General features: G+C 38.1%; 49 protein-coding genes and 1 tRNA gene (1 of these 50 cut by a window edge). 17 read left to right on the top strand and 33 right to left on the bottom strand.

The window, feature by feature from the left end:
• Positions 1-516 precede the first annotated feature (516 nt).
• The 4 genes from U736_RS0101165 to U736_RS0101150 form a co-directional block, all read right to left on the bottom strand.
• Complete coding sequence (locus tag U736_RS0101165) at positions 517-1,572, bottom strand: DUF2125 domain-containing protein (protein WP_015857061.1); 1,056 nt, start codon at positions 1,570-1,572, stop codon at positions 517-519.
• Positions 1,573-1,994: 422 nt separating this feature from the next.
• On the bottom strand, positions 1,995-2,741 hold the full coding sequence (locus tag U736_RS0101160) for a glutamine amidotransferase (RefSeq protein WP_015857062.1): 747 nt from the start codon (positions 2,739-2,741) through the stop codon (positions 1,995-1,997).
• 145 nt (positions 2,742-2,886) lie between these two features.
• A complete protein-coding gene (locus U736_RS0101155) occupies positions 2,887-4,446 on the bottom strand; it encodes a heme biosynthesis protein HemY (protein WP_015857063.1) in 1,560 nt (519 codons plus the stop codon).
• Between the two features lie 11 nt (positions 4,447-4,457).
• Positions 4,458-5,642, bottom strand: a complete 1,185-nt coding sequence (locus tag U736_RS0101150) for a mitofilin family membrane protein (RefSeq protein WP_015857064.1) — start codon at positions 5,640-5,642, stop codon at positions 4,458-4,460.
• A gap of 385 nt (positions 5,643-6,027) precedes the next feature.
• On the opposite strand from U736_RS0101150, the gene tsaD reads away from it, so the two are divergent.
• The 3 genes from tsaD to U736_RS0101120 all read left to right on the top strand — a co-directional run bounded on the left by tsaD (position 6,028) and on the right by U736_RS0101120 (position 9,633).
• Entirely contained in the window at positions 6,028-7,122 is a 1,095-nt protein-coding gene (gene tsaD / locus U736_RS0101145; protein ID WP_015857065.1) for a tRNA (adenosine(37)-N6)-threonylcarbamoyltransferase complex transferase subunit TsaD, read from the top strand.
• A gap of 610 nt (positions 7,123-7,732) precedes the next feature.
• Positions 7,733-8,167 (top strand): EVE domain-containing protein, encoded by a 435-nt coding sequence (locus tag U736_RS0101125; protein WP_015857066.1) that lies wholly within the window; start codon positions 7,733-7,735, stop codon positions 8,165-8,167.
• Positions 8,168-8,952: 785 nt separating this feature from the next.
• The gene (locus U736_RS0101120) at positions 8,953-9,633 is read left to right on the top strand and encodes a response regulator transcription factor (RefSeq protein WP_015857067.1); all 681 of its coding nucleotides are present in this window, start codon (positions 8,953-8,955) and stop codon (positions 9,631-9,633) included.
• Between the two features lie 144 nt (positions 9,634-9,777).
• Here the strand turns inward: U736_RS0101120 and U736_RS0101115 are convergent, their stop codons facing one another.
• The 5 genes from U736_RS0101115 to argH form a co-directional block, all read right to left on the bottom strand.
• A complete protein-coding gene (locus U736_RS0101115; RefSeq protein ID WP_015857068.1) occupies positions 9,778-10,548 on the bottom strand; it encodes a class I SAM-dependent methyltransferase in 771 nt (256 codons plus the stop codon).
• 222 nt (positions 10,549-10,770) lie between these two features.
• Positions 10,771-13,200, bottom strand: coding sequence for a TIGR02302 family protein (locus U736_RS0101105; RefSeq protein ID WP_015857069.1), 2,430 nt, complete (start codon positions 13,198-13,200; stop codon positions 10,771-10,773).
• 116 nt (positions 13,201-13,316) lie between these two features.
• Positions 13,317-14,591, bottom strand: a complete 1,275-nt coding sequence (gene lysA, locus U736_RS0101100; RefSeq protein ID WP_015857070.1) for a diaminopimelate decarboxylase — start codon at positions 14,589-14,591, stop codon at positions 13,317-13,319.
• A 9-nt stretch (positions 14,592-14,600) separates the two neighbouring features.
• Positions 14,601-14,780, bottom strand: coding sequence for an LPS translocon maturation chaperone LptM (gene lptM / locus U736_RS0101095; RefSeq protein WP_015857071.1), 180 nt, complete (start codon positions 14,778-14,780; stop codon positions 14,601-14,603).
• Between the two features lie 51 nt (positions 14,781-14,831).
• Positions 14,832-16,232 carry an argininosuccinate lyase gene (argH, locus tag U736_RS0101090; protein WP_015857072.1) on the bottom strand — a complete coding sequence of 467 codons (1,401 nt, stop codon included), beginning with the start codon at positions 16,230-16,232 and terminating at the stop codon, positions 14,832-14,834.
• A gap of 32 nt (positions 16,233-16,264) precedes the next feature.
• Here argH and U736_RS0101085 point away from each other — a divergent pair, with 32 nt between their 5' ends.
• Positions 16,265-16,960, top strand: coding sequence for a TlpA disulfide reductase family protein (locus U736_RS0101085; RefSeq protein ID WP_015857073.1), 696 nt, complete (start codon positions 16,265-16,267; stop codon positions 16,958-16,960).
• A gap of 2 nt (positions 16,961-16,962) precedes the next feature.
• Here U736_RS0101085 and U736_RS0101080 read toward each other — a convergent pair whose 3' ends face one another.
• The 3 genes from U736_RS0101080 to U736_RS0101070 form a co-directional block, all read right to left on the bottom strand.
• Positions 16,963-17,439 carry a YaiI/YqxD family protein gene (locus U736_RS0101080; RefSeq protein ID WP_015857074.1) on the bottom strand — a complete coding sequence of 159 codons (477 nt, stop codon included), beginning with the start codon at positions 17,437-17,439 and terminating at the stop codon, positions 16,963-16,965.
• A 21-nt stretch (positions 17,440-17,460) separates the two neighbouring features.
• Positions 17,461-18,327 (bottom strand): YihY/virulence factor BrkB family protein, encoded by an 867-nt coding sequence (locus U736_RS0101075; RefSeq protein ID WP_015857075.1) that lies wholly within the window; start codon positions 18,325-18,327, stop codon positions 17,461-17,463.
• A gap of 411 nt (positions 18,328-18,738) precedes the next feature.
• The gene (locus tag U736_RS0101070; protein WP_015857076.1) at positions 18,739-19,668 is read right to left on the bottom strand and encodes a prephenate/arogenate dehydrogenase family protein; all 930 of its coding nucleotides are present in this window, start codon (positions 19,666-19,668) and stop codon (positions 18,739-18,741) included.
• A gap of 1,644 nt (positions 19,669-21,312) precedes the next feature.
• Between U736_RS0101070 and U736_RS13000 the strand changes: the two genes are divergently transcribed.
• On the top strand, positions 21,313-21,435 hold the full coding sequence (locus tag U736_RS13000; protein WP_274532011.1) for a hypothetical protein: 123 nt from the start codon (positions 21,313-21,315) through the stop codon (positions 21,433-21,435).
• Positions 21,436-21,600: 165 nt separating this feature from the next.
• On the opposite strand, the gene holA is transcribed toward U736_RS13000, so the two are convergent.
• From holA to U736_RS0101050, 4 genes are read right to left on the bottom strand one after another with little or no spacing between them, the layout of a single operon-like run.
• A complete protein-coding gene (gene holA, locus U736_RS0101065; protein ID WP_015857077.1) occupies positions 21,601-22,641 on the bottom strand; it encodes a DNA polymerase III subunit delta in 1,041 nt (346 codons plus the stop codon).
• Between the two features lie 4 nt (positions 22,642-22,645).
• Positions 22,646-23,440, bottom strand: coding sequence for an ABC transporter ATP-binding protein (locus U736_RS0101060; protein ID WP_015857078.1), 795 nt, complete (start codon positions 23,438-23,440; stop codon positions 22,646-22,648).
• On the bottom strand, positions 23,433-24,329 hold the full coding sequence (locus U736_RS0101055; protein ID WP_015857079.1) for an ABC transporter permease: 897 nt from the start codon (positions 24,327-24,329) through the stop codon (positions 23,433-23,435). The genes U736_RS0101060 and U736_RS0101055 overlap by 8 nt, the downstream gene beginning before the upstream one ends.
• 58 nt (positions 24,330-24,387) lie before the next feature.
• Entirely contained in the window at positions 24,388-25,365 is a 978-nt protein-coding gene (locus tag U736_RS0101050; RefSeq protein WP_015857080.1) for an ABC transporter substrate-binding protein, read from the bottom strand.
• A 185-nt stretch (positions 25,366-25,550) separates the two neighbouring features.
• Here U736_RS0101050 and U736_RS0101045 point away from each other — a divergent pair.
• A tRNA-Gly gene (locus tag U736_RS0101045) sits at positions 25,551-25,625 on the top strand.
• 489 nt (positions 25,626-26,114) lie between these two features.
• Here U736_RS0101045 and U736_RS12640 read toward each other — a convergent pair.
• Positions 26,115-26,294, bottom strand: coding sequence for a hypothetical protein (locus tag U736_RS12640; protein ID WP_026500169.1), 180 nt, complete (start codon positions 26,292-26,294; stop codon positions 26,115-26,117).
• Between the two features lie 124 nt (positions 26,295-26,418).
• On the opposite strand from U736_RS12640, the gene U736_RS12635 reads away from it, so the two are divergent.
• Entirely contained in the window at positions 26,419-26,901 is a 483-nt protein-coding gene (locus tag U736_RS12635; RefSeq protein WP_244395829.1) for a GNAT family N-acetyltransferase, read from the top strand.
• Between the two features lie 975 nt (positions 26,902-27,876).
• Here the strand turns inward: U736_RS12635 and U736_RS0101030 are convergent.
• Positions 27,877-28,086, bottom strand: coding sequence for a hypothetical protein (locus U736_RS0101030; RefSeq protein ID WP_026500167.1), 210 nt, complete (start codon positions 28,084-28,086; stop codon positions 27,877-27,879).
• A 135-nt stretch (positions 28,087-28,221) separates the two neighbouring features.
• The gene (gene thiD / locus U736_RS0101025) at positions 28,222-29,076 is read right to left on the bottom strand and encodes a bifunctional hydroxymethylpyrimidine kinase/phosphomethylpyrimidine kinase (protein WP_015857081.1); all 855 of its coding nucleotides are present in this window, start codon (positions 29,074-29,076) and stop codon (positions 28,222-28,224) included.
• Between the two features lie 129 nt (positions 29,077-29,205).
• On the opposite strand from thiD, the gene U736_RS0101020 reads away from it, so the two are divergent.
• The 3 genes from U736_RS0101020 to U736_RS0101010 all read left to right on the top strand — a co-directional run bounded on the left by U736_RS0101020 (position 29,206) and on the right by U736_RS0101010 (position 33,279).
• On the top strand, positions 29,206-30,003 hold the full coding sequence (locus U736_RS0101020; protein WP_015857082.1) for a lysophospholipid acyltransferase family protein: 798 nt from the start codon (positions 29,206-29,208) through the stop codon (positions 30,001-30,003).
• A 706-nt stretch (positions 30,004-30,709) separates the two neighbouring features.
• The gene (locus tag U736_RS0101015) at positions 30,710-31,801 is read left to right on the top strand and encodes a D-alanyl-D-alanine carboxypeptidase family protein (protein ID WP_015857083.1); all 1,092 of its coding nucleotides are present in this window, start codon (positions 30,710-30,712) and stop codon (positions 31,799-31,801) included.
• A 416-nt stretch (positions 31,802-32,217) separates the two neighbouring features.
• Complete coding sequence (locus U736_RS0101010; protein WP_015857084.1) at positions 32,218-33,279, top strand: CobW family GTP-binding protein; 1,062 nt, start codon at positions 32,218-32,220, stop codon at positions 33,277-33,279.
• 1,526 nt (positions 33,280-34,805) lie between these two features.
• Here the strand turns inward: U736_RS0101010 and U736_RS0101005 are convergent.
• The 3 genes from U736_RS0101005 to U736_RS0100995 all read right to left on the bottom strand — a co-directional run bounded on the left by U736_RS0101005 (position 34,806) and on the right by U736_RS0100995 (position 37,569).
• Positions 34,806-35,555 carry a L,D-transpeptidase family protein gene (locus U736_RS0101005; protein WP_015857085.1) on the bottom strand — a complete coding sequence of 250 codons (750 nt, stop codon included), beginning with the start codon at positions 35,553-35,555 and terminating at the stop codon, positions 34,806-34,808.
• 40 nt (positions 35,556-35,595) lie between these two features.
• Positions 35,596-36,552 carry an acetyl-CoA carboxylase carboxyltransferase subunit alpha gene (locus U736_RS0101000; protein ID WP_015857086.1) on the bottom strand — a complete coding sequence of 319 codons (957 nt, stop codon included), beginning with the start codon at positions 36,550-36,552 and terminating at the stop codon, positions 35,596-35,598.
• A gap of 78 nt (positions 36,553-36,630) precedes the next feature.
• On the bottom strand, positions 36,631-37,569 hold the full coding sequence (locus U736_RS0100995; RefSeq protein ID WP_015857087.1) for a site-specific tyrosine recombinase XerD: 939 nt from the start codon (positions 37,567-37,569) through the stop codon (positions 36,631-36,633).
• A gap of 260 nt (positions 37,570-37,829) precedes the next feature.
• On the opposite strand from U736_RS0100995, the gene U736_RS0100985 reads away from it, so the two are divergent.
• From U736_RS0100985 to U736_RS0100965, 5 genes are all read left to right on the top strand, one after another.
• Positions 37,830-38,462: a shikimate kinase gene (locus U736_RS0100985; protein WP_026500165.1), complete on the top strand. Its 633-nt coding sequence runs from the start codon at positions 37,830-37,832 to the stop codon at positions 38,460-38,462.
• Positions 38,437-39,570 (top strand): 3-dehydroquinate synthase, encoded by a 1,134-nt coding sequence (gene aroB, locus U736_RS0100980; RefSeq protein WP_026500164.1) that lies wholly within the window; start codon positions 38,437-38,439, stop codon positions 39,568-39,570. Before U736_RS0100985 ends, aroB begins: the two co-directional genes overlap by 26 nt.
• A gap of 260 nt (positions 39,571-39,830) precedes the next feature.
• Entirely contained in the window at positions 39,831-39,977 is a 147-nt protein-coding gene (locus U736_RS12090; RefSeq protein ID WP_155914951.1) for a hypothetical protein, read from the top strand.
• A 9-nt stretch (positions 39,978-39,986) separates the two neighbouring features.
• Positions 39,987-40,382, top strand: a complete 396-nt coding sequence (locus U736_RS0100970) for an MliC family protein (RefSeq protein WP_015857090.1) — start codon at positions 39,987-39,989, stop codon at positions 40,380-40,382.
• 17 nt (positions 40,383-40,399) lie between these two features.
• Complete coding sequence (locus U736_RS0100965; protein WP_015857091.1) at positions 40,400-40,789, top strand: MliC family protein; 390 nt, start codon at positions 40,400-40,402, stop codon at positions 40,787-40,789.
• A 16-nt stretch (positions 40,790-40,805) separates the two neighbouring features.
• On the opposite strand, the gene mnhG is transcribed toward U736_RS0100965, so the two are convergent.
• From mnhG to U736_RS0100930, 7 genes are all read right to left on the bottom strand, one after another.
• Complete coding sequence (gene mnhG, locus U736_RS0100960; protein WP_015857092.1) at positions 40,806-41,216, bottom strand: monovalent cation/H(+) antiporter subunit G; 411 nt, start codon at positions 41,214-41,216, stop codon at positions 40,806-40,808.
• Positions 41,213-41,494 carry a K+/H+ antiporter subunit F gene (locus U736_RS0100955; RefSeq protein ID WP_015857093.1) on the bottom strand — a complete coding sequence of 94 codons (282 nt, stop codon included), beginning with the start codon at positions 41,492-41,494 and terminating at the stop codon, positions 41,213-41,215. Before U736_RS0100955 ends, mnhG begins: the two co-directional genes overlap by 4 nt.
• Complete coding sequence (locus U736_RS0100950) at positions 41,491-41,976, bottom strand: Na+/H+ antiporter subunit E (protein WP_015857094.1); 486 nt, start codon at positions 41,974-41,976, stop codon at positions 41,491-41,493. Before U736_RS0100950 ends, U736_RS0100955 begins: the two co-directional genes overlap by 4 nt.
• On the bottom strand, positions 41,973-43,595 hold the full coding sequence (locus tag U736_RS0100945; protein WP_015857095.1) for a monovalent cation/H+ antiporter subunit D: 1,623 nt from the start codon (positions 43,593-43,595) through the stop codon (positions 41,973-41,975). The genes U736_RS0100950 and U736_RS0100945 overlap by 4 nt, the downstream gene beginning before the upstream one ends.
• Positions 43,595-43,936 (bottom strand): Na+/H+ antiporter subunit C, encoded by a 342-nt coding sequence (locus U736_RS0100940; RefSeq protein WP_015857096.1) that lies wholly within the window; start codon positions 43,934-43,936, stop codon positions 43,595-43,597. Before U736_RS0100940 ends, U736_RS0100945 begins: the two co-directional genes overlap by 1 nt.
• Complete coding sequence (locus U736_RS0100935) at positions 43,936-46,857, bottom strand: monovalent cation/H+ antiporter subunit A (protein WP_015857097.1); 2,922 nt, start codon at positions 46,855-46,857, stop codon at positions 43,936-43,938. Before U736_RS0100935 ends, U736_RS0100940 begins: the two co-directional genes overlap by 1 nt.
• Before the next feature lie 232 nt (positions 46,858-47,089).
• Positions 47,090-47,587: a BA14K family protein gene (locus U736_RS0100930; protein ID WP_015857098.1), complete on the bottom strand. Its 498-nt coding sequence runs from the start codon at positions 47,585-47,587 to the stop codon at positions 47,090-47,092.
• 167 nt (positions 47,588-47,754) lie between these two features.
• Here U736_RS0100930 and U736_RS0100925 point away from each other — a divergent pair, with 167 nt between their 5' ends.
• Positions 47,755-48,852 carry a carboxynorspermidine decarboxylase gene (locus U736_RS0100925; RefSeq protein ID WP_026500163.1) on the top strand — a complete coding sequence of 366 codons (1,098 nt, stop codon included), beginning with the start codon at positions 47,755-47,757 and terminating at the stop codon, positions 48,850-48,852.
• A gap of 53 nt (positions 48,853-48,905) precedes the next feature.
• Entirely contained in the window at positions 48,906-50,144 is a 1,239-nt protein-coding gene (locus U736_RS0100920) for a saccharopine dehydrogenase family protein (protein WP_015857100.1), read from the top strand.
• Positions 50,145-51,303: 1,159 nt separating this feature from the next.
• Here the strand turns inward: U736_RS0100920 and lpdA are convergent.
• The 4 genes from lpdA to sucD form a co-directional block, all read right to left on the bottom strand.
• Positions 51,304-52,710 carry a dihydrolipoyl dehydrogenase gene (gene lpdA / locus U736_RS0100910; RefSeq protein ID WP_015857101.1) on the bottom strand — a complete coding sequence of 469 codons (1,407 nt, stop codon included), beginning with the start codon at positions 52,708-52,710 and terminating at the stop codon, positions 51,304-51,306.
• A gap of 30 nt (positions 52,711-52,740) precedes the next feature.
• Positions 52,741-53,952 (bottom strand): 2-oxoglutarate dehydrogenase complex dihydrolipoyllysine-residue succinyltransferase, encoded by a 1,212-nt coding sequence (odhB, locus tag U736_RS0100905; protein WP_015857102.1) that lies wholly within the window; start codon positions 53,950-53,952, stop codon positions 52,741-52,743.
• A 32-nt stretch (positions 53,953-53,984) separates the two neighbouring features.
• Positions 53,985-56,984 carry a 2-oxoglutarate dehydrogenase E1 component gene (locus U736_RS0100900; protein WP_026500162.1) on the bottom strand — a complete coding sequence of 1,000 codons (3,000 nt, stop codon included), beginning with the start codon at positions 56,982-56,984 and terminating at the stop codon, positions 53,985-53,987.
• A gap of 164 nt (positions 56,985-57,148) precedes the next feature.
• Positions 57,149-57,671: the 3' portion of a succinate--CoA ligase subunit alpha gene (sucD, locus tag U736_RS0100895; RefSeq protein ID WP_015857104.1), read on the bottom strand. It continues 380 nt past the right edge of the window; the window shows 523 of its 903 coding nt (coding positions 381-903); its start codon lies beyond the right edge, outside the window; the stop codon is at positions 57,149-57,151.

Raw genomic sequence — 57,671 nt, 5'->3', positions numbered from 1 at the left:
ACCTCAAATGCCAAAAGCTGTAGAAACATTAGGAGTGGGAAAATATAAATATGATGGTGCCCCCCTTAGCTTCTTACTCCATAAATGAAAAGATGGACGTCCATTTCCCCCTTTACAACTTCATATTCTTATCCAACTAGGCTGTTTTACCTATTTCAAAGGTCACTCTAAACAGACATCTGCAATATGCTCAAAATTCCATACATAAAGAAAAAAGGTTCCTAACACGGCACCACACTACCTGTATAAAAAGGCAATTCAGCATACTTTAAAATGCCACTTTTTTCACACAAACACTGTTGCTATATGTAGTTTGACATAAGATTTTGTACTAAGTGAAAAGAGGTGGGATTAGTTAGGAGTAAGTGGTAATTTTTTATTTTTACAGCTATTTTTTACCATTAAATACGCATTTTGTTAAAATAGATTTTGACACTCTAAAATTGCAAAAAAGTGTGAAAATCAGAAAAAATCGAAATTTGGTGGTAAAAATGAAAAAAGGCTTGGGTACAAAACCTAAAGTGGAGCGAGACGACCAAGTTTTAAAAAACCTAATTTTACCCACCCATTGTTAATGAGCAAGGGAAGAACGGGAGCGCCATCGGCATTTTTAGGCAGTGCACCCAAAATAAAAAATAACGCTTGAAGATTATTGTCCTGCGCGGGAAATAAGCGCTGCAAAGTGTTAAGAAGCTTCATGGGCTGAATATGGACAAGTTCGAATTCTGCTGTCAAATATCCTTCTTCATCAAAAGAAAAAGGTCCACTAATACGTAACCCACCACCTGTATGAAAAGTCAATTCACCTTGCTTTAAAAGCCCACTTTTTCCATACAGTCGCTGTTGCCAATTTTTCCCTTCATCTTCAGACAAAAAAGAGATGTCATTTAAAATCACTTTCAAGTTACCATCAATTTTTGGGACATCAACAAAAGAAGATGTAAAAACTAGAGAAACATCAAAACCGTCAAAAGTTATATTTCCCAATAAATCATTATTTTCATGTTTCAGATCAAAGCGCAAAAATTCTGCCGTTATTTTTTGAGGCGTATCTTTTGTCTCTAACGGCTGAGTAATTATGTCATGCGTATTTTGCAAAGATGCTTGATCTTCTACATTTTCCTGCGTCGTTTTTTTATCTGTTGTTTGTGCTCCTAATGCTTCTTGAGGCTTTTGATCTTCAAGGGAAGAGGAAAGAGGTGAAATTTCAAGCCCTTCAGCTATAAACTTCAATGTTTTACCCGTTTTCCAATAAGGTTCTGTTTCAATAACCAAATTGCGCCAACGCGATACTATGGAAGTTTGTCCGGAAAAAACAATTGATGCAGGAGAATGAACATTAAACTCGACCAAATGAGGTGCATAAATTGGTGCACCAGCCGTCAAACGCCCCGTCGATAAAGAAACCCCATGTAAAGGCCAAGAAAATTGAAAATTGTCGCAAACAACACCGATACGTAAAGGATAACCATCCTTGCGCACATTCTCACATATCGCCGCCATATTATAGGAAGACGCTTTTGCAAATATATCAGAAACTTGCTCTTCTATTTTACGTGAAAAAAAAACCAGAGTGCGCTATAAATAAATATCAGAGCAAGACAAACGAGCCCACAAATTAAATAGCTCAAAGAAAATCTCTTTTGTGATGACGGTATTTGAAAGGATTTAGACAACATTAAAACTTTCTTTATCTCTTAACTTCCTCCCCACCCTAAAAAGGACAAAGATTCTTAACCACAGTCAGTTTATAAACAATCCAACTTCTTAATCGACCGGATTTTATCTAATGATCACTTCAAGGAGTTCCTATACATCGTTCTAAAGTACAGTATCTCATAAGTCCACCCACCAAGATCTTTTTAAGAAAATCCGTTACACTTTCTAACAAAAAATACCTCATGTGTAAAGTTTTACATGAGTTTTCTATCTCTACCTTAAACGATACTGTTTTACAGCACAACAAGAACGATAATGAATAGTGTTTCTAACACTCACACAAATGCGGGCGGTACACAAAAAATCTGTCGTAATGCACCTTCAAACCATTGGCTTAAAGCTTGATCATAAATTAAACGACCTTTCAAATGTGCACAAGCAGGTTGAGCACCTTTTTCAGTCAATTTATGTGCCGAACGCACGACCAAACGCCGCATCATAGCACGTGTAAACTCAGCATGAAATTGCAAACCCCATGCATTGTTTCCATAACGAAAAGCTTGTGTAGGATATGTATGCCCTGTTGCCAAAAGCATTGCCTCTTTCGGTAAATCATAAATACCTTCATCATGAAAATGATAGACCATTTCTGGCCAATTCATCAATTCCCTCCCTTGAGGGGTTGCTTCTAGTGGATACCAGCCGACTTCAACAGTCCCATCACTTCTTGTACCAACGCGCCCCCCCAGATTTCGCGCTAACATTTGTGCTCCAAGACAAATACCCAAAAAAGGCTTATTTTCCTTTAATGATAACGAAATCCAATCAATTTCCTCACCAATATAGGCTTCGCTGTCATTCACACTCATCGGTCCCCCTAAAATAACAACACCGGCATAATGCTCTAATGTATCAGGGAGTTTTTGTCCAAAAATAGGACGATAAATATCAAGAACAAAACCATTTTGTTGTAAAAATTTTCCTAAACGACCAGTATAGGTAGACCGCCGATGAATAACAACAGCAATCCTTGGTTTGTTATTTTTTTGTTTTTTATCAAGACATCTCTGATTTAAAAACATTTTTAACCAATCACCTCTGCAACCAAGCAAAACTTCATTTTTAAAGCATAAGAGAATAATTTTATTGGACAAGACTAACGATATTTTTTCTTCTAGGTCAATTGTTTCTTCTGAGAAAACATTCGCATTATCACATTGGTGCAATTTAAAATAAACGAAATTTTTTCCTCGATAAAAATGTTTCTTCTTCTGTTTTAACCCCTGGATCATCAACATTTAAGTGGGTTTGACTGAACATTTTTACATCTTGTTCTTTTATATCTTGTTTCTCCACCTGCACATTATGCAAAAGAGAATCATCTATAGGTGTTAATTTTTCAAGTTTCTTATCTTCAACACCATCACTTTTCCCCGTAACATACTCTTTGTCTTGCTTTTTCGGCACAATATTGTCCGCCTCTAATGTGAGAGAAGGCATACAGGGAGGCGCCTTCCATTCAAAACCGCCCAAACGTCCACTGATTGGAGAAACCGCTGACCAAGAAGAAAAAATGGACCCATCACACATCCATACTGGATCACGTTCAGCACGAAGTGCTAAAGAAAGCCATTGACGCACAGCACCTTGATTGTTTCCCTGTGCCTCTTCAATATCTGCCAACAATAAATAAACACTTTCCCGTGGATGATATTGTAATGCTTTTTTTGCCTGCTCTCTCGCTATTGCTGTTTCACCAGCATCTAAAGCTGCTTTAGCAATAAGGAAAGCCGATTCAAATGCATCTTTATTATAAGAAGCAAGTGTCCTAGCCCTTTTCAATCGCCCAATAGCTCCTTCTTCTCTTTCGAGATAAAGCGCCGCCAAATCAGGATGAGGATCCTTTTGCCAAGCCGCTATAATCATTTTATCCGCTTTACGCGTTTCATTTAACTTATAAAGAATATCAGCAGCAATAACTATTATTGGAACAAAATCAGGCGCCAATTTATGGGCTTTCAAAATGGCTTCACGCGCTTGTACAGGATGTGTATCAAACAAAGAAAGTGCCTGCCCACTTAATAGTAAAACCTGTATATGCTGCCGCTCTGGAGTCGCGCGAACAGAACGCGGGAGAGCTTTTTGCGCTCTTTCAAAAATAGCAAGTGCCTTATCCCATTTACCCTCAGTACTTAACCGATCAAGCACCGCCTGATGCGCCCATAAAAGTGCTGGCGATAAAGTCAGCGCCTCTTCGGCATATTGTTGCGCTGCCTCATAAGCTTTACTCTTCATCGCTTCACAAAACAAACCATAAAGTCCAACCAATTTTGTCGAATCTTCCTTTCTCATCCCCTCATAAAGACCGATGGCGCGAACAGAGTTATTTTGTAAAGACAAGGTTTGCGCTTGTAAGAGTTTTACCAATGGCTCTTGTTTCCCTGCAAGATATTTAGCAACCTGTGCTTCCATTTTTTGCGCAACCATACTATCACCAGCAAAAGTTGCAAGAATTCCCTTTGAAAGAGCTTCATAACCGCGCTTTTTATGACGTTTATACAAATAATTGGAAAGAGCACTCGGTAAGGAAAAAAAGAAAGACAATAACCACCATAAAAGCACCAGCGTTACAAAAAGCAAAATAAGCACACTTAACACTGTAAGCAATGAAGCAGAAAATCTGAAATGCAAAAATGTAAGAACAAAAATACCATTGTGATTAGCAACCCACGCGAAAGCTAAACCGAGGATACAAACAACAAAAGTATAAATAAAAACACGTATCATCTTGGGCCTATTTACATCTTTGTTGCCTTAAAAGATCCTTGTTGCACAGACAATAACAATTGCTGCAACAACTGTTGAATAGCAATATGTCTTTCAAGCTGCTTAACAAAATCCATTGAAACATCTTTTGCACTTTGTGGCAATGATTGCCATTCGCTCAAAGCCTTTTCGTAATCACCAGCTTGAATAGCAACTTCCATGCGTGCCGCAATAGCCCCCAGCGTCGTCCCTTCAACATTGCCAATCGGTCGCGAAACAATAAGCCCTTTTATCCACGCTAAAATTCGGTCAAAAAAACCAGCATCTGACGCAACAATATTTTGCGTACCAACAATTGCATCGGCAACATGAGAAAAATCAACAGAAAGTTGTGCTGAACTTGGAAGACCCACAGTAGCTGTTTTTTGCAACACATCAAGTCCATCAATTGAAGGCGATAATTGCTGTAACAGCTTTAATTCATTATTATAAGATCCACCACGCTCTATAGCATTTTTTAATGAACTAATTGCTGTAAAGAGTGCGGTATCTATTTCTCTTTTCTCACTATTTTTAACAGCAGTTTCTTCCTGTATAGCTTCTAACTGTTGTTTTAATGCAGCAAGATCATTTGCATTGCTCTGCCCAACAGACAAAGCCGTCTCTATCTCTTTCGACTCTCTAACAAAAGTTTGTACAGTTTCTTCAAGAGCTTTTACTTTTTCCTCTAAAATCGCAAAAGCTTTTTTGATTTCTTCTTTCGATAGTTCATCGTTTTTCGTTGTTTTAAACTGTTGTGATGAAAAAGAAGAAAACTCTGTTTTTAACGCATCGATTTCTTGAAACACCCGTCTCAATTGTTCCTTTGTGTCTTCACCTTGATTTTTTGCGGCTTCAGCAATCTGCAAAGCTTTTTCCCCTCCAGCAGAATTTTCCACAAAAGAAGAAGGAAAAAGACCAGCCCATTGAAGCCCCATAAAAATTCCCAAAGCAATGAATCCCCCCAAAATCCCAGAAAGGGACAAGAAAAGCCAAGTTGTACGAGAGCTACTTTTATCCTGACCTTGCATATTCTGTTTTTCTCGCGCATGAGACTCTACAGAATTGTGGATTTTTTCCTCTGAATCATGGGGAACAGCTTCATGTTCAATAACTGGTTTCTTACGGCGCGTACCAGCATAATGTGTTTTAACTTTTGGTTTTGAAGAATCGACCATCTCTGTCACTTTTTGTGCACACTTTTTTTAATGATAAAATAATAAAATGAAAAAAGTTTTAAAAATGAAGCTTTTCTCAGATATCTTCGTTTGTTTTACATTCTTTTTATAAAGAGTATAACTTTATAGAAATTTTCCAAATATCATTTTGCTCAATAATATTTACAATTATAGACTTTAATAGACAAGTTTTAAAAAACACATTTGCATTTTATACTCAAAAATACAGCTTTATTTTTAAATCAACAATATCATGAAATTCAAAGAAAATGCCAAAACACATATTTTTTCATAGAAAAATCAATTCTAAGAGAAATACTTTGCATCTTTTTCTGTTCATGGTACGCACGCAGGAAAGAAGCTTCAATATAAGGTTTTGTTTAAAATGCGTCTGCTGGGAATAGAAACAAGTTGTGATGAAACGGCAGCGGCTGTCATTGAATATAACAATGAATCAAACAGCCGAATTCTTTCCAATGTTGTTTGGAGCCAAATTGATCACCATGCACCTTACGGCGGTGTTGTTCCTGAAATTGCTGCTCGTGCCCATGTTGAAGTTCTTGATCATTTAATTCTGCAAGCACTAACAGAAGCAAACACAAAATTAAAAGATATTGATGGCATTGCAGCCACCAGTGGACCAGGCTTGATAGGAGGATTATTGGTAGGCGTTATGAGCGCAAAAGCACTCTCTCTTGCCACTGGCAAACCATTTATTGCGGTAAATCACTTAGAGGGACACGCTTTAACAGCTGTGTTAACGCACAACGTCAGCTTTCCTTATTTATTACTTTTAGTTTCAGGGGGTCATACACAAACAATCATTGTTCATGGAGTAGGTAACTACCAACGTTTAGGAACCACCATTGATGATGCATTAGGAGAAGCCTTTGATAAAACTGCAAAACTTTTAGGTCTTCCTTATCCTGGTGGACCAGCACTTGAAAAAGCAGCTTTATTTGGTGATAAAAATCGCATCCCCCTTCCACGCCCTTTAAAAGGTGAAAAACGGTTAGATTTTTCTTTTTCAGGACTCAAAACTGCTGTTCGACAAGCCGCAACAGCCATAGCTCCTCTTACAGAAAATGATATTGCTGACATTGCCGCAAGTTTTCAAGCCGCCGTGACCGATACAGTACATGATCGTATTCATCTAGCCCTACAACACTTTACCCACCAATATCCTCTCTCTCATGATCAAGGAAAGCGTTCTCCTGCTTTGGTTGTCGCAGGCGGTGTTGCCGCAAACCAAGCCATTCGTTCTACGTTGCAAGAACTTGCCTATCAACATGGTTTTGAATTTATAGCCCCTCCTCTTTCCTTGTGTACCGATAATGCTGCAATGATTGCTTTTGCCGGTGCACAAAAACTCGCACGAGGAGAAACAAGCTCTCTTGACATTGCACCCCGCTCACGCTGGCCATTAGATGAAAAAGCCACGCCCTTGATCGGGATGGGACGCCGTGGAACAAAAGCATAATAAAACTGACGCCCCCCACACACATCTTAAAGAACGAAGATTTCTACTCAATCCGGTCTGTAGATAGTCCGAATTCCCTATCGAGCGAATTCCACCTGCTTCCCACTCACACAATTCACTTAACCCAAAGCTCGACACGCAAACCTAAATATGCACCACACATTCTAAAAATTTCATGTTTCAAAAAACTGCCTTATATCATTACACTTCAAATGACGGTATTTTACGGCATAATAAGATCTATTCTCTCCCACGAAGTATAGATATGAAAGCCATTCTTTGACTTCATCATCTTTGATCATCTATTTGTTTCATTGCCGTTGTAATCTTGAAACTTTTTAGAATCAATTTTCTTAATTTTCTCCAACAAACTCTTATAGTGACCGCATTTCAAACCATAGCTGAAAAGATAAGCAAAGAGCAAAATACCCTTATACAACATGAAATATCAATGAATCGCGTTTCTCTGCTACACGTTATTTTGAAACAAGAAAAAACAGATAATGCCCATTCTTTACCCCATTTTAAAAATCATCGTTGATGGTGTTACAAAGATGCTTATAAAAATGCATATGATGAATGCATAACAGTCTATGAAAAAGGAGAACTCATGGCTTATTGGCTTTTTAAATCTGAACCCCATAAATGGTCATGGGAGATGCAAAAGAAAAAAGGAGCTGATGGCGAACAATGGGATGGTGTACGCAATTATCAAGCCCGTAATAATATGCGCGCCATGAAATATGGCGATAAAGGTTTTTTTTATCACTCAAATAAAGGTTTAGAAATTGTAGGCATTGTAGAAATATGTGCTGAAGCACACCCTGATTCTACAAGCTCTGATCCACGCTGGGAATGTGTGGATATCCGTGCACTTTGTGACATGCCAACACCTGTTTCATTAAAACAAATTAAAGCCAATCCCAAACTAGCAAATATGGTACTGGTTAAAGCCAGCCGCTTATCAGTGCAACCTGTGACAGAAGATGAATGGAAAGAAGTTTGTTTGATGGGGAACCTTAAGAGGGAAATGCTTGTATCTTAAAACAATAATTTTTATTCATTAACTCATATAAAAAATGCTTCATAGCATTGCACAAAAAATCTCTTTATGATGCATCTTTTCGGCATTGCTAAATGCAAAGCTTACTCAACGCTTATAATAAGCAACACCACGAACATCACACACAAAAACCCCTCGCACACAAATGCAACGAAAAAACAAAACTGAACGTGGATAAAAAACAATAAAAATGACCGTGAAATTCTCCTAAACAGTGCATATGTGTTAGGTGTTGCACAGTTATCTTCACGCTTAAAAAACGCATCATATTGAGTGTTCATTGTTTTACATGTTGGATGAGAGCCCCTCATACCGCAGGATTCTCTCATTCCCAACCTGTTTATATTAAATCAATCAAAAGCTATTTTCTTGCACATTACAAGCAGGAAAAGTCCCGTATGGATAAAAAACGTGAAAGAAAGGACTAAAAATTCCTCTTATGAAGAGTCTCAAGTGCCAAGGACTATCCGCAACACCCACGAGCTGGCAAAGTGTATGATAGTGCCGGCTTTATTTCTCCATAAGCGTAAAGATGATGACACTCAATGGCTAAAACACGTTCTAGAGCATAAACAAACGCTTCCAACCAATACGTAAAATACTCTGCAGACGGAAATACCTTCTTTTCGGCAAGCAACCATAGAAATTATAAAAGTTTATTTTTTAGAAACGCTCTTTTTTAATTTTCCTCTTTTAATTTTTCTTGCATGAAATCTCATTTTTCACGAAACTACAATCAGTTCATCAACATGCCTATAAGGAAAAACATGAACCACTATACTCTTTTAATTGTTGAAGACAATGATCTACGCCCCATTTTAGTAGAACAATTGCAAATGCATCAAGAGTTTGAAATTTTCCAAGCAAAAACAGCAGAAGAGGGAATGAAAATAATCCAAGAAGAAAATATTGATCTCGCTATTTTGGGACTTGAACTTCCTGATCTTGATGGTTTCAAAGCCGTGAAACAATTACGCACCCAAGGATTTCGTGCCCCCATTATCATGATAACAAATCATGATACAGACTGCGATAATATTTTAGATCTTGAAACAGGCGCCAATGATTATGTGACAAAACCTTTTCGCTTTGCTGTGTTATTAGCGAGAATTCGAGCACAGTTGCGTCAATATGAACAAAATGAAGACACAACCTTTCATATTGGCCCCTATACTTTTAAACTGAAACAAAAACTTCTTCTTGATCAATGCGACAATAAAATCTGTCTCACAGAAAAAGAAGCAGCAATTCTTAAATGTCTCTATTATGCCAATGATAAAATTGTCAGCCGTGAAACATTGTTAGAACAAGTTTGGGGTTATAATGAAAATATTGTCACCCATACTTTAGAAACCCATATCTATCGTTTGCGACAAAAAATCGAAAAAGATCCCTCCAATGCACAAATTCTCATGACAGATCAAAATGGTTATCGTTTAAATCTTTAATTCGAGATTCACTGTTTCAAAAATAATTTTAATATCTTAAATGAAAACAAAAACGAGATGAAAAAAACCTTCACATATAATGTGCAAAAATTGAAATAAGAAAATCCTTCTATATTTGCGGTTCTTATGCCAATGGCAAAATGATTAATTATCTTTATAAATTAAAATATTTCGCACTTGTGGTGATAAAGCAGGAATAAAAACACGTCGCGATTGACGACGCTGTACCAGCAAACCCTGATAAACACGTTTTTGTGCCTGACACATTAAGAGTCCCCCAAAATAAGGCAAAAGATAGCGTACAAATGGCTCATAAAAAAATGAGAACAACCGCGAAACATAACCCGTAGAAGGCATATAATGTACAATTTCTTGTATTGGCCCAGAAACAAAATTTGTTTTTTCGAACAAACGAGTAATTTGTTGCCGACTATAAGGCTCGCCATAACCAAAGGGCGTAGTAATATTGCGCGCCCAAAAGCCAGAGCGATTAGGTACAATAACGATCAAGTGGCCATTGGGTGCTAAAACACGCCATATTTCATTCAACGTTTCAAATGAATTTTCTGTATATTCTAATGCATGTACCAATAAAATACAATCAACTGACGCATCAGGAAGCGGCAAATCTTCTTCAAAAACAAGCGCTGTAGCAACTTGCTCAGCACAAGGCCAAGGCGAAGCACCCTGGGAAGCTGGCATAAAAGCAAAACATTGTTGGGCACGTTCACGCAATGTAGAAAGATAAGGAAGTGCATAACCCAACCCCATAATCCGTTTATCTGTAAGATCAGGCCACCATAAATTCAATTGGTCACACAGCGTCTTTTGCACACGCAGCCCAAGTGCAGAAGCATAAAAATCTTTCAGCGTAACGATATCCAACTCAACATACCATGTAGAAACAAATTTCAAACATTACAGATTTTCATATACCAAACTTATATGGACTTCTGCTCTTTTTCCGCAACAGCGAACATTTCAATATTTCATATTTTAAACTTAAATGATTAAAAAATCAGCACAAAAGGATGATTATTGCGTTACAAGCGCTTTAATCATTTTCTTGGAGATGAACCCCATAGAGGTTCTTCATACACTGTTTCTGACATCAATTAAGAAAAAAGCCAACACTGGTTAATTAAAATGAAGCAATCTTTCAAGATAGTTTTTTTCTTCTTCTGGAATATGCTCTTTACCAAGACGCTTGCGAATTTCATCCAAAATCTGCCGCGTACGCATTTGATCACTTTTTTGTGGTAGTGCCTCACCTTCTTGTTCTTCACCTGTTTTTGAAGAAAGTGGACGTCCTAACGGATCTTTAGGACCAGAATCAGCATTTTGATCATTTCCCGTTTCTTTGAGTGTTTCGCGCATTTTTTTCAAAACATTTTGTGCACCTTGCCTCAAAGATTCCAAAGCGTCAGACTGATTTTGTATAGATACCTGATGATTTCCATTATCAAGAGCATTTTCCGCAGAATTCATTTTTTCTTCCGCCCTTTTCAATGCGCCTCCTGTTTCAAATCCTTGTTCTGATAATTCTTTTTCTAATGTTGATAATTCAGACTGCAATTCAGCTTGACGTTTTTTTAAAGATTTTTTCTGTGTTTCCGGCACATTTTCTCCGCGTTTTTGTTCCATCTCTAACTGATGTGTTTCATTGAGAATTTCTTGCTGACGACGCATTAAATCTCCAAGCTGGTCCATCTTTTCTTTCATTTGTGCAGATTGGCTTTTTTCTCCCTCATTTTGATTGCCTTTTTGCACATGCAAATGATCAAGCGTCTGTTCAACTTCCGCCAAGAGTTGTTCAGCTGCTAAAGAAGAGCCCGTTTTAGCCATTTCCTCAATTAAATTTAGCTTTTCTTGTAATGTAGCTTCAGAAAGATTAGGACTTTTTGAGCTTTTAGAATTTTTAGAAACTTGAGTATCTGGTGCTTTTTCAGCCAAAGCATGAATATACTCATCCATAGCTTGACGTAAATCTGCCATAAGGCGTTCAATTTCTGCCGCTGAAGCACCGTAACGCAATGCATCACGTAAAGCAGCTTGTGCTTGTTTTAAATTTTTTTGCACGGATTCAAGCTGATTATCTTCAATACCCAAAGCAATTTGCCATAAATAATCCACCACATCACGCAAATCCTCTTCTGTTTGTGCTAAAGAAAGTCTTGTCCACGCACTTTGTAGAACAAGAAAATGCTTGACATTTTGCAAACCTTTTTCTGGACGCACAAGCAAAGCAGAAAGCATATCCAATACACGCTCTCTCGCAGAAGCATCAAGCGCTAATAAACGACGCAATTCACTCACCGCACGCGCAACAGGATTTGAAAAAACGTGTTGCGGTAATGTCATAACAAAAGTTTTGCTACGCCCTTTCTGCCCAGCACCATCTTCTGCCACCAAAGTAATTTTGACTTGCGAACCCGCCCATGGATGCGCTGATATATCTTGCACCATCCGCATTTTCCCCTTTCCACCACGCGGAAGAAGAAGCTCTATTTCCGGAGCATTATAAAGAGAGGAAGCACTTTTATTCTGAGAAAGAAAAGGCTCTATTTCAACAAAAGCCTTTGTCACACCATAATCATCATCCACCACATATCGTAACTCTAACGATCCCGTTAAAATCCGCCCTGGTTTTTCCAGCCAATGAATTGTCGGAAGCGTATCCTTGATTATCTGCAAATGCCACTGCTGTTTTTTACGACGTGATGATACAACTAAATTCATTGAATGATTTAAATGTGTTTCAAAATGAGCGATTGGATCATTCAAAGCTGTTTGTTCCTTTTTCTCTGAAAACGAAACTTCCCTCCCATCTTCTACAGACTTTGCTTTTACTGTAACGCCAGCCCCATTGACAACACGCACAACAACATTACTCCCTTCAGGGATTTCTAGTTGTGTTTTCTCATCTTTTGTCAAATAAATCGGTGCCACACCGGTATAAGCAGGTGGTGTTACCCAAGCATCAATCCGCATGAATTTTTCATCAACAACAGGGCGAAAATCAAAGGCATCAGCCAAACGCCCCCCTTGTGAACCAAAAGAAAAACTAAAAGCGCAAACAAAAAGAAGAACACACAAAGCCCTCAAAGCCAAAGGATCATAATCCGCACTATTAAGAGAGATAAATCCAGTTTTTAAATGGTATAATTGTTTTGCCATTCGGCGTTGATGTTCACGCCAAATAACAGCACTAAAATCTTCATCATTTTCAGAACATAAACGATCTGTCTGAATATTCAAAGGCTGGTGTCTAAGATCATTGACGCGTTCAAGACGGCAATTCACTTCCCGTATTGTGGGAAACCGAAAACGAACAAGAAAAAATAAACTCGCCCCAGCACAAACAAGTATAACCCCAAGTAAGAGCAAATGTGACCAATAGCCCAAAATGCCAAAAAGTCCCAACCAGCTAAACGAACAAAAGAGACTAACAACGAGGAAAAATGGCAACAACCGTACCCACATCCGTTCAAATGAAAGGATTCCCCACATCAAAATGCGCACACACAAAAGCTTCATTGCAAAGCCTTTGATGTTTTTATTTTTCATAAACAAGCATTTATCCCCTTTTATCGTGGTGCATTAAGATCATAAACCCCATACAAGACAATTTCTAGAAAATAAATTGTTTCATCAAAGTTTAGTAAAAATAAGACCAAAAACACTTAAGAATTCTCAACCCAATCAGGAATATGATCACATCCCATCAATTGAGCATAATCAAGACGTGGACGAACAACCGCATAACACGTATCTTGAACGAGAACTTCTGGGACCAAAAGTCGGCTATTATAAGTACTCGCCATCACAGCACCATAAGCTCCAGCTTGCGTAATTGCTAAAAGATCACCAGGTGCCAAAATCGGCAAGCAACGATCTAATGCTAAATAATCGCCAGTCTCACAAACAGAACCAACAATATCTGCACGAATAAGGGGAGCGTCTTTTGCTGCTTTTTTCACAAGGACGACATTTTGCCAAGCATCATAAAGCGTTGGACGCATCAGATCATTCATCGCCGCATCTACAATAACAAAATTCCGCCCTTGTCCCCTTTTTAAATAGAGAACAGATGTCATCAGTACACCAGCTTGACCCACAATGCTCCGCCCCGGCTCCACAACAATATTAATCCCTAAAGGAGCAATATATTTCTTTACCAGCGCAGCATAATCAAAAGGAGAAGGTACAGTATGTTGTTCACAACCATAGGCAATACCAAGCCCACCACCGATATCTATATGCGTTATTGCATAACCATCGCTCCACAATTGACGCACACAATCTGCAATAAGAAAGAATGCCTCTTCAAATGGCTTTAAGTCACAAATCTGACTGCCAATATGCATATCAATACCGCAAACCTGCAATCCAGGTAAAGAGTCCGCTTTTTTATAAGCCTCTCTTGCCAACAACAATGGAATACCAAATTTATTTTCAGATTTTCCTGTTGTAATTTTCTTATGGGTCTTTGCATCAACATCTGGATTAATGCGCAATGAAACACGTGCTATCTTTGAAAGCGCAACAGCACGTTGAGATAACTGTTCAAGTTCCGGCTCTGATTCAACGTTAAAACAATAAATATCCTGAGCAAGAGCAAAATCTATCTCTCTCATGGTTTTACCAACACCAGAATAAACAATACGATGTGCCGGAATACCAACAGCAAGGGCGCGCCGTAATTCCCCTTCTGAAACCACATCAGCTCCCGCTCCATTGTTCGCTAAAAGCCGTAAAACTGCTTGATTAGAATTGGCTTTAACCGCATAAGCAAGCAGACTAGGCATCCCTTGAAATGCCTTTTTATAGTCTTTAAAACGTGTAACCAATGCATTGGCGGAATAACAATAAAAAGGAGTCCCCACCTCCTGCGCAAGAACAGCAAGTGAACAACCCTCAGCATGAAGCATACCTTGATGGTAAGAGAAAAAATCCACACTTTCCTCCTACTTTATCAAACGATCAAGAATAAAAGGTTTATCATCTTCACTTTGAGTAACAGATGTTCCTTGCACAGACTTTTCCACACTTGTAAGAGGCATTTCCAATGACCCTTTACGCCCACACCCAGCGACACAAACGCCTCCTAAAAGGACAATCATCAACCCCTTTAATATAATTTTCATCTGTCCTCTTTCCTCATCTCGATCTCTTTTTTACCTTTAAAATACAATCACTCAAGCGCTCACAAGACGCTTTTTCCAATACGTAATTTGCCGAAGAACCTCTGAAGGTGCTGTTCCCCCAAAGCTTTTGCGACTTTCAACAGATTTTTCAACGGTCAAAACATCAAAAAGTGTCGCATTAATATTAGGACAAATTGCTTGAAGTTCATCCAATGATAAATCCTGAAGGCGACACTGTTTTTTTTCTGCTAATGCCACAGCACACCCTGTAATATGATGTGCTTCGCGAAAAGGAATCCCTGATTCGCGTACAAGCCAATCAGCAAAATCGGTTGCAGTTGCATAGCCAGAATCAGCGGCTTGTTTCATAGCTTCTTTATTAACTTGCAAATCAGCAATCATCCCTGTCATTGCTGCTAGTGATAATTCCAAACTCATAGCCCCATCAAAGATATATTCCTTATCTTCTTGCATATCCTTTGAATAAGCAAGGGGTAACCCTTTCATCACCGTTAACAGCCCCATTAATGCGCCATTCAACCGTCCCACTTTAGCCCGCACAAGTTCGGCAGCATCAGGATTTCGCTTTTGCGGCATAATAGACGAACCCGTTGAAAAAGCATCTGATAAACGAATAAAATAAAACTGTTCACTTGACCAAAGAATTATTTCTTCTGCTAAACGTGAAAGATGTGTTGCACAAAGAGCGCCAGCGCTTAAAAATTCCAATGCAAAATCACGATCTGAAACACTATCAATCGAATTGCGTGTTGGTTCTCGAAAACCTAGCGCTTTTGCTGTCATAAAACGATCAATTGGAAAGCCTGTCCCCGCTAAAGCAGCCGCCCCTAAAGGCGATTCATTCATGCGCTCAAGAGCATCACGCATCCGCGATAAATCTCGACCAAACATTTCAACGTAAGCCATCATATAATGGCCAAATGTTACCGGTTGAGCCAATTGTAAATGCGTAAAGCCTGGCATAAAGGTATCAACATGTTGTTCTGCTCGAATAAGCAATTGCTCTATCAATCCTTTTAAAGCTTGTGCTATCTTTTGCGTTGCTTCACGCACCCACAAGCGAAAATCAACAGCAACTTGATCATTGCGTGAACGCGCTGTATGCAAATGCCCCGCTACAGGACCAATCAATTCGCTCAGCCGCGCTTCAATATTCATATGAATATCTTCAAGCTTTCGTGAAAAAACAAATTTACCGTCTTCAATTTCTTGGCGAATAAGTTTCAAACCATGAACAATTTTTTTATAATCTGATTGTGAAATGATTTTCGTTTGCGCTAACATAGCCGCATGAGAAAGGGAACCTTCAATATCTTGTCGATAAAGTTTTTGATCAAAATCAATTGAGGCATTAATTTCTTCCATAATTGCAGAAGGACCTGCCGCAAACCGACCACCCCACATTTGGTTCTTTAACATCTCATCTGTCATATTCTGAAAACACCCATACAAAGGACATAATTATGATTTCTCAAATTTTCATCAGCGAAAAAAACAATAAAAAAAGGCAATTCTCCCTTGCATTCTTTATCATTGCATTGAGTTTATACGCAACCACAAACTACGATAACAAAAGAGAGTCTTTCCTTTTCAATTTCATTTCAGCAGCAAAAGCACAAAAAATAAACATTGATAAAACACGAGAAGAAAAAATGATGGCAATCCGAAAAGCAGCAAAGGGCTTTTTTAGCCACGTACGATTTTCTGATACGCCCTCAGATATGAAGAAACTCTCTTTCAAGGATATTCAAGGAAAAGAGCACACACTCAGCGAATTTACTGGAAAACCGATGCTGGTCAATCTATGGGCTATTTGGTGTGCACCTTGCCGCACAGAAATGCCCGAACTTGCGCAATTAAAACATGAATTAGGTAGAGAAAACTTTGATGTCATAGCTATTAATATCGATAAAACTGCTTCTCCTGAAAAAATTCAGCAATTTTTACAGAATATTCATGCGGATAATTTGCTTTACTATCGCGATGAAACAATGGATATTTTCAACAATGTTAGAAAACAGGGGCTTGCTTTAGGACTCCCCATTACATTTCTCATCGATAAAGAGGGATATCTCATTGCTTCCTTCAATGGTGCAGCCCCATGGGCCAATGACGATGCCAAAGCACTTATAAAAGCTGTTATAAAAGAAGCCCTATAACTTTAATAACCGCGTCTTTTTAAACGTTGTATAACGAGATCCAGTGCTGATAAAAAAGCAGAACGGTCTTTACGACAAAAAGGACGGGGACCACCTGTTATACTGCCCTGTCCCCGCAAATCTTCCATCAAATTGCGCATCGCCAGAGCTTGACCAATTGAATTTACATCAAAAAAACGCCCCGTTGGCGAAAGACAAAAACCCCCAGCTTGCACAACCCGTGCTGCTAAAGGAATATCACTGGTAATAACGATACTTGCCTCATGCACATGTTCTACGATCCAATCATCAGCACAATTGAATTCACCAGCAACGACCACTCTTTCAATGAGCGCTTCATCTGGAAGGGACAAAAAACGATTTGCTACAATAAATGTCTTAAGCTGATAACGATTCATCACACGATAAACTTCATCTTTTACAGGACAAGCATCCGCATCAATCAACAAAGTGATAGCAGGCTTTATTGGGATATTCATACCTTGGCTTTCACGCAATAGTTAAGTTCTTTCATATTCATCTGAATGTTGCAAATGCTTGCGATGAAACATTATCGCCGCGTTTATTTCTCCTCCCAAAATAAAAATTGCACTCAATATGTAAAGAAAAATAATAGCAACCATAATAGATGCTAACCCTGCATAGGTAGAAATATAATCAAACATTGTTAAATATTGAGCAAAAGCAATTGAAGCCATAAACCATACAAACATTGTCAGTACAATTCCTGGTAAAATATCTATAAACTTCCGCCGCTCTGCTGGTAGCCATTTATGAACAATCAAAAGGCTTACAAAGAGAACAACCGCTGCGATTATGTAACGCCATAGACGAATGACACCGATATATTCTGTAATGAAAAAAGGATGATTTTGCATAATCTTGATAAGCAGAGGTGTTAAAATCAACAAAACGCTGATCACAATAAGACCTACAGCTCCAAGAATCACAAAAAACAAACTTTGAAAACGACAAAACAACAAGCTACGCCGATCAACAACACGATAAGCTCTATTTAAAGCTGTACGTAACGCCTCTACCCCATTAGAGGCAAAATAAGCCGCTCCAATGACAGAAACTGTCAACACTCCTCCCCGCTGTATGGTTAAAACATTGATAATTTCCTGAGATAAAGGCTCTGCAATGACATCTGGTAATAACTGCACCAAAGCTTTGATTTTTTGCGGTGTATATGTAAAAGCACCAAGAAAACTGGCAAGAGAAGTTCCAAAAATAAAAAAAGGGAAAAATGCTAAAAGCCCAGAGAGCGCGACATGGCTTGCAAAAGCACTCCCATTATCACGCCAATAATGGCTTACTGCGTCAACAAGGATACGATAGCTATACCAAAAGATATTTCTTAACAAATCTCTATACTTTCTGGTAAAACTCTTCCTCTGTCTATTTCAAGCTTTATAAAAAACATCAAAACTCTGCAAACAAACATTTTCCGATGTTGCAATATAAATGGCAATAATCAATACGGTCAAGCCTGACTTTATACTAAAACAAAAACAACAACCCACTATATGAAATTCTACAACGACTTCATTTTTTTGTCTCTTCTATAGATCAGTAACCTCTTCTGTACATCATATGCCCTATAGAGAGTTAAGCACGATAATCTTGCACACATAAAACCTTTTGAAGTCATGGTTATCTGTATCGAAGCAATCGCCACTCTTTATTTATTGCAATCTATGACTGAATAGAGAAAAAACTTCTTATCGATTTCTAAAAAAAACCAATGAAATTTAACAAAAAAACCTTGCTTTTATTCACCCTTTTTTAGAAACACTCTGACGTCCAAAATCAGGAGCATCAATTTCCTGTCCAGCATCAATAATATTGCGACGTACAGCACGCGTACGTGTAAAAAAGTTAAACAATGTCTCACCATCTCCTAAACGAATTGCCTGCTCTAAAAAAGCAAGCCCCTCACTAAAACGGCTCAACATTTCTAAAATAGCATCCTTATTATGCAAACAAATATCGCGCCACATAACAGGATCAGAAGATGCTAAACGTGTAAAATCACGAAAACCAGAAGCGGAATAAGCAATGACTTCTGAATTTGTTACTTTTTCTAAATCACTCGCTGTCCCAACAGTATTATAAGCAATCAAATGCGGCAAATGCGAAACAATAGCCAAAACAAGATCATGATGTTTAGGATCCATCTTTTCGACACACGCACCACAAGCTTCCCAAAACGCTGTCAATTGTGCGACAGCCGCAGCATCACTCTCAGCAAAAGGCGTTAAAATACACCAACGATTCATAAATAAATCAGCAAAACCAGCATCCGGTCCTGAATATTCCGTTCCAGCAATTGGATGCCCTGGAATAAAATGAACCGTTTTTGGCAATAAAGGTGCCATTTCCGCAATAACCAACGCTTTCGTAGAACCAACATCACTCACAATCGCTCCAGGTTTTAAATGATCATGAATATTTTTTGCCACCTCTGCACTCGCCCCAACAGGAACAGAAACAATAACCAAATCCGCTCCTTCAACAGCTTTTGCATTATCTGTCGTATAAAAGTCCCCAAGCTCCAATTCGCGTGCTCTTTTCAGGGTTTCTGAACGACGTGTTGCAATAGAAATTTGAGCCGCAAGATTTTTCTTTTTAATCACCCTTGCTAAAGAAGATCCAATCAGACCGATCCCAATGAGCGCTATTTTTTCAAATTGAATATGGGGCATCTTTCACCTTCAAAGATTCTTTGCAAATGGCAATAAAGACAATTGTAAAATCATAATTTTCCTGTCTGTTTGTTCAAGAATTATGCGTAAAACATTAAAAAACGACAACTAGAGAATAAAGAATAACGCAGTTTACCAATCACCACCTGCGCAAGCTGACAACAGATCATTTTACCTAGAAAACACATAAAAAATAAATGACGAGAAATCTAACATCACGCTCTAAAACTCCCACTTAATTACTAATCAAAGCACATCACTGAAACAAAATATAAATGCACTCTCAATTATGATAACAACGACTCTACATAAAATCTCATCAGTTTACTTTATCTTACTAATTTACTCATAAAAAACGCATCAAAAGCGTAAGCAGACACCAACTCTTTCCCAATTATCCCAATACGTTCATTAATTTGTACATCAGACCTATATAGGAATGTATTACGCCTCCACCTACAACATCAACACAAGTTTTATGAATATTGAAAACACCGTAAAATAACGCATACAAAAAATACCATTAAAAACATTTTCCTCTCCCGACTCCTGATACCGTAAATCAAACAAATACGAGAAAAACACGCCCTCTCAATAAAGAAAAAGTTTGATAACAAAAACACCAAACATCCCTTTAATGGAATCACAACCCTCACATAAAATAGAACGCCCCAAACAGAATAGGTTTGGATTACAAATTCATGCGTTTGTTTTAAAAAGACATCTCTCTCCCCAGCCTATCTCACGACAGTGTTTGTAAATGTTATAACTATAAATCCATTAAGCACGACCCTCTTCACACTTAATAAAACACTATCATTATATTTGCCTACCCCCAATGTTGCAAAAACCCTTGGAATTTGAGAGCATTCCTAAGAGGCATTTTTAGTGCTTTCTTGCACAGTTTTTATCCACACGCCCCCACTTATGACGTGCAAAAGACATCGTTTTGATTGACTCAATATGAAAAATAATGAATTACTAATAATAAACAATGACTTGCTCTGTTTATGAGACACATTCATTGCTAAGATAATCATCTCTGTCTCAAACATAAAAGTCTCCCCATAGGTACTGTTGTTTTCATCATAATCTATTTTGACTTTCTCCTCATCCCACGAAGATTCTTAATTCATACCGATCTGCAAACAATTCATTTTCTTGTCTAAAAGATTCCACTAATTCACTATTTTAAGTGATTCAATTAATCTATAATATATTGATTTATAAATATAATAATTGTTTTTGAATTTGAATCATAACTTCAAATACGGTAAAATTCTTCCATCACAAATCCTCTTATCAATTAAAATCTCTTGTCTGCACGTCACAAGAAGGCATGTGAGAAAAAAATGATGAAAAACACTCTCTAATGCCAAAAACTGTAGCAAATTAGAGACTAGACAAATATATGATAGTGCTCTGGCTTGCACTTTTATTAAGCGTAAAGATAGAGATGCTCTATGGATTTTATATTCTTCACGGAGAACTTTGCCGTTATACCATTCACAAACGCCGTCGCGAAATAGATATGACGCGCATTGAAAAATATTTCTAAGAAAGCGTATGAATTTATCATACAAGTGTCTTCTGTTGTTTGAGGTGCTCTGTTTTGCATGAGGGGTGTTACCCCATTAAGGCGCTATGAACCAGCCTAATATTCACCACATACTCACACAAAAACACCGAATGCGTAAAATTTTACCTGAGCTCTATATCACGAACCAACAGTGTTTTACGGCACAACAAGATAATAAAACGGTTTAAAAACTGCCTTTCGAAGATAAATAATTTTTCTGAAGAAAAATTTCTATAAAACTTTCAAGCTCTTCAAAACTACAACTAACTTCTACTTGTTAACACAAAAGTTTTAATTGCTGAAAATACCTCTGTGGCGTACTAAAAATAAAAAATCATCATATTTTTAAACTGTTAAGCTGCCATCTGGCGTCGTGCAATAATTGTGAGCCCTAACAAAACTTGACGAATGATAGCTTCACCCAAAAGTGGATTTTTACGACTGTCTAAAACAGCACCCTGAATTCTTTCCATTGCGTAGGAAATCTGTTCTAACTTCCAATATTTTAAAGCTTGTTCAACTGTCTTTTTCCGTTGAAAAAAAATGGGAGGCCGTGCTTGAGAAACCACCGTAAAAGGCGATTTTCCTTCAACTTCTACCTGATAACGCAATAGCTGTAATTGCTGAAAATGCCTTTGTGCTGCACTCAAAATGAAAAAAAGCGCCCCATGCAATGCTGCATGTCGGTTAAAATGCGCTTCAAAGCCTGATATATCGCCCAATAAAAGAGCATCAATAACTTCATCTTGAGAAAGAGCACTGACATCGCTTACAATAGCTTTCACATCTTCAAGAGTAATATGAACATTTGCAGCGTAAAGACAAAGCTTTTCTAATTCACCTCGTGATATAAGGCGATCCGCCCCTAAACTTTCATGCAACCATCTACGTGCATCCAAAGAAAGAGTCTTTTTAAACTGCCCTAAAACCTCATCAATCAAACCGTCAAGAGAACGCATATCATCCGCAAAACAGGGCAAAGCCATTGCTTTTGATGACGTTTCAACAACATTGCGCAACCCTGTTCCTTTTTTTAAGTCCCCTGATTCAATAAGAATAAAACAGGACTCTGGTGGCTTCTCAATTAAAATTTTCAAGGCAGCAAGAAAACCTTTTTGGTTAGCAGCATTAGAGATCCATATCAAACGATCTCCCCCAAAAAGCGATAACGTACGCGCTTCATTTTCCAAACGTGCAGGATCTTTATCAATTTCAGCAGCATCCAAACGAATTGTCGAAAATGGATCTTCTATTGCTACCTGTGTAAGTTTTGCAAAACATTGTGCACGCTCACAAATAAGACCACGATCTGGCCCATAAATGAGAACAATAGGAAAAGCACGTGAAAAACGCGTTAAAAACTGATCAACTTCATGTGCTTTTTTCTGAGCCACATTATTAATCCATTAACAGTTCATCATCATCAAGAACTTCCCCGCGAACTTTCTGAAACATGCCAATTAAATCATTGACATCCAAGCCCTTACGTTCTTCATGACAGACATCCAAAATCACTTTTCCACCATGCAACATCAAGGTGCGATCGCCATAATCAAGAGCCTGACGCATAGAATGAGTCACCATGATAGTCGTTAATTTTTTCTCTTCAACGATTTTTTCAGTCAACCGCATCACAAAATCAGCCATTCCAGGATCAAGCGCTGAGGTATGTTCATCAAGCAATAAAACATCCGCATGGGCTAATGTTGCCATCACAAGGCAAACAGCTTGGCGTTGCCCACCGGATAAACTGTCCATAGGATTATGAATATATGCTTCAAGACCAATGCCTAATTGAGCAATTTTTTCTCGAAAAAATTGCCGTTTCTCATGGTTTAAAGCCGAACGCAAACCACGACGACTTCCTCGAAGAGCAGCAAGAGCCAAATTTTCTTCAATTGTTAAAGAACCGCAACTGCCTATCAAAGAATCTTGAAAAACACAAGCAACCTTTCCAGCGCGTTCACTGACTGATTGTCTAGAAACATTTTGCCCATTGATAACCACTTTCCCTGTTGAGGGAAGCGTTGCCCCCGCTAAAACACTGAGCAAGGTTGATTTACCAGCGCCATTTGAACCGATAACCGTAACAAAACTACCCTGATCAATTTTAAGGTTAATATCAATCAAAGCCTGTTTTTCCAAAGGTGTTTGCGGTTTAAATGTAACCCCAACATGAGAAAACTCAATCACGTTTACGCCTCCTCCAATAACGTGGCACAATAAGGGTTAAAATAACCAACAGTGAAGTAATCAACTGAAGATCTGTCGACGTATCAATACCAATTCCATTTGCCTCAAATGCAAATTGCACCGCCACACGATAAAGCACAGACCCCACAATACAGCTGATTATAATCCAAAAAATATTACGCGTACGAAACAAAGTTTCACCGATAATCACAGCTGCCAACCCAAAAACAATTGTTCCAATTCCACCGGTAATATCCGTTGCAATTGCAGTTTGAATATAAAGAGAACCACCAAGTGCAACACAGGCATTTGAAAGCCCCATACCAAAATAAATTAGCGCCGACGTATGAACCCCTTGAGCTGTAGCCATCCGTGGATTAGCTCCCATTGCACGCATAGCAAGACCTATTTCACTTTCCAAAAAACGCCAAATCAAAAACGCTACAACCAGCAATACAGTACCAATGAAAAGAGGACGCACAAAAATATCAGACAAGCCAAACAGATTATAAAAGGGCGTTAACGCCGTATCAGCAAGCGCTAAATTAACATTAGATCCTCCCATAATTCCCATAATACGAAGATTAACCGTATAGAGCGCTGACATTGTTAAAATGGAAGCCAAAAGATTCAAAATACCAAAACGCAAATTCAACATAGCTGTTAATAAACCAGCTACCATGCCTGCACAAAAAGCACATGCCATAGCTGTCCATGCGTTAAAACCTAAAAGAATCAAGACACCACAGACACAAGACCCAAGAAGAAATGAGCCATCAACTGTTAAATCAGGAAAGTCCAAAACGCGAAAAGAGAGATAAACCCCTATAGCCACAAACGCATAAATAAGACCCAATTCCACAGCGCCAGAAAACGCAAATATATTCATGTAAAGACAATCCCCATGAAAACTTAACGTATTTTATTGTATCAACATCCTATCAAAGTTATTGAATCACTTTTGTCGCACGATCAATAACTGCCTGCGGAATAACAATCCCCGCTTTTTCTGCTGCTTTCATATCAATTCGAATGTCATTACTAGCCGCCTGCACAACATCAATATCACCAGGCTTTTCACCCTTTAGAATACGCACAACCAATTTCCCAGCTTCAACCCCTACATCATAAAAATTTACGCCCTGCGTCATAAAAGGACCGCGTCCAATAGAATTAGAATCGACAGTAAATACAGGAACATTTGCTTCCTGTGTAACTTTTGCTGCTCCTTCTAAAACAGAAAGAACCGTATTATCAGCGGGAATAAAAATAACATCCACTTTACCAATTAAAGCCCGCGTTGCCGCCTGAACATCAGAAGGTTTTGGTGCCGATGAAGGAATGACTTCAATTCCAACTTTTTTTGCCACATCCTTTAACACCTTAAGTGTTGAAACAGAATTTGCTTCAGAAGCATTATAAAGATAACCGAGTTTTTTCAAATCTGGTTTTACTTCTTGTAAAAGTTTAACACTTTCTGCAACATCTATACGATCAGAACTTCCCGTCATATTACCGCCAGGTTTGGTAAGCGAAGAAACGATTTTAGCTCCAATAGGATCAGAAATCGCAGCAAAGACGATAGGAATTGTTTTTGTCGCCGCAAGCATTGTTTGTGCTGAAGGCGTGGTAATCGCTACAATAACATCAGGTTTATCACCAACAAATTTACGTGCAATTTGCGTTGCTGTTGAAATATTGCCTTGCGCTGATAAAAAGGTAAGTTGAAAATTTTCACCTTGCTTATAGCCATTTTCTGCAAGAACATCTTCCACACCTTTACGAACGGTATCCGCAGCAGGATGGACCATAATCTGTGTAATTGCAACTTTAATGCGTTTAACTTGGTCATCCGCTTTTGCAACACTGTTCATCATAAAAACAGCTGCAATGATAATCCCTAATATTTTTATTCTCTTCAACATTATACTCCACCCCTCTCTATGCAAAATTAAAGAAGGAACAATCTATTACTGAAGAATCTTCTAAAATCAATCTTTATTTCAATTTATTAAAACATGTACAAAATAAATCAAACTAAAATGATATTTTTTTGTTGCAATTCGTAGAAGCCTACGCCATACAGGCAAGATATATATCGAATCGGTCAGCGGGTGTAGCTCAGGGGTAGAGCACAACCTTGCCAAGGTTGGGGTCGTGGGTTCGAATCCCATCGCCCGCTCCATTGAATTTTGTATTTATTCTGTAGCTTGCCAGCGGGTTTTGTATATTTTTCCACTAGGTTTTGTGCCAATTTATTTTTTCAAAGTTTTTTTTAATTCGTAATTCCTTGTGAAGCATCTATTGGATTGGGGGCTTAGATCATAAGATAACAATTTTTAACTTAGACGGATTTTTTCTGGAAGGTTACCGTTGTCTATTAGATCGTTAAAGCCGTGTAAAATAAGCTTGAAAAGCGAGATGGACAATTCCCATTGGTTCATGACGTTATTTGGCAACAATAACTTTATTTCTTGCAATCCCGAGAATAATTTTTCACTATTGGCGGCAGATCTTTTACGACCTTAGCAGGTTATGGAAGCTTATATAAAAGAATTTGGGATTACTTTTGAATTGACGAATTTTTTATAGCCCTAGTATTAAAAGATCAATTTAAAATGATGAATAATGACAAGAAAAACAAATGTTAAACAAATCAAAAATTGGCTTATCATTAGATGAATAATTTTTGCTCAAAGGTACGTTTTTTACCAAAATCATGCCCTAAAATGAAGGTTGTTGATTTTCCAAATGGAGTATCTTCTGTTAATTCAACATTTGCTTCAGACACATTCAATATTGTCTCTGCTAAAAGTTTACAAGAAACTATACCTGCAGACCAAGCAAAATCCATAATCCATTCCTTTAATGCACAAAAACTACCTTTAACTTAGTGGGTTGGACCTCATTCGTCTCATTATAAAGTTGATGAAGTTCTCTTATCTATTGGTTTAGAGCATGTTGAAACAGAGGTAGGAATGGCAGCTTTAGCACAAAATATAGACTCACATGTTACTTCTACGCCAGATAATTTCAAAATCAAGGAAGTTGAATCACTTCAAGATGTTAGAGATTACGGAAATGTTATGGCATCAGTCTTCGAGCCTTTTGATGAAGAAGCGGTTATATTTTATGAAACAATAGGCCGTTGTTATAAAAAAGGTCCCGATGTAGAGATGTTCGTTGGTTACATAAATAATAATCCTGTAGCAATATGTTTTTGTATTAAAGCAGATGGAGTTAGTGGAGTGTATGATATTGTCACCAATCCAGATTTTCAGAAAAGAGGTGTTGGGACATTCATGACAAAAATTGCTATTGAGCATTTAAAAAGAAAGAAATGTCATGTTATTGGTATGCAAGCATCTCACGAGGGAATTGGCATTTATAAAAAATTGGGTTTTATAAACTTTGGTGAATTTAAAGTTTATTCCAATAAACACATGATCATTGAGCGATGAATTCTTTTCATCGATAAGCGAACTTATTATTTTCAGTAAAACTCAAATACAGAAAACCAATCTATACAACCAAGAAATTTTAGCCAATCTCCTTTAATACTGATAGTGAAAAGCTAAAAAGTTATTACAAATATAATTGTTTCAAATGACTCACTCAAATTTTCTTACTTTTATAATTTTCAGGATCATTGTCTTAAAAAAGATATCTATCACAGATCTAAGTTGAACAAGTGAAAATTTTATTTGATATGATTGATAATTTACTGTCTGTTACTGATAATTATAAAAAACTCGAAAGCAAATATTTAAAACTACAGTTGCATCACAGTTTTTTAGATGGTTAGTCTGTTAGTCAATTAATAGAAAAAATCTTCGCTTTAACAATAATCAAAGGAGCATCAAAACCCTTTTAAAGGTCCTTTATGTATATTGTTTCTTTTTTTATATCACAGTTGATGATGAGAAATCTCTTTAAAATAAACATGTGAATTAACAATATAAGTGCATTCTACTTGAAGCATACTATTTTACGTGAGGAACATAACTTCAATCAACGTAAAACAAGGTGTTGAACAGTCATAGCGCACCAATAAAATCAGATCAGTTTAAATACTTAATGATGAAATCCATTAAATGACAGAATAAAAATTCAAGTTTGAAAAGATTAGACTACACGCTACAGGTCTATTGAAACTCCGATTGTACAATCGACTACCTTCTCGCTAGAACTAAATCACTATAAATATAAAAACCTTAAAGCCCACTCTAAATCCGTAAAAGTTTCTAGATCTTGCTGTATTAAATGTTGAAACTCCTCATGGCTGCTCATCTGAAACGCCAATAATTCCATAAAGCAGTTCCATAAAAAAAGGATAATGACGTTACGTATCAATTTCCATTTAGAAAACCCTACCCATGCCGACAAAAACTCTGTAAATGTTAGATATATTCAATAATTTTTATAACGATTTTGGCTCATCCTGTTTTGCCACCAATGTAAGAAACAGCAAATATAGTGGGATCAGCCAGCTTTAATATAGTCTTGTAAAAAGTCTTTCCCTCTACTCTTTTTGCTATCAAATTCTGATTTGACAATTCTTTGCTCTCTTTTTTTATACTCAAAATTGCCTCTAAAACAGGATAGATTAATCGTAAAAAATATATAAAAAGAATGAATTGTAGCATTTTTTTCTCATCCTTCTTAATACAAAATAACTGTTAGGCTACAATGCGCTAACACTTATCAGTCATAAGTCCAAAGTAGCATATAATAACGAAACAAATTCATAGAGTGAAGATTTTTCACAATCAATTATTGTATTAATCTTTCCATAATGCATAAAAATGATGAAGCGGTCCTCGCCCTTTCCCTACTTTTAAAGCATTTGAGGCAGTTAAAGCGCCATGCAAATAATCTTTTGCTTGTTTAACAGCGCAATTTAAAGATTGGGTAGGTAACAGAGCTGCAATAGCGGCAGAAATAGTACACCCTGTCCCATGATCATGAGTGGTTGAAAGACGAGAAGCTTCAAGTATAACAAGGTTTTCACAATCACAATAAAGATCTGGACTAGAATAATCGTAATTTTCTGTACTATTCTTGGTAAGCGTATTCAAATGTCCCCCTTTTAACAAAACTGCATGACACCCTAGCGCCAAGAGTCGTGGAGCATATTGATACATAGTCTCTAAAGACCATTGCACTTCATCTCCCAATAACAGTGCAGCTTCAGGCAAATTTGGCGTGATTAAAGTTGACATCGGCACAAGAACATCACGCATAATTTCAATTGCATCAGACTTTAAAAGAACATCACCACTTTTTGCAACCATAACCGGATCAAAAACAATGGAACGCGCTTTATGATAAGCAAGACGTTCTGCAATAACCTGTGCAATCTGAGCATTTGCAACCATACCAATTTTAACGGCATCAACATGAATATCCTCAAAAACAGAATCAATTTGATCTGCAACAAAAGAAGCATCTAATGCCTGAAAAGAACGCACACCCTGAGTATTTTGTGCAACAACAGCTGTAACCACACTCATACCATAAGTTTTCATAGCTGAAAAAACCTTCAAATCCGCCTGCATTCCAGCGCCACCAGAAGGATCTGTTCCCGCAATAGATAAAATCCGTGGAATAAAAAGTTTATCTTTTTGTAATTCCATCAACCTCTTTCCTTCTGTTTTTAAATATCGGAAAATGAGTTACCGAAAAAATAGATGCTTGAAAAAACATAAAGAAGATGTTTTCTCATATGAATTATATTATATACGAAGTCTTCTTATAGATATAAAATGGAAAATGTAGTGCTTATCCTTCGTTCTATTCTTTTTACGTTCGCTTTTTATACAACAACTTTCATACAAATGATTCTTTACGCTCCCGTTTATTTTTTAATGCCCCGCAAAAAGGCATGGATTGTCCCTAAAACATGGGCGCGCGTTACACTCTTTTTGCAAAAATACATCGCAGGTACAAGTTATGAGATTGAAGGTTTAGAAAATCTTCCCAAAGGAGCCTATATCATTGCTCCAAAGCATCAATCGGCTTGGGAAACTTTCAGTCTTGTTCCCTATTTAGATGATCCTACTCTCATTTTAAAACGTGAATTGATGTGGATTCCATTGTTTGGCTGGTATATGGCAAAAACACAAATTATCCCCATTAACCGTACAACGCCCATCAAAGCCTTAAAAATGGTTATACAAAAAGCAAAAGAGAAAGTAAAACAAGGGCGCCAAATCTTGATTTTTCCCGAAGGAACACGCCGACAACCCGGTCAAGAACCAGATTATAAGTCAGGAATTGTCGCGCTCTATAATGAATTAGGGCTTCAAGTTGTGCCTATTGCACACAATGCGGGTTTATATTGGCCACGCAATAATTTTCGCCGCTATCCCGGAACAATTCGTGTCCGTATTCTTCCCCCGATAGAAGCTGGTTTAAGCAAACGTGATTTTCTAGATCAACTTGTCCAAAAAACTGAAAAAGCATGTGATGAACTGCTTCTCTTAGCAGCTCAAGATCCTACCCCTCCTCCTATGCCACCATACGCTGTTCAGAAACTTCAAAAACTAAATCATTCATCATGAAACAATGTATTGATTGATCAGAATAATGCATCACTTTGTATATTGAGAAGAGTATATGGAACAAAAATATAAGAAAGATACTTCAAACTTTCTAATTCAAAATTATAAAACACATGTACATTACAAGAAATGATTGATGTGTGAATTTTTTTGAGAAAGAACTCTTCCTCTCTTTAAAATCGTTTAAATAACATAAATCATATTGATTTATAAGGATATTTTATCGTTATTCAACTTGAATGAGACCCCGAAATACCGTAAGATTCTCTCATTTCAAATCTATTCCATTTTGAATCAATTAGAATCTTTTGCTTGCACATTACAAGCAGAGATATCTGTGTGAATAAAACGATACAAGAAAAGATTAAAATGCTTTTTACGACCCCTCTCAAGTGCCAAGGGCTGTCCTAACAGGAGGACAAGAAAAATGTATGATTATGCCGATTCGTTCCTTCCTGAGAAATATCAATCCCCCAAGAACCTGAAATCTTGTACAATCTTCATTATTTAAAAAGTATTTCTTGAGATACTGTAAGTCATCAAACCAAATTCAAGGGGAAAATAAAAATGAGTATTGGTTTTTATCTCCGAGACACAACGGATACAGCAATTAACCATCTTTTCTTCCTAACCTAGACTTAAAAGCTTTGTGTGTTACATTAAAACAATTCTAAATAACGAATAAGAAGGAACTAGATTTAAATTAATGCAACGTCTCTTCTATAATTTATTTTTTTCTGTGATTTTGAGTTTATTCAGCGCTATTGCTCTAGCGCAGCCTTTTATTTCTGTTGATGTTACAACGGGGCATATCTTAAAACATAATCAAGCTTTTGAGCGTTGGTATCCTGCTTCCTTGACAAAATTAATGACCGCTTATGTTATTTTTCGTGCCATGAGCCGAGGGGAAATTTCACCAAACAAACATATCACCATCAGCGAATACGCCGCAAAAGCTCCCTCATATCGTTCAGGCTATAAAGCTGGTTCTGTACTCACACTTGATACAGCCTTAAGTATCACCATGGTTAAATCTACCAATGATTTAGCCATTGCCATGAGTGAAGCTGTTGCAGGTTCACAGAAAAATTTTGTACGTAAAATGAATAGCGAAGCTAAACGTTTAGGCATGTTTGGAACGCATTTTGCGAACGCAAGTGGTTTACCAGACCCTCAAAACTACTCCACAGCGCGCGATATTGCTCTTTTAGCCGTTCAAATACGTCGAGAATTTCCACAATATGCTCATTATTTTTCTATTCCAGCCATTGATTTTGGTAATAATCGAAAAATCCAGCATAACTCAAACAACCTCATTGGCCGTTTTTATGGAATAGACGGTATGAAAACAGGCTTTATTTGTGCCTCTGGTTTTAATCTTGTTGCCTCAGCCACCCGCAATAAACGTACAATTATTACTGTCATTCTAGGTGCTAACAACATAACTGAAAGAGAAGAAAAAGCTGCACAACTTCTTGAAACAGGATTTTTGCACCAAGGAAGACCCCAATTAACACTAGCAACATTAAAACCTTATGGGAGAAATATAACACAAGCCAACAATATGAGACAACAAACATGCACACCTGAAGCCATAAAAATGCATGCAAATTCATATGATGATCAAGGAAATATTATTCTCACCTCACCTTTTATCACTGCTCCACCTCCTTTTTCTCATCCTTTACCAGTACACCTCATTCGTACGCCAAAAACACCTAAAATAACAGTAAAGCCACTAAGAAAGCCCTATAGTTCGTATAAAAGACGCGCAAACCATTCTATAAAAAAGCCATAAATCATAATCTACGATTAATTATAATACTTTGATTTATAATGATAATTAATTATTTTGTATCTTATGTTAGAACCACAAATGTTGTAAGATTCTCTCATTTCAAATCTGTATTTGTTGAATCAATAAAAACCTGTCTCTTGCACGTCACGAGGTAGATGAACATGTAGATAAAATAATTAAAACAAGGAATAAAAATTCCTCCTATAAGTTCTTTCAAGAACCAAGAATTATCATAACATTGACGCTAAAAAAGTGTATGATATACCCTGCATACACCTACCTTTATAAGCGTAAAGATAGTGGTACAATGGATTTCATAGGGTATTAACCATTATATCCCTCACGGACACCATTATAAATTGGTTAAACGTACTGAAATATGTTTTTTTAAAACAAAACCACGGTTGATGATTAACATGAAAATAAAGCGCATCCCTCTCACGCTTATTACTGGTTTTTTAGGCTCTGGCAAAACAACTTTGCTCAACCGTATGCTACAAGACCCTCTTTTAACAGAATGTGCTGTTATCATCAATGAATTCGGCGAAATCAGTATTGACCACCTTCTAGTTGAAAAAACGACAGAGGGAATTATTGAGCTTGCCAATGGCTGCTTATGCTGCAATTTACGCAGTGATCTCATAGACACATTAATTGATTTAATAAATCGCGTTCAGACAGGACAGATCAAACAACTCCATCATATTATCATTGAAACCACAGGGATGGCTGATCCCGCCCCTATTTTACAAATACTTTTAAGCCACCCGTTATTTATTCAAACATTGTCCATAAATGCTGTTCTTGCAACATTTGATACATTAAGCACACTTTCCATATGTGAGCGCTATCCTGAAATATATAAACAATTAATATTTGCTGATAAAATTATTCTCACCAAAACAGACCTTATGGCCCAACAAACACCTTCAGATACGCTCCTTAACACACTTAAAACGATTAATCCTACAGCACAAATCATTGACGCCCATTCTGAAGATTTTTGTTCAAATCTGTTAATAAATAACACATTATGGGATGAAAAAGTAGAAAATACAAAACTTAAACAAAATCTTACGACTACCCCACATGATCATACCCCCCATAAAACCATTCGTACCTTTTCACTCAACTGTGAGGGTCCTGTTGATTCCGCCACAATTGAAGCTTTTTTAGATCTCCTACAAGAGCGTTATGGTACAAAATTATTACGTATTAAAGCAATTATCGCATTGCGTGATGACCCTTATCGCCCACTTGTATTACATGGCGTACAAACATTTTTTCATCCTCCCATAAGATTGCCAGCATGGCCAAAAGGAATAAAACAAACACGTTTTGTCATCATTGCCGATGGTGTTGAAAAGGAAGCAATACAAAAGCTCCTCAATGCTTTTTTTAATAAACCAGCAATAGATACTGCAGACAAAACAGCTCTCTTAGAAAATCCTCTGGTCATTCCAGGAATAAAATTTTAATTTTTTCTCCCCTTCAATGATATAATATTAAATTCATTGGTACTACCATCTTTATGCTTTTAAAGGAGCAAACTGGCATCATCACACACTTTGCTAATCCCCAATGTCGAACAAGCTCTTGGCACTTTAGATGGTTCATAAAAAGCGTTTTAGTCTTTTCTTGCACAGCTTTACCCCCGCGGCTATCCCCGTTTGTAATGCGCAAGCAAATGGTTTTAATTGATTCAACATGGAGAAACTTTGAAACGGGAGAATCCTACGGTATCCAAGATTCTAATTCAAGTTGAATAATGCTAAAAATATCCTTATAAATCAATATGATATAAATCTATAAACATTCCTATTCAAGTTTATTCACATAATGGAATAAAAAATAAGAAAATACACATTTTTAACAATGCGTTCTAAACAATAATGCCTCCCATAAAATTATTCGTACCTTTTCACTGGACGGCAAAATCACTATAGACTACCACAATTGAAACTTTTTAGCTCTCTTACAAAACCGCATGACGCAAAATAACTACGTATTAAAACACTCCAGCGCTAACATATTACCCTTATCTGTAAAATAGTCACCCTCACACAAAATAGAACATCATTTTATCGCGAATTCACGCACTCGTTTAAAAACACCGTCTCTCAATACGCATCATTCCTATTTCAAGACGCTACCCATAAATAATATAATACAAAATTCTCCATCTTTACTCTATAAATATGCAAACTGGTAGCCTCATACTCTTGCCAGTTAAAAATGTTTTAGAAAACTTGGCACTTTAGAGTACTCATGAAAACTATCTGTGCTCTTTTCTTTAAGAGTTTTATTCACATGCTAATCCAATTTTATGGTGTGCAAAAAATGGTTTAGATTGATTCATTATAAACAGATTTTAAGATAAAAGGATCTTATGATATTGAGTCCATCAATTCAAACTGAAGATAATAAACTGTCATTGTAAATCAAATTGTTATGATAAAAATTTTAATATCCATAAATCTGTAATCAGATTGTTTTCTCTCTAAATGCACTTCATCTGCGAACCACTTCATGTGACTCATTTCACAAACCGATTGGATAAATTTTTGGTTCTAAAATGTTCTGTTCAACTCTATATTTACTCCAGCTAAGTGAAATCAAAATCCCTGTTAAGAAAAAAAACAAAATCATACAGAGGCAATATCGCATTTTAAAATGTGTGAATGTATCTTATATAATAGCACGACACGATAATATTTTACAGCATGAAAGAAATAAAAAGAGAAGTACATTTTTTATATTAACTTACTCTTCACTAAAAACGAAGATTTATACTAGTACCGATGTGCAAACAATCCAACTTCTTTGAGAAAGTTCCTCTTGGCTTCCCACTTCATCTGATTTACTTACATAAGACTCTATGAAAAAACTCTAGGCTTTAAAAGACTGACTACTCACTTAAACACCTTATGCGTAAAGTTTTTGCATATCCTGTATCGCCATTTATAAGTGATAGTGTCTATGGTCCATCAGGATACAATAACACTCACTGCAATAGAGAAACTGAAGTTTTATCAATATCGCGATTAAAAACGTAACGTTTTCCATAAACTTCAACAGTTGGAGGCTGACGATTTTTTTCAAAAAAATCATAACCTTTCTTAAGCATAACCCAGAATTGATAATGAGGATCATTGCTATGACGTAACATATTATCCTCGGTCATGCGGAAAGGAAAAGCCTGCAACTGAAACTCTCTTTGTCCTCCTTTAAAAGCATCCCGTGCAAACGCATAAATCTGAGCCATGTTCTTATCACTCATAGAATAACAACCTGCGGAAAAGCAAGAACCGTGCACCATAAGATTGCTTCCTGTACGACCATTTTCCTGATCATAAAGGTTAGGAAATCCTATATTAAAAGAAAGATAATATTTTGAATAAGGATTCATTTGGTTTGCACTAATAGTATAAAAACCCTCTGGTGTCTGAAGATCCCCTTCTTTATATTTAGGTCCAAGCTTACCAGACCATTTGCAAATGCCATAGCGAGCAACCAAGATAAAAGGCCCTGAACGAGATTGCTTCCAAACTTCAGCAAGATTTTCTTCCTTGAAAAATCGCATTACAATTGGTGCATAAGGATCAATATCGTACAAAGCCATTCTGTTCTGGATTTCTTGTGGCAACGGCTGCTCAACTTTGGCACGAATAGAAGCTGGCAATCTTCCCCCACATGCCGCCAATATTCCCATTACAAATAACACACACACAGCGAGGAATCTGCTAAATGTCATCGAATAAAACTCCAATCCAACACCCCTCACAAAAAATAACCTATGTTAGAGATCGACCAATTTGAAGGTATTTTTCCCTTCGCTCTTGTTTAAGAGCTTCACCATCTTTTCCAGCCATAACTTTTAAAGCCTCTGAAATAACATCACCCGTTGCATCAATGACAATCTCTTTGCCACGATGCGCTCCCCCTAAAGGTTCCGAAATAATGCCATCAATAATCTTTAAGCGATATAAATCTTGAGCGGTAATACGCATATTCATTGCAGCATCTTTTGCACGAGCTGGATCACGCCATAAAATAGAAGCTGCTCCTTCTGGTGAAATAACAGAGTAAATTGCGTGCTCCAACATATAAACTTTGTTGGCAGCCGCGATTGCTATCGCCCCTCCAGAACCGCCTTCTCCAATAACAACGGAAACCACAGGAACTTTCAAACGCAAAGTTGCAGCTGTTGATTGAGCAATTGCTTCCGCTTGCCCACGTTCTTCAGCGCTTACCCCAGGATAAGCACCTGCTGTATCAATAAAAGTGAGGAGTGGCAAACCAAAGCGGTCAGCCATTTCCATAATACGTACAGCTTTACGATAGCCTTCTGGGCGGGCAGAACCAAAATTATAGCGCAAACGTGTTTGCGTATCGTGACCTTTCTCTTGACCGATATAAGCAACTGCTTCTCCCCTAAAGCGTGCAAACCCAGCTTGAATAGCCTCATCTTCAGCAAACTTGCGATCTCCTGCCAAAGGTGTAACATCACTCAATAGGCGTTTAGAATAGTCCATAAAATGGGGACGATCAGGATGACGAGCGACTTGTGTTTTTTGCCACGGCGATAATTTTTTATAAATATCGCGCAACGCTGTTTGGGAACGCGCTTCAAGACGAACAATCTCATCGCTCATATCAAGACTGCCTTTTTCCTGAGAAATTTTTTTTAATTCAAGAATTTTCCCATCAAGATCAGCAACTGGTTTTTCAAAATCAAGATAATTATACATTTGTACCAACTCATTCAGTGTCACTTATACACTTATATTTTGCTTTATAAAGTCTTTTTCAAAAACATCACCTTTTCTTTAACGAGCCTTTTGCTCATCGGCAAGTGGATGATGCTCATTAACTAAACGATAAAGTCCCTCTTCCAACACATGGGTATAAATCTGAGTGGTAGCAATATCAGAGTGACCTAACAAATGTTGAACTGCACGCAAATCGGCACCATTTTGCAAAAGATGACTAGCAAAAGCATGGCGCAACACATGGGGAGAAAAGCTATCACTTTCTATTCCTGCCCTTCTAGCGAGATTTTTCAACTCCCGGGCAACAACTTGACGAGCAATATATCCTGTCTCGGAATTCGCAGGAAAAAGATAAGGACTTGCGACATCCTTTCCCTGATCACGTAAATTTAACCACTGCAAAAGAACTTGATATGCTTTTTTTGATAACAGCACCATTCGTTCTTTTTTGCCCTTACCACGAACCAAAATGCTGTATGCTTTCCCCCGAACAGCCTGCACAGGCAAACTCACCAATTCACTAATACGCAATCCTGTTGCATAAAGCATTTCACTCAATAGCTGAAGACGCAATGCACGCAGATAATCCTTAGACCCATAATCTGCTTGATTGACTTCTAACTGTGCTAAATCAAGCAATTTTATCACTGCATCTTCACTCATGATTTTGGGCAAAGGGCGCCCCTGACGAGGTGCATCAATATCATGAGAGGGATCATCTGCTCTCAACCCTTCAGCATAAAGGAATTGATAAAACTGACGTAAAGTTGATAAACGGCGCGCTTGCGACGATGCCGCAAAACCAAAAGTATGCATAAGCGACAAAAGGGCAATTAAATCTTCTTTTTGTGCTGAAAAAAGCGAAACAGAGTGTGAAGACAATTCGTCTTGTGCCCACTGCAAATCATGCTGATAAGCCGCAAGCGTATGAGGTGAAGCCCCTCTCTCCGCGCTCATCATCTCAAGAAAATGATCTATCACAGCACCACTTTTCATTTTATTGATTCGCTTCCGTAGAAAGATTCCATGAATCCAAGGGAACATCGATGTACATATCCACAGTTACTGGTTCAACCCAAACCACAAGAGCACCCATTATAATGAAAAGAACAGAAAGCAAAATGAAAAGAATCATCAAAAATCTGGTCAATGTTGGCATAAGATAATAACCTACCCAAAAATATTCTATCTCGTATTATGCCTCACAAAGATTAACAGGAATTGACTTTAAGATGGATAAATGCCGAAATAACGTTATGAAAAGCAATCGACCAAAACGCGTCCCCATAACACAAATAAAGAATCAGCTCTTATCGTCCCTTGATAAAAAAGCACTTGTCCTTGTTGGTCTTATGGGAGCAGGCAAATCAGTGATCGGAAAACGCGTCGCCACCATGCTCCGTTTACCCTTTTATGATTCTGACCAAGAAATTGAAAAAGCTGCGCAAATGACAATCACTGAACTCTTTGAAATTTATGGTGAATCAGAATTTCGTGCTCTTGAACAGCGTGTTATTCTAAACCTCATAAAAAAAAGTCCCCTTGTTTTAGCAACAGGTGGTGGCGCCTACATAAATGAAAATATCCGAAAAGCCATTCACCAAAATGGTATATCCATATGGCTAAAAGTCGATCTTGATATCCTCATGCAACGTGTCTCAAAGCACCCAACACGCCCCCTGCTTCAAACAGCCAATCCTAAAGAAACCATGCAAAAACTCATGGAACAGCGTTATCCTATCTATGCAAAGGCAAACTTAACAATTAACAGTCATAAAGAAAGCCGTCATACCGTAGCACAAAATGTTATACGATCTGTACAGCACTACCTATACACAGAAATTAACAATAGGGAAAACCAGCATGCAAACAAAGACCGTCACTGTTAAACTGGACAAACACTGTTACGATATCATCATTGGTCCGAGTCTGATTGCCCAAGCTGCTTCACAGATTAAACATGCTCTTAACAAAAAAGATCCTCATCCAACGCGCTTGGCACTTGTTACAGATACAAATGTTGCTTCTCTTCATTTGGAGATATTACAAGCAGAGTTAACAAAAAATAAAATTCATACTGTCCCTATTATTGTAGAAGCGGGAGAACAATCAAAATCATTTTCAACCCTGCAAGTTGTCATCGATCAAATTCTTGCTGCGCGTTTAGAAAGAGGCGATTGTGTTATTGCTTTTGGTGGTGGTGTCATTGGCGATCTAGCAGGATTTGCGGCAAGTATAATCCGCCGTGGTATGAACTTCATTCAAATGCCCACAACGCTTCTTGCACAAATTGATTCCTCCGTTGGTGGAAAAACTGGAATCAATAGCCAATATGGTAAAAATCTTATTGGTACTTTTTATCAACCGCAATGCGTTATTGCTGACACATGTCTTCTTGATACCCTACCACCGCGCGAATTTCGTGCTGGTTACGCAGAAATGGTTAAATATGGACTCATTAACCAGCCTGATTTTTTTGAGTGGCTTGAAAAAAATGGACAAGAAGTCTTTTCTAATGGCCCTATGCGAACAGAAGCCATTGTCCGCTCATGCCAATTTAAAGCCGCCATTGTAGCACGTGACGAACAAGAAACAGGAGAGCGCGCGCTCTTAAATCTCGGCCATACATTTGGACACATGCTTGAAACAGCAACGGCTTATAACTCAAAGCGTTTAATTCACGGTGAAGCTGTAGCAATTGGAATGATTCTAGCGCATCAATTTTCTGCTCAACTAAATTTGATAAGCCCCACACTTACACAACGCATTGGAGCACACTTTAAATCTATAGGGTTGCCTACACAATTAAAGGATATCCCAGGGAACTTACCAGATACTGAAACTTTAATGACTCTCATTGCCCAAGATAAAAAAGTCTCAAAAAACAATTTGACCTTCATCTTAACACGCGGACTTGGTCAATCATTTATTGCAAAAAATGTCTCTCCGGAAGCAGTTTTGACTTTTCTGGAACAAAAATTAGCAGAAATTCGTTAATTCATATTGAATATAATTGATTCGTTTTTATACTTCTATTAAAGGAATAAGTATGATGATGTCTGCGTAGCTCAGTAGGATAGAGCACAGGATTCCTAAAGAAATTGGGCATTTTGAGGAGAAATCCTCAAAGTGAATCTGCTCAAATTCGGGGAAAGCTTCATGGGAGACTATATGCCAATCCCGAGCCAAGTCTCTCTTCAAATGAGAGAAAGGTGTAGAGACTGAACGGGCAGCACCTAAAGAGCAAAAGCTTCAAGGTGAAGAGACAGTCCAGACCACAAACAGCCGATAAGGCTGGCGGTGAAAATCGAAGTGGTATGAATCCTGGGGTCGCAGGTTCGAATCCTGCCGTAGACACCATCGTATCAATCAAATTATTCTTTGTGCGCAATATAGGAATATAGGGAAGCATCATGAAAAAAACTTTACATATTTTAGGATTTTTCACCGCTTTAAGTTTATCAATCTTCAGCTCAAACAATAGCTTAGCTGGTTCTTTTATCATTGAGGTACCAGACAATCCAGAGCCAAAAACTGAGACCATTACCTACCAGTGTGATACTGGAACAAGTAAAGAGCGCGTTGAAGCAGTCTATCTCAATGCTGATAATATTTCGTTGGTTGATTTCAAATGGAAAGGCGATCGCGTCATTGCTGCAAATGTAGTCGCAGACACAGGGGAAAAATACGAAGGAACTTGGTATATTTGGTGGAAAAAGAACAACGAAGTCACACTTTACGATCATCTTCGTGATCCAGAAAGAAAAACCCCCATCCACTGTAAAGATGAATCAACATTGTTGTTCTAAATAACGAAGGAATCATTATGAAAAAAACTCTTTTTAATTTACGGTTTTTAGCCGTTTTAAGTCTATCGCTTTTTAGCTCAACGAGTGCCTTTGCCGGCTCTTTAGTCATTGAGGTACCAGACGATTCAGAACCAAAAAAAGAAACCGCTGTCTATCAATGCAGCAATGAAACAAAAAAAGAACGTGTTGAAGCAACCTACTACACTACCAATGATATTGCATTAGTTGATCTCAAATGGAATGGAAAGCGCATCATCGCTTCCAATGTCGTTTCTGCTTCTGGAGCAAAATATGTAGGGGGTGAATATGTTTGGTGGACAAAAGGAAACGAGGCCTCATTCTACAATACCCTTACTGAAGACCACGCAACGTCCCTCACGTGTGTAGAAGAAAAAAGCACAGAATAAGGAAGGTTCTTACATTTCAAGAACCGCGCTGGCTCTCATCGCTTGATGTTCCTTCTGACGTGGGTAACTTTTCCTCCGTCTGGTTTAATAAAAGAGCCAGCGGTTTTTCTGACTGTTCTTCTGAATGATGTCGATAAGCTGCTGTATGTGAGAGCAACATAGAAGCTACCGGTGCTGTTAAAAACAAAAAAAACATCAGCAACACTTCATGAAAAACAAAATAATGGTCCACAAATATTGAATAAAGAAATGAAGAAATAAGAATGCTACCAACGCCCCAACTCGTACATACTGAAAGCATATGCAAACGCTCATAAAAACTGGAAAAACGCACCAAACCTATCGTTGCGATCAGTGTCAATCCAGACCCTAATATTAAGAAAACCGTGATAGCAATAGCCACCACAAGCGATACGTCATCTTTCATTCAATAATCTCCCCCCGCATAAGAAACTTCGCTAAAGCGATGCTTGAGATAGACCCCAACAACCCAATAATGAGAGCTGCGACAAAATAAATAGTTGTTCCTGAACGGATATCGAATGTAAGAAACAAAAGAACCGTGGTTATATAAAGAGCATCCAAACCAACAATTCTATCCTGTGCCCGTGGACCACGAATCAACCGAAACAATGCGAAGATCACCGCCAAACTTAAAAAAAACTGTGAAAAGAAAAGCCCCCAATAAAGGATCACCATACTCATAAGAAAATCTCCAAAAGTAATTGCTCATACCGTTGTTTTATCAATCGTTGATAATTATATCCTTTTTTTAAATTTAAGACATGGAGCAAAAGCTCACCCTTTTTACTATTATAGGCAACCCAAGCCGTTCCAGGAGTTGCTGAAAGGATGCACGCTAAAATAGCCAAAGCAGTGCGATTATGAAGCAGAAGAGGCACTACAATAAAGCCAGATCGCTGTTTTCGAGACCTTTTTGTTAAAACAAACCAAGCCACCGAGATATTTGAGGATATAGAATCTATTAAGACTCGAAAAATAAGACGAAAAACCGCACTCCAGCTTTTAATAGCAACCTTCTCCGGCTCAAGGAGCCGTATCATCCAACCACAAAACAAAGCGGTTATAATGGCTAAAAGCAATTGCCCTAAACTAAAACCATTTAAAATAAGCCACATAAGGACAATGACACTACTGAAAAAAGGAGAAGGACAAAAACGACTCATTTATTCATCTCCCTCTTTTCGAGAGAAAAATCCGTTAAAACGCTCCCAATATAATTCTGAGGTTCATACAAAGTCTTAGCAGTTTCAGACATATAATGACCAACAGGACCGGCTACAATTGTTATAAGAAAACACAAGGCAAGAAGAACAGCAATAGGCGCAAATTCTATCACCTGCACACGGGGAACGCGACCTTCAAGAGAAACCCAAAAAGTTCGAATCCCCGTTCGTGTCAGAGCAATCAAAGCTGCAAAACCTGAGAGGGTGACAAAAACCACAAAAAGCCAATCGTGATAAACCGGAAGAGAGGCAAAAAAATCCTCTCTACTATGGTTTAAAACTGCCATGAACATCATAAGTTTAGCAACAAAACCAGAAAAAGGTGGCAATCCAATAATCAAAATGGCACAGATACCAAAACAAGCCCCAAGAATTGCCAAGGTTACAGGGATATATGTGCCAACTTCATCTTCTTCCTCCTCTTCATCGTCACCATAAACCTCCATTGTGACAGCCAGAACATTAGCAGCCACATCTTGACAGCGTTCAACCAACTCTACCAAAAGAAAAAAAGCTCCCAGTGCTAAAGTTGAAGAAACAATATAAAAAAGTGCACCTGCTGTCAGTGCTGCATTGCCAATCCCTATTGCTGCCAACAATGTACCAGAAGAGACAAGAACACTATAAGCTGCCAAACGCACCAAAACTTGGCTCGCCAATACCCCAATAAAACCAAAAATCAAAGTGGCAAGCCCACCATAAAACAAAACCGTATGACCAAAATGGTTAAAATATTCACTTTCAGGACCAAACCACAGCAGCGTTAAACGTAAAATAATATAAATACCCACCTTGCTCAAAAGTGCAAAAGAAGCTCCAACGGGCGCTACTGCCGCGCTGTAAGTTGGCACCAACCAAAAATTAAGCGGCCACATACCAGCCTTAAGCAAAAAAGCAATACCTAGAAGTGCAACACCTATTTCGAACAAAACAATATCTGTAGAAGATATATATTTTATTTTAACAGCCAAATCGGCCATATTAAGAGTACCAGCGACTCCATAAATGAGGGCTGTACCAACTAAAAAAAGTAATGAAGCAACAAGATTAACCACAACATAATGCAACCCTGCACGCACGCGTGTCTGACCAGAACCATGCAAAGCAAGCCCATAGGAAGCCGTTAACATAACTTCAAAAAATACAAATAAATTAAATAAATCACCGGTCAAAAAAGCGCCGTTTATTCCAACCATGAAAAATTGCATCAATGACTGAAAATGAGAACCCGCTTTGTACCAATGAGCCCGCGCAAAAACCAGTACGCTAGTCACCAATAAGCTTGAAAGTAAAAGCATCATGGCGCTTAAACGATCAAGGACCAAAACAATTCCGAAGGGAGAGAGCCAATTGCCAAGCCGATAAACATCGCAAGCCGGCGCTATTTCAAGAGTACGTATAATCAGTAAAACAGCAATAACGACCGACAATCCCGCCGAAAAAAGACTAATCAATGATTTAAATTTCGAACGCCGTTCATCATAAAAAAGAAGAAGTGCTCCAGTGATTAACGGCAAAAGAATAGGCAAAATAAGGAGATGGTGCACCCCTACTTCCATCACTGCACCTCACGTCCATCAACGTGATCTGAACCCGTTAAACCGCGTGAAACCAAGAGAATAACTAAAAATAAAGCTGTCGTTGCAAAACCAATCACAATCGCAGTTAAAACCAAGGCTTGAGGAAGAGGATCGACATAATTAGCTGGATTAATAACAGTAGTAGGATCAACAATTGGAGCGGCATTACTACGCGGTCTACTCATTGAAAACATAAAAAGATTGACACCATAGGAAATCAAAGACAAACCAAGAATAACTTGAAAAGTGCGTGGACGTAAAATAAGCCAAATTCCTGATCCAACAAGAATACCAATACCTAAAGAAAGAACAATTTCCATTAATTTTCCTTCTCTTTCAAAACAGGTTTCTTACCGATTCGGTAACTCCGAATTGACTGGTGTGCAAGTGCAATTAAAATGAGAACAGTTGCTCCTAACACAAGAGAAAGCACACCAAAATCAAACAAAAAAGCAGATGCCATGGGAACTTTTCCAATTAACGGAAAATGAATATATCGAAAAAAGGATGTTAAAAAAGGATATCCAAAAAACCAAGAGCCCATCCCCGTTACGACTGACAACAATAAACCAAAGCCCATCCAACGCAAAGGTAAAACTCTCAAATGCGTTTCCACCCACCGAATATCGCGTGCAAGATATTGTAAAATAAATCCTATCGCCAAAGTAACACCACCGACAAATCCACCTCCTGGCAGATCATGCCCTCGCATAAATAAATAAATAGCAAAAGCGATAATAATCGGAAAGAGCCAACCCATAATAACAGCAGGAACAGCTAAATAATTCAACACTGTATCTCCCACATTTCGATTAGGCTGTGCCATATCAAAGGCTTTCTGGACACGTTGCTGAAAAGGTGCATCAATACTTTCAGGGGCAGGACGAAACCGCCGTAAAAGGGCAAAAACAGTGAGTGATACAACACCCAAAACGACAATTTCTCCCATAGTATCAAAACCACGGAAATCAACCAACAACACATTCACAACATTGCGACCACCAGCATCAGAGTAAGCCTTGGTGAGAAAAAAATCAGAAATCGTCGTACCTTGAGGACGTGTCATCACTGCAAAAGAGAGCCATGCTACACCAGCACCTCCCACAAGAGCTATGATAAAATCACGGATACGACGCAAGCGCACGAAAAAACGAACAGGCGTTGGTGTAGGATTATGCAAACGTTTAGGCAACCACCGTAAACCAAGCAATAATAAGACGACTGTAACAACCTCAACAACTAATTGTGTTATTGCTAAATCAGGAGCAGAAAGCCATAAAAAGGTTGCACAAGTCATCAAACCAGCTCCCCCCAACAACATGAGTGATGCAAGACGATGAAACTTCGCTTGCCAAGCAACTAAAAGCGCACATAATCCGCCGACTAACCAAAGAGCGAGAAAAGGAATATCAACTGGAAAAAGCGGTAACGCCCCCGCTGAAATGAAACCATCGCACCAAAGTAAAAAACCAACAAATGCAAAACACACCCAAAAAATCCAGTGCAACTGTATCTGCAAACGGCGTGTTGATAAAATAGATTCCACCGCACGTGCCCATTTCCAAGAAATAATCACGAGAATGCGTTCAAAAATACGCGGTCCATTTAAGTGACGAAAAAAAGGTGCTCCATCATCACAGGATAAAAAATAACGGTGCCCGACAGCGTAGAGCAATCCGCCTCCTAATAACGCAACAAAACTCATCACTAATGGAGTATTGAACCCATGCCAAACAGCTAAACTATAAGGGATTGTCATTGATCCTAAAACAGACACAACCGCGTTATCTAAAATAGGTCCTATTGTTAAATTAGGAAAAATACCAACTGCTAAACAAATAAACACCAAAAGCTCCATTGGTAAACGCATGAAATGCGGTGGTTCATGGGGAGTTTTGGGTAAATTGACAGGTTTTGGTCCCAAAAAAACGCCATGAATAAAGCGTATAGAATAGGTTACACTAAACAGACTAGCCAGCGTTGCTACATAAGGTGCAATCCAATCGAGCCATGATTCCATATGCGTTTCAACAGCTTCAGCAAAAAACATCTCTTTCGATAAAAAACCATTCAACAAAGGAACTCCAGCCATCGCTGCGCTTGCAACTAAAGCGAGAGTTGCTGTAATAGGCATAGAACGATAAAGCCCTGACAATTTACGCATATCACGTGTTCCCGTCTCGTGATCAATAATACCAGCAGCCATAAATAAAGAAGCTTTAAAAGTAGCATGATTAGCCATATGGAAGATCGCTGCAACACAAGCAAGTGGACTACCAAGACTTAAAAGCGTGGTAATCAATCCAAGATGACTAATAGTCGAGTAAGCAAGCAGTCCCTTCAAGTCTTGCTGAAACATGGAAAAATAGGCACCAAGCAGCAATGTAGAGAGTCCTGAAAAGCCAACCAGCCAAAACCAAGATTCTGTCCCAGAAAGCACAGGCCATAAACGAACAAGTAAAAACAATCCCGCTTTTACCATTGTTGCTGAATGCAAATAAGCCGATACGGGGGTTGGAGCAGCCATCGCATTGGGCAGCCAAAAATGAAAGGGAAACTGCGCACTTTTTGTTAATCCCCCCAATAAAATACAAATAAGGACAGGACTGTAAAGAGAACTTGACCGAATCATATCCCCAGACTGCAATACCTTATCCAAATCAAAACTGCCAACAATATACCCAATCAATAAAACCCCAATAAAAAGGGCAAAACCGCCAAAACCTGTGATTGTTAGAGCCATACGCGCCCCCTCACGCGCACTTGCATTATGGTACCAATAGCCGATCAACAAAAAAGAAAAAATACTGGTGAGTTCCCAAAAAATAACCAAAAAGACGAGATTGCCTGATAAGACTATTCCTGTCATTGATCCCATAAAGGCCAAAAAAAAGGAAAAAAAACGCGGTACAGAATCTGCTGGATCCATGTAATAACGTGAATAAATGACAACAAGCAGCCCAATTCCTGTAATGAGCAAGCAAAAAAGCCACGACAAACCATCTATACGGAGAATCAAATCGCTCCCCCATTCTGGAAGCCAAGAAATATCTAAACGCACTACGTGGTTTCCGCGAACTTCCGGATAAAGCATTATTGTAAAAATAAGACAGAAAAGTGCAACAATCCCAGCAAACCACGCTTCATTATTTTTTGCTGTCGAACGAAAAAAGCCAATGATAGCACTTCCACCAAAGGGAAGCAAAACGAGCAATATCAACATTGCTTCCCGTGTTGTCATTCTTTCAACTCCATCCTGTCCTTAATATTTTGTCATCGACAAAACAAAAACTTATATCCTCACCCCCCATTCCACACTTAATGATAATAAGATTTAATAAAACTTAAAAGTATTTAAATTTTTCAAAAAAAAACGCTTGCATGAAAATGCTGCGCACCACGCAAGTTTTCTCTTTATTGTAAGAACAATAACGCCCACGACAAGAAGCAATTAAAAATTTATTTAATAATTTCTATCCTTTAAAAAAGCGTGATAAACACTGTTTACGCCCCCCGTGAAAAGGCTGAAAACTATTATCATTTTTATTATAAGAGCGATAACGCGCACGGCAAGATTCAATATGTTGTTTAAGCATCCATGGCTCTTTTTTTTCTAATTTTTCCGAAGAAGACGTTAAAAACACTTTTTTAGCATCTGGTACAACTTTTAATGATGCGCTTTTTGTGCTTAAGTGCGGTGACGTAACAAATGCCACTTCAGGATACCACCAATTATCACTATATTTACGATAACCACGCCGATAATGACGATAACCTTTAAAACCATTAAGTTCTCTACGCCCCGTAAAAATCAAAGGCACCGAACTATCTTGGACAGAAGTCTGAGTAACCAGTTTGGCTTTAGCATCACTCCTATTTTGCCCCCAATTAACAAGAGTAGTTGTTATAATGAAAAAACTGCTAACCAATACAAAAGCTAAAGCATAATATAATTTTTTTTTCATACTCATAACGCAAAACTCAAAATAATAAACAACAGTAATTACAGAAAGCCTTTCTCTTTCTAGACAGAAACAGATTCTTTTCTTAAGACTCTTTTTTCTTGAGACATTCTGTTACTCTTTGTACTAAACGTTGATCTTGGTAATAAGATCCTTCAAAAAAGAATGAATAAATGATGATAAAAACCCCCTACTACCTTATAGACAAATCGAAACTCATCAAAAACATGCAAACAATTTCTCGTTTACGGGAAATGTCTGGAGCTAAAATTTTACTTGCTTTGAAATGTTTTGCTACATGGAGTGTTTTTGATTTAATGTCCGAGTTCATGGATGGAACCACATCATCATCCCTTTATGAACTGCGTTTAGGAAGAGAAAAATTTGGCAAAGAAACCCATGCCTATTCGGTTGCTTGGGCCGATCATGAAATTGATGAAGCCTGTAGCTATGCAGACAAAATTATCTTTAACTCAATCCAACAGCTTCAACGTTTTTCTAACGCTAGCAAAACCATCCAACGGGGTTTGAGGTTAAATCCAGGAATCAGCGCATCCAATTTTGATCTTGCCAATCCCTCCCGCCCTTTTAGCCGCTTAGGCGAAACCAATCAAAGCGCTATAAAAGAAGTTCTACCCCTCATAAATGGCCTAATGATCCACAACAATTGCGAAAATGCTGATTTTAATCTTTTTAACCAAATGCTGAATCACATGGAAGAAAAATTTGCAGAACTTTTCGCTGCGGTTGACTGGATAAGCCTTGGTGGCGGAATCCATTTTACAGCTGAAAATTATCCTTTAGAATCTTTCGCAAAACGTTTAAAACAATTTTCTAAAACCCATGGTGTTACTCTTTTTCTAGAACCAGGAGAAGCTGCTATCGCCAAAAGCACCACATTAGAAGTCAGTGTTCTTGACACATTGTATAATGAAAAGAATCTTGCCATCGTTGACAGCTCAATTGAAGCACATATGCTTGATCTTCTCATTTATCGTGAAAATGCCAAATTAGAGCCCAATCAAGGACCATACGAAATTATGATTTGTGGAAAATCTTGTCTTGCCGGCGATATTTTTGGAACATTTCAATTTCAAAAACCTCTTAAAATAGGCGATCGGCTGTCTTTTCAGGATGCAGCAGGTTATACAATGGTCAAGAAAAACTGGTTTAATGGCGTTACAATGCCTGCTATTGTTCTCAAAGAGTGCGATGGTACATTAACACTTCAACGCCAATTCAGCTATAACGACTATCAGGAAAGTCTTTCATAAAGATCAACCATAAAAACGTCATACAACAGTATTAAAAAGGAGATGAACCTACAATGAAAAAAAATGTTCTCATTATTGGTGCTGGAGGTGTTGCACAAGTTGTTGCACACAAATGTGCTCAAAACAACGATATTCTTGGTGAAATTCATATTGCTTCACGAACACTCAAAAAATGTGAAGCCATCATTGCTTCTATTAAAGAAAAAAACACTATGAAAGAACAGGGTGTTCTCAAAAGCCATTCGCTCAATGCCATGAATGTAGAAGAAACTATAAAGCTCATCCAAAAGACCAAATGCGAAATTGTCATTAATGTTGGTTCTGCCTTTCTTAATATGTCTGTTCTTTCAGCTTGTATTGAAACCAAATGCGCTTATATCGATACAGCGATCCATGAAGACCCCTTGAAAATTTGTGAAACACCTCCTTGGTATGGCAATTATGAATGGCCTCGGCGTCAAGAATGTGAAAAAGCTGGTATAACCGCTATTTTAGGAGCAGGTTTTGACCCAGGTGTAGTGAATGCCTATGCAGCATTAGCGCGCGATAATTATTTTGATAAAATCACAGATATTGATATTATTGATATTAATGCCGGAAATCATGGGCGTTGGTTTGCTACAAATTTTGATCCAGAAATTAACTTCCGTGAATTTACAGGACAAGTATGGTCATGGCAAAATAAAAAATGGACTTCCAATAAAATGTTTGAAGTCAGCCATGAATGGGATCTTCCCGTTGTTGGAAAACAAAAAGCCTATATGACAGGACATGATGAAATTCATTCATTATCAAAAAATCTCGATGTGGAGAATGTTCGTTTCTGGATGGGATTTGGTGAACGTTATATCACTGTTTTTACGGTTCTAAAAAACCTCGGACTCTTATCCGAACAACCGATTAAAACGGCAGAAGGTCAAGAAGTCGTGCCCTTGAAAGTCGTGAAAGCCGTCTTACCCGACCCTTCCTCTCTCGCCCCAGACTACACAGGAAAAACCTGTATTGGAGATCTTATTAAAGGCGAAAAAGATGGACACCTGCGAGAAATTTTTATCTATAATATAGCCGATCACAAACAAGCTTTTCATGAAACTGGAGCACAAGGCATTTCCTATACCGCTGGCGTACCAGCTGCTGCTACAGCCCTTCTCATTGCTACAGGCGAATGGGATGTTAAGACTATGGTCAATGTAGAGGAATTACCACCCCGCCCTTTCCTTAAATATCTTGATCGTATGGGGCTTCCCACTTTTATAAGAGAACAACAAGAGGATAAAAAATTAGAATTTTAAATTTATACCTATAGAAAGCATATGCTTGATTTTTTAAGTTATCAGAAAACTGCCCAATGAAAACAAACTTAATATTCTCATGTAATTATGGTTTTCAAAAAAATTTTAGCTATTCGTTATATTTTGGCAACATTACGATTTCTTAACAACCTTAAAGAAGAAACATATCATCTTTCTAAGACATAACAAGCAATGATCAAGAAAAACAGAGAAGCAAAAACTAATTTAATCACACTGTATAACTTGTCATTATCATCAAAAAGATAGTGTGATAAAGAAAAGATATAAAAATACCGCTCTTTTAAAAAAGAGTGGTATTTTGTAGAATATTCAATCCCTCCCCTCTTTATCTTAAATGACAAAGATCCTTAACCCGCTCCAATCATTAAACAATTCAATTTCTTTGAGCGAATTCCTCTTGGCTTCCCTCTTCACATGATTCATTTTCATATATAATACATTGATTTATAACAATAAATATCATTTTCAACTTGATTCATAACGCTGAAAACTGTAATATTCTCTTATCGCAAACTCTCTCACATTGAATCAATTAATATCTTTTGTCTGCACATCACAAACAGAGCAAGAATGTGAGTAAAAATAAGAAAAGAATAAAAATTTCTCTTATAAAAACTCTCAAATAATAAAGAGCTTTAGCAATATTGAGAACTGAAAAAGTGCATTATAATGTCAGCGTATACGTTTACTAAACATAAAGATGATGATGCACAAATAGGTCTTATAACAATTTGAATGAATTTTATATATTTCAAGAGGAACTTTACAGCTATACCATTAACGAGCACCATCGTGAAATAGGTTTGCGCATTTTGAGAGATGTGTTCTTAAAACAAAGCACGCAAATAGGCTCAGAACCCTATCCTAAATATTTTATAATAGTATAAAAACCACCCCATATGTAAAACTTTACATAAACCAAACAAACACCACCGCTCTAAACAATAATGCACAACAGGATAATCAATAAAAACTACACAACTGAATTTTAAAACAGTAATTATAGAAAAGCATACAACAAACGGAATATTTCAATACAATTGGTTGTATTCCTTTTTAAAGTTTTAAAATGTTGTTGTATGCTTCACAAATATTTTTTGCCTCCTGTGCCTTTTAAAATGTACTTTTTAAAAGCTTTTTAAATATGAAGTGGTTTAGCAAATGTTGCCAAAGCTGCCTCACGCACGGCTTCTGATAAGGTAGGATGTGCATGGCAACAACGCCCCAGATCTTCTGATGAACCACCAAATTCCATTAAAACTGCAATTTCATGGATCATTTCACCAGCACCAAATCCAAGAATATGCCCCCCTAATACCCGATCTGTTTTTTTATCAGAAAGGATTTTAACGAACCCATCACTCTTTTGCATTGCACGAGCACGACCATTAGCCATAAAAGGAAATTTGCCAACATTATATTCAATACCAGCAGTTTTTAGCTCTTCTTCTGTCCTTCCTACACTAGCAATTTCCGGCTGTGTATAAACAACACTAGGAATGACATCAAAATTAACATGCCCTTTTTGACCTGCCAAAATTTCTGCCACAGCAACGCCTTCTTCCTCTGCTTTATGCGCTAACATTGGCCCTTTTACGACATCACCAATCGCATAAATTCCTGGAACATTCGTCTGCCAATGGGCATCAATTGCAATAAATCCGCGTTCATCTAACTGAACACCAGCCTCCCCTAAGCCAAGCCCCTCCGTATACGGAGAACGTCCAGTAGCAATAAGCACAACATCAGCCTCTAAAGTTTCAGCTGCACCACCTTTGACGGCTTCAAAAGTCACCTGAGCAGTTGAGCCAGATTGTGTAACAGCTGTCACCTTTGTTCCCGTCTTATATTCTATCCCCTGTTTTTCCATTAATTTCTGAAATTGCCGTGAAACTTCACCATCCATTGAGCCCAAAATTTTATTAAGATACTCAATAATGGTAACTTTAGCACCTAAACGGCTCCAAACTGATCCAAGTTCTGAACCAATAACACCAGCACCCACTACAATCATATGCTCTGGTACTTTTTCAAGTGAAAGGGCTCCCGTAGAAGAAACAATAGTCTTTTCATCAATTTCAACATTCACACCTGGAATGCCTGAACTCTCTGAGCCCGTAGCAATAATAATATTTTTTGTTTCAATTGTTTGTTTATTACCATCTCTGGCAACAACTTCCACATGACCCGCACTCAAAATTTTAGCTGTCCCCAAAAAAGTATCAACTTTATTTTTTTTCATCAAAAAAGAAACGCCACTTGTATTGGCTGTCACCACAGCTTTCTTATGAACCATCATTTGTTCAAGATTAAGCTTAGATTTGCCAATAGAAATACCAAGTGTTTCAAAACCATGCTGGGTTTCAGAAAACACTTCTGAAGCATGCAACAACGCTTTAGAAGGAATACAACCAACGTTGAGACATGTTCCTCCTAATGTTGTACGCTTTTCAATAATCGCTACTTTAAGTCCCAGTTGTGCAGCCTTTATTGCTGCTACATAACCACCTGGACCCGCTCCGATCACAGCCACATCATAAGACATCCGTTTCTCCTTTCATCCTGGAAACTGTATTTACAAATCAAGAACAAGGCGTTCCGGATCTTCTAAGCTTTCCTTAACACGCACAAGGAAAGTTACAGCTTCTTGCCCATCCACAATACGGTGATCATAAGAAAGCGCTAAATACATCATGGGGCGGATCACAACTTGGCCCTCAACAACCATTGCTCGCTCTTTAATCGCATGCATTCCCAAAATACCAGATTGTGGTGCATTCAAAATCGGTGTTGACATCAACGATCCATACACACCACCGTTGGTAATGGTAAAAGTTCCCCCTTGCATATCAGAAACGGCTAATTTTCCATCACGCGCAAGACGCCCCAAACGACCAATCTCTTTTTCAATCTCTGCCAATGACATTTGATCTGCATCTCGCACTACTGGAACAACAAGCCCTTTATCCGTTCCAACAGCAATTCCAACATTGACATAGTTTTTGTAAACAATATCTGTCCCATCAATCTCGGCATTAACAGCAGGAAGTTCTTTTAATGCATGACAAACAGCTTTGGTAAAAAAACCCATAAAACCAAGTTTAACACCATTTTTCTTTTCAAAAAGGTCCTTATAACGCTTGCGCAAATCCATCACCGCTGACATATCAACCTCATTAAATGTGGTTAACATTGCTGCTACATTTTGTGCATCTTTAAGACGGCGAGCAATTGTTTGACGCAATTTCGTCATACGAACCCGCTCTTCACGTGTTTCTTGGACAGGAGTTGCCGAAGAACTCGTCGCAGAAGAAGAGGGTGTAGGGGCATTTGTACTTTGTTTTAATCCACCAAGAACATCTTCTTTAAGAATTTGTCCACGTTTTCCAGAACCTGAAATATCGCTTTTTGCAACATTATTTTCAGCCATCAATTTTGCTGCTGAAGGAGAAGGAGGCATTGTACTGCCCGAAGCAGGCTTCTCCGATTCAGATGAAGCCGCTGGAACAAGTGTAGCAGAAGGTGAAAATGATTGGGAGACACCAGCTTCTCCAGCTTCCACCACTCCTAAAAGAGCATTTACTTCAACCGTATCGCCTTCTTTTGCAATGATTTCAGATAATTTTCCTGCAACAGGAGAAGGAACTTCAACGGTCACCTTATCAGTTTCTAATTCAACCAAAGGCTCATCCATAGCGACAGCTTCGCCAAGTTTTTTAAACCATTTGCCAATCGTTGCTTCGGTAACCGATTCGCCCAAAGTAGGAACACGAATTTCAGTAGTCATAATATTTTTCCATACATCAGAGTAGTAATAAATTAAGAACCTAACGCGTCTTTAAGAAACGCAGCCAGTTGTTCAAGGTGTTTCACCATTAACCCAGAGGCCGGTGACGCACTCGCAGGACGCCCTGCATAACGAGCACGTGAATATTGCGCATTAATATGCGTCAAAACCCATTCCAAATAAGGCTCAATAAATGACCAAGCCCCCATGTTTTTTGGTTCCTCTTGGCACCAAAAAACTTCCGCCTGCAAAAAGCGCGACAACACATTCACCAAAACTTTAGCAGGAAAAGGATAAAGTTGTTCAACACGAAGGAGGTAAACATCATCAATACCCTTTTTTTCACGTTCTTCATAAAGGTCGTAATAAACCTTACCAGTACAAAGAACGACACGGCGAATTTTATTATCTTTCTGCAACTTAATGACAGAATCTTTGAGACATTCTGCATCATCAAGCAACACACGACAGAAACTTGTTTCTGGCCCCATTTCATTGAGAAGAGAAACAGCTCGCTTATGACGTAAAAGTGATTTCGGTGTCATCAAAATCAATGGCTTACGGAAATCACGCTTAATTTGTCGACGCAAAATATGAAAATAATTTGCAGGGGTTGTACAATTAGCAACCTGCATATTATCTTCCGCACAAAGTTGAAGAAACCGTTCTAAACGTGCAGAAGAATGCTCCGGCCCTTGCCCTTCAAAACCATGAGGCAATAAACACACAAGACCAGACATACGAAGCCACTTACGCTCTGCGGATGAAATAAATTGATCAAAAATGACCTGTGCACCATTAGAGAAATCACCAAATTGTGCTTCCCAAAGTGTTAATCCTCGTGGTTCAGCAAGAGAATATCCATATTCAAAACCAAGAACAGCTTCTTCAGAAAGCATAGAATTAACAACTTCATAAAGCGCTTGCCCTTTTTGTAAATGATTCAAAGGAATATAACGCGCCTCATTTTCTTGGTCATAAAGAACTGAATGACGTTGTGAAAAAGTTCCCCGTTCAACATCCTCACCGGAAAGACGAACCGGTGCCCCTTCCAAACAAAGTGAACCAAAAGCTAGAGCTTCAGCGGTTGCCCAATCAACACCCTCACCGGTTTCAAAAATTTTAGCACGATTATTTAAAAAACGTTGAATGGTTTTGTGAACGTGAAAATCTGCCGGAATTTCGACAATTTTCTGACCAATTTCCTTTAAAATTTTTAATTCAACACCGGTTGTTCTAGAATGTTGTTCATCAGAACTACTAAAAGCTTTGAGACCCGTCCAGCTTCCATCAAGCCAATCAGCCTTATTAGGCTTATAAGAAGCACTTGCTTCAAATTCACCTTCAAGCTTATCGCGCCATAATTTTTTTTGTTGCTCAATCTCTTCTAAAGAAATCACCCCTTCTGCTACCAATTGGTCACTATAAAGCTGAAGTGTTGTTTTATGATTACGAATTGCCTTATACATAAGCGGCTGCGTAAAGGAAGGCTCATCACCTTCATTATGCCCATAACGGCGATAACAAAACATATCAATAACCACTGGTTTATGGAAAATTTGGCGAAACTCTGTTGCTATTTTGGCAACAAAAACAACTGCCTCAGGATCATCACCATTCACATGGAAAATTGGTGCATCAATCATTTTTGCAACATCTGATGGATAAGGCGAAGAACGTGAAAAACGTGGAGATGTTGTAAAACCAATCTGATTATTGATAATAACATGAAGTGAGCCTGCAACACGATAACCTTTAAGACCTGAAAGACCAAAAGTTTCTTGGATAACGCCTTGTCCTGCAAAAGCAGCATCACCATGAATAAGCAGTGGCATCACTTTTGAACGCTCACTTAATGAGAGTAAATCAGTATGCGCAGGTCCCATAAGTTGATCTTGTTTAGCACGTGCTTTTCCTATAACAACCGGATCAACAATCTCAAGATGAGATGGATTGGCCAACAGCGATAAATGAACTTTTTTACCATCAAATTCAAGATCAGCTGAAGTTCCCAAATGATATTTGACATCACCGGATCCCTCCACATCATCAGGCTTATAAGATCCCCCTTTGAACTCATGAAAGATAGCCCTATGCGGCTTGGCAAGAACTTGTGAAAGAACATTTAAACGACCACGATGTGCCATTCCTAAAATAACTTCCCTAACCCCTAAAGCACTACCACATTTGATAATCTGTTCAAGAGCGGGAATCAGCGCCTCACCACCATCGAGTCCAAAACGCTTTGTACCTTTATATTTAGTGTCTAAAAACTGTTCGAAACCTTCCGCCTGAATAAGCTTATTAAGGATAGCTTTCTTGTCTTGTTGTGTGAAAGAAATTTTTTCATCTCGCCCTTCAATGCGTTCTTGAAGCCATGCTTTCTGAACCGGATCAGAAACATGCATATATTCCACACCGATTGTTGAACAATAAGTACGGTTGAGAATTTCAAGCATTTGTGGAATAGTTGCATATTCCAACCCTAAAACATTATCAATAAAAATGGGACGCTCGTAATCAGCTGGAGTAAAACCATAAGCTTCTGAAGAAAGTTCCTTGTAATCTTCTTGTTTTTCGACCAATTGAAGAGGGTCAAGCCGCGCACGAAGATGCCCCCGTGCTCGAAACGCACGAATCATCATAATTGCATGAACGGAATCACGTGTTGCACGAATAACATCTTGCTCACTGGAAGTTTTTCCCTTTTGTGCAGCACCTGTTATTGCTTTTTCCTTTAATTTATCACCAAGATATTTTTCAAGAGAAGACCAATCACCATCAAGAGCAGAAACCAATTCTCCATTTGCCTTTACTGGCCAATGATCACTTTGCCATGTTGCCCCTTCAGCATTTCTGAGAACATCTTCTTTATTATCATGAAGTCCTTCAAAAAAAGCACGCCACTGTGAATCAACACTGGTAGGATCTTTTTCATATTGAGCATAAAGTTGATCTATATAATCCGCATTGCCACCATAAAGAAATGATGTCTGTGCAAAAAGGCTATTTATTTCGTCCTGCCTTGCCATATACCTCTCCGGAACATCTATTCCGTCTCCTTATATCTCTTTTCGACCTTTAAATGCTTACAAAACAAGCAATGATTCAAACATTCAAAAAAGTTTTACCTTTTTATACTCAAGTTTTTTCACCTGAATCTAAGAACTTTTTCTTATTCAGGTGAAATTTTCTTTTAGCCCTTCAAAACTGACATCAAAGTCTTACCTATCTGTGATGGTGAAGGAGACACTCGAATCCCTGCTGATTCCATTGCCGCAATTTTATCTTCTGCTCCACCTTTACCACCAGAAATAACAGCACCAGCATGTCCCATTGTACGTCCTGGAGGAGCTGTACGGCCAGCAATAAAGCCAACAACTGGTTTTTTACGACCTTTTTTTGCTTCATCTTGCAGAAACTGTGCTGCTTCTTCTTCAGCAGAACCACCAATCTCCCCAATCATAACAATAGACTGAGTTTCATCATCCGCTAAAAACATTTCCAACACATCAATAAATTCAGTGCCCTTAACAGGGTCGCCACCAATCCCTATCGCAGTTGTTTGCCCGAGACCTTCCTGACTCGTTTGAAAAACGGCTTCATAAGTTAAAGTTCCCGACCTCGAAACAACCCCAACAGAACCTTTTCTAAAAATAGAACCAGGCATAATACCAATTTTACATTCATTTGGTGTAAGAATACCAGGACAATTAGGA

The sequence above is a fragment of the Bartonella grahamii ATCC 700132 genome (assembly GCF_000518085.1).
Taxonomy (GTDB): Bacteria; Pseudomonadota; Alphaproteobacteria; order Rhizobiales; family Rhizobiaceae; genus Bartonella; species Bartonella grahamii.
This window is presented reverse-complemented; position numbering and strand designations above follow the sequence as displayed.

Coding starts and splice junctions, on each gene's coding strand:
- thiD (WP_015857081.1), bottom strand. CDS start 29,076: ATGGAATTACAAAAAGATAAACTTTTTATTCCACGGATTTTATCTATT.
- lpdA (WP_015857101.1), bottom strand. CDS start 52,710: ATGTCTTATGATGTGGCTGTGATCGGAGCGGGTCCAGGTGGTTATGTA.
- tsaD (WP_015857065.1), top strand. CDS start 6,028: ATGCGTCTGCTGGGAATAGAAACAAGTTGTGATGAAACGGCAGCGGCT.
- odhB (WP_015857102.1), bottom strand. CDS start 53,952: ATGACTACTGAAATTCGTGTTCCTACTTTGGGCGAATCGGTTACCGAA.
- U736_RS0101105 (WP_015857069.1), bottom strand. CDS start 13,200: ATGAAAAATAAAAACATCAAAGGCTTTGCAATGAAGCTTTTGTGTGTG.
- U736_RS0101015 (WP_015857083.1), top strand. CDS start 30,710: ATGCAACGTCTCTTCTATAATTTATTTTTTTCTGTGATTTTGAGTTTA.
- U736_RS0101160 (WP_015857062.1), bottom strand. CDS start 2,741: ATGTTTTTAAATCAGAGATGTCTTGATAAAAAACAAAAAAATAACAAA.
- U736_RS0100930 (WP_015857098.1), bottom strand. CDS start 47,587: ATGAGTATGAAAAAAAAATTATATTATGCTTTAGCTTTTGTATTGGTT.
- U736_RS13000 (WP_274532011.1), top strand. CDS start 21,313: ATGAACCAGCCTAATATTCACCACATACTCACACAAAAACACCGAATG.
- U736_RS0101055 (WP_015857079.1), bottom strand. CDS start 24,329: ATGAATATATTTGCGTTTTCTGGCGCTGTGGAATTGGGTCTTATTTAT.
- lptM (WP_015857071.1), bottom strand. CDS start 14,780: ATGAAAATTATATTAAAGGGGTTGATGATTGTCCTTTTAGGAGGCGTT.
- U736_RS0100935 (WP_015857097.1), bottom strand. CDS start 46,857: ATGACAACACGGGAAGCAATGTTGATATTGCTCGTTTTGCTTCCCTTT.
- U736_RS0100950 (WP_015857094.1), bottom strand. CDS start 41,976: ATGAGTCGTTTTTGTCCTTCTCCTTTTTTCAGTAGTGTCATTGTCCTT.
- U736_RS0100900 (WP_026500162.1), bottom strand. CDS start 56,984: ATGGCAAGGCAGGACGAAATAAATAGCCTTTTTGCACAGACATCATTT.
- U736_RS0101085 (WP_015857073.1), top strand. CDS start 16,265: ATGATTTCTCAAATTTTCATCAGCGAAAAAAACAATAAAAAAAGGCAA.
- U736_RS0100920 (WP_015857100.1), top strand. CDS start 48,906: ATGAAAAAAAATGTTCTCATTATTGGTGCTGGAGGTGTTGCACAAGTT.
- mnhG (WP_015857092.1), bottom strand. CDS start 41,216: ATGAAAGATGACGTATCGCTTGTGGTGGCTATTGCTATCACGGTTTTC.
- U736_RS0100985 (WP_026500165.1), top strand. CDS start 37,830: ATGAAAAGCAATCGACCAAAACGCGTCCCCATAACACAAATAAAGAAT.
- U736_RS0101000 (WP_015857086.1), bottom strand. CDS start 36,552: ATGTATAATTATCTTGATTTTGAAAAACCAGTTGCTGATCTTGATGGG.
- U736_RS0100965 (WP_015857091.1), top strand. CDS start 40,400: ATGAAAAAAACTCTTTTTAATTTACGGTTTTTAGCCGTTTTAAGTCTA.
- U736_RS0100995 (WP_015857087.1), bottom strand. CDS start 37,569: ATGAAAAGTGGTGCTGTGATAGATCATTTTCTTGAGATGATGAGCGCG.
- U736_RS0101005 (WP_015857085.1), bottom strand. CDS start 35,555: ATGACATTTAGCAGATTCCTCGCTGTGTGTGTGTTATTTGTAATGGGA.
- U736_RS0100945 (WP_015857095.1), bottom strand. CDS start 43,595: ATGGAAGTAGGGGTGCACCATCTCCTTATTTTGCCTATTCTTTTGCCG.
- U736_RS0101070 (WP_015857076.1), bottom strand. CDS start 19,668: ATGCCCCATATTCAATTTGAAAAAATAGCGCTCATTGGGATCGGTCTG.
- U736_RS0100955 (WP_015857093.1), bottom strand. CDS start 41,494: ATGAGTATGGTGATCCTTTATTGGGGGCTTTTCTTTTCACAGTTTTTT.
- argH (WP_015857072.1), bottom strand. CDS start 16,232: ATGACAGATGAGATGTTAAAGAACCAAATGTGGGGTGGTCGGTTTGCG.
- U736_RS0101030 (WP_026500167.1), bottom strand. CDS start 28,086: ATGCTACAATTCATTCTTTTTATATATTTTTTACGATTAATCTATCCT.
- U736_RS0101010 (WP_015857084.1), top strand. CDS start 32,218: ATGAAAATAAAGCGCATCCCTCTCACGCTTATTACTGGTTTTTTAGGC.
- U736_RS0101155 (WP_015857063.1), bottom strand. CDS start 4,446: ATGATACGTGTTTTTATTTATACTTTTGTTGTTTGTATCCTCGGTTTA.
- U736_RS0101125 (WP_015857066.1), top strand. CDS start 7,733: ATGGCTTATTGGCTTTTTAAATCTGAACCCCATAAATGGTCATGGGAG.
- U736_RS0100940 (WP_015857096.1), bottom strand. CDS start 43,936: ATGGAAATTGTTCTTTCTTTAGGTATTGGTATTCTTGTTGGATCAGGA.
- U736_RS0100970 (WP_015857090.1), top strand. CDS start 39,987: ATGAAAAAAACTTTACATATTTTAGGATTTTTCACCGCTTTAAGTTTA.
- U736_RS0100925 (WP_026500163.1), top strand. CDS start 47,755: ATGATAAAAACCCCCTACTACCTTATAGACAAATCGAAACTCATCAAA.
- U736_RS0101020 (WP_015857082.1), top strand. CDS start 29,206: ATGGAAAATGTAGTGCTTATCCTTCGTTCTATTCTTTTTACGTTCGCT.
- U736_RS12640 (WP_026500169.1), bottom strand. CDS start 26,294: ATGGATTTTGCTTGGTCTGCAGGTATAGTTTCTTGTAAACTTTTAGCA.
- U736_RS0101120 (WP_015857067.1), top strand. CDS start 8,953: ATGAACCACTATACTCTTTTAATTGTTGAAGACAATGATCTACGCCCC.
- aroB (WP_026500164.1), top strand. CDS start 38,437: ATGCAAACAAAGACCGTCACTGTTAAACTGGACAAACACTGTTACGAT.
- U736_RS0101150 (WP_015857064.1), bottom strand. CDS start 5,642: ATGGTCGATTCTTCAAAACCAAAAGTTAAAACACATTATGCTGGTACG.
- U736_RS0101080 (WP_015857074.1), bottom strand. CDS start 17,439: ATGAATATCCCAATAAAGCCTGCTATCACTTTGTTGATTGATGCGGAT.
- U736_RS0101050 (WP_015857080.1), bottom strand. CDS start 25,365: ATGTTGAAGAGAATAAAAATATTAGGGATTATCATTGCAGCTGTTTTT.
- U736_RS12635 (WP_244395829.1), top strand. CDS start 26,419: ATGGCAGCTTTAGCACAAAATATAGACTCACATGTTACTTCTACGCCA.